The 57,322-nt window shown below is 68.9% G+C and carries 52 protein-coding genes and 2 pseudogenes (1 of these 54 cut by a window edge); 24 read left to right on the top strand and 30 right to left on the bottom strand.

Annotation, left to right across the window (positions count from 1 at the left end; translation table 11 throughout):
• The coding region (tap, locus tag KHP12_RS05625; protein WP_211831641.1) for a telomere-associated protein Tap at window positions 1-1,884 on the bottom strand (1,884 nt) is incomplete at its 3' end.
• 135 nt (window positions 1,885-2,019) lie between these two features.
• On the opposite strand from tap, the gene KHP12_RS05630 reads away from it, so the two are divergent.
• On the top strand, window positions 2,020-3,801 hold the full coding sequence (locus tag KHP12_RS05630; RefSeq protein ID WP_372455168.1) for a zeta toxin family protein: 1,782 nt from the start codon (window positions 2,020-2,022) through the stop codon (window positions 3,799-3,801).
• 331 nt (window positions 3,802-4,132) lie between these two features.
• Here KHP12_RS05630 and KHP12_RS05635 read toward each other — a convergent pair whose 3' ends face one another.
• A complete protein-coding gene (locus KHP12_RS05635) occupies window positions 4,133-6,973 on the bottom strand; it encodes an AfsR/SARP family transcriptional regulator (RefSeq protein WP_246642963.1) in 2,841 nt (946 codons plus the stop codon).
• A 701-nt stretch (window positions 6,974-7,674) separates the two neighbouring features.
• Here KHP12_RS05635 and KHP12_RS05640 point away from each other — a divergent pair.
• Window positions 7,675-8,130: a hypothetical protein gene (locus KHP12_RS05640; protein WP_211831645.1), complete on the top strand. Its 456-nt coding sequence runs from the start codon at window positions 7,675-7,677 to the stop codon at window positions 8,128-8,130.
• Window positions 8,131-8,463: 333 nt separating this feature from the next.
• Here KHP12_RS05640 and KHP12_RS05645 read toward each other — a convergent pair whose 3' ends face one another.
• Both KHP12_RS05645 and KHP12_RS05650 read right to left on the bottom strand, forming a co-directional pair.
• Entirely contained in the window at window positions 8,464-9,447 is a 984-nt protein-coding gene (locus tag KHP12_RS05645) for a tetratricopeptide repeat protein (RefSeq protein WP_211831646.1), read from the bottom strand.
• Between the two features lie 204 nt (window positions 9,448-9,651).
• Window positions 9,652-9,984, bottom strand: coding sequence for a hypothetical protein (locus KHP12_RS05650; RefSeq protein WP_211831647.1), 333 nt, complete (start codon window positions 9,982-9,984; stop codon window positions 9,652-9,654).
• Between the two features lie 133 nt (window positions 9,985-10,117).
• On the opposite strand from KHP12_RS05650, the gene KHP12_RS05655 reads away from it, so the two are divergent.
• On the top strand, window positions 10,118-12,784 hold the full coding sequence (locus tag KHP12_RS05655; RefSeq protein WP_211831648.1) for an ATP/GTP-binding protein: 2,667 nt from the start codon (window positions 10,118-10,120) through the stop codon (window positions 12,782-12,784).
• 168 nt (window positions 12,785-12,952) lie between these two features.
• Here the strand turns inward: KHP12_RS05655 and KHP12_RS05660 are convergent, their stop codons facing one another.
• From KHP12_RS05660 to KHP12_RS05720, 14 genes are all read right to left on the bottom strand, one after another.
• On the bottom strand, window positions 12,953-13,519 hold the full coding sequence (locus KHP12_RS05660) for a hypothetical protein (protein WP_211831649.1): 567 nt from the start codon (window positions 13,517-13,519) through the stop codon (window positions 12,953-12,955).
• A gap of 545 nt (window positions 13,520-14,064) precedes the next feature.
• The gene (locus KHP12_RS05665) at window positions 14,065-15,246 is read right to left on the bottom strand and encodes a hypothetical protein (RefSeq protein ID WP_211831652.1); all 1,182 of its coding nucleotides are present in this window, start codon (window positions 15,244-15,246) and stop codon (window positions 14,065-14,067) included.
• Window positions 15,247-15,555: 309 nt separating this feature from the next.
• Window positions 15,556-16,698 (bottom strand): methyltransferase domain-containing protein, encoded by a 1,143-nt coding sequence (locus KHP12_RS05670; RefSeq protein ID WP_308016705.1) that lies wholly within the window; start codon window positions 16,696-16,698, stop codon window positions 15,556-15,558.
• 304 nt (window positions 16,699-17,002) lie between these two features.
• Entirely contained in the window at window positions 17,003-17,692 is a 690-nt protein-coding gene (locus KHP12_RS05675) for an HNH endonuclease family protein (protein WP_211831654.1), read from the bottom strand.
• Between the two features lie 180 nt (window positions 17,693-17,872).
• On the bottom strand, window positions 17,873-18,280 hold the full coding sequence (locus KHP12_RS05680; protein ID WP_211831655.1) for a peptidase inhibitor family I36 protein: 408 nt from the start codon (window positions 18,278-18,280) through the stop codon (window positions 17,873-17,875).
• A 144-nt stretch (window positions 18,281-18,424) separates the two neighbouring features.
• Window positions 18,425-18,607, bottom strand: a complete 183-nt coding sequence (locus KHP12_RS05685; RefSeq protein ID WP_211831978.1) for a hypothetical protein — start codon at window positions 18,605-18,607, stop codon at window positions 18,425-18,427.
• 97 nt (window positions 18,608-18,704) lie between these two features.
• Window positions 18,705-19,379: a hypothetical protein gene (locus KHP12_RS05690; RefSeq protein WP_211831656.1), complete on the bottom strand. Its 675-nt coding sequence runs from the start codon at window positions 19,377-19,379 to the stop codon at window positions 18,705-18,707.
• Window positions 19,376-19,918 (bottom strand): sigma-70 family RNA polymerase sigma factor, encoded by a 543-nt coding sequence (locus tag KHP12_RS05695; protein WP_308016703.1) that lies wholly within the window; start codon window positions 19,916-19,918, stop codon window positions 19,376-19,378. Before KHP12_RS05695 ends, KHP12_RS05690 begins: the two co-directional genes overlap by 4 nt.
• A gap of 526 nt (window positions 19,919-20,444) precedes the next feature.
• The gene (locus KHP12_RS50630) at window positions 20,445-20,696 is read right to left on the bottom strand and encodes a DUF6233 domain-containing protein (RefSeq protein WP_308036068.1); all 252 of its coding nucleotides are present in this window, start codon (window positions 20,694-20,696) and stop codon (window positions 20,445-20,447) included.
• 126 nt (window positions 20,697-20,822) lie between these two features.
• The gene (locus tag KHP12_RS05700) at window positions 20,823-22,658 is read right to left on the bottom strand and encodes an XRE family transcriptional regulator (RefSeq protein WP_246642965.1); all 1,836 of its coding nucleotides are present in this window, start codon (window positions 22,656-22,658) and stop codon (window positions 20,823-20,825) included.
• A gap of 470 nt (window positions 22,659-23,128) precedes the next feature.
• Window positions 23,129-23,455 (bottom strand): helix-turn-helix domain-containing protein, encoded by a 327-nt coding sequence (locus KHP12_RS05705; protein WP_211831658.1) that lies wholly within the window; start codon window positions 23,453-23,455, stop codon window positions 23,129-23,131.
• Window positions 23,452-24,480, bottom strand: a complete 1,029-nt coding sequence (locus KHP12_RS05710) for a tyrosine-type recombinase/integrase (RefSeq protein WP_246643007.1) — start codon at window positions 24,478-24,480, stop codon at window positions 23,452-23,454. Before KHP12_RS05710 ends, KHP12_RS05705 begins: the two co-directional genes overlap by 4 nt.
• Before the next feature lie 431 nt (window positions 24,481-24,911).
• Complete coding sequence (locus KHP12_RS05715) at window positions 24,912-25,259, bottom strand: DUF8825 domain-containing protein (protein ID WP_211831660.1); 348 nt, start codon at window positions 25,257-25,259, stop codon at window positions 24,912-24,914.
• A 267-nt stretch (window positions 25,260-25,526) separates the two neighbouring features.
• On the bottom strand, window positions 25,527-26,273 hold the full coding sequence (locus KHP12_RS05720; RefSeq protein ID WP_211831662.1) for a hypothetical protein: 747 nt from the start codon (window positions 26,271-26,273) through the stop codon (window positions 25,527-25,529).
• A 359-nt stretch (window positions 26,274-26,632) separates the two neighbouring features.
• Between KHP12_RS05720 and KHP12_RS05725 the strand changes: the two genes are divergently transcribed.
• The gene (locus tag KHP12_RS05725) at window positions 26,633-27,529 is read left to right on the top strand and encodes an aminoglycoside phosphotransferase family protein (protein ID WP_211831668.1); all 897 of its coding nucleotides are present in this window, start codon (window positions 26,633-26,635) and stop codon (window positions 27,527-27,529) included.
• A gap of 66 nt (window positions 27,530-27,595) precedes the next feature.
• Here KHP12_RS05725 and KHP12_RS05730 read toward each other — a convergent pair whose 3' ends face one another.
• The 6 genes from KHP12_RS05730 to KHP12_RS05755 form a co-directional block, all read right to left on the bottom strand.
• Window positions 27,596-27,763, bottom strand: coding sequence for a hypothetical protein (locus tag KHP12_RS05730; RefSeq protein ID WP_246642966.1), 168 nt, complete (start codon window positions 27,761-27,763; stop codon window positions 27,596-27,598).
• A gap of 196 nt (window positions 27,764-27,959) precedes the next feature.
• Window positions 27,960-28,580 carry a nucleotidyltransferase domain-containing protein gene (locus KHP12_RS05735; RefSeq protein ID WP_246642967.1) on the bottom strand — a complete coding sequence of 207 codons (621 nt, stop codon included), beginning with the start codon at window positions 28,578-28,580 and terminating at the stop codon, window positions 27,960-27,962.
• 43 nt (window positions 28,581-28,623) lie between these two features.
• The gene (locus tag KHP12_RS05740) at window positions 28,624-28,842 is read right to left on the bottom strand and encodes a hypothetical protein (protein WP_211831669.1); all 219 of its coding nucleotides are present in this window, start codon (window positions 28,840-28,842) and stop codon (window positions 28,624-28,626) included.
• 71 nt (window positions 28,843-28,913) lie between these two features.
• Window positions 28,914-29,363 carry a hypothetical protein gene (locus KHP12_RS05745; protein WP_211831671.1) on the bottom strand — a complete coding sequence of 150 codons (450 nt, stop codon included), beginning with the start codon at window positions 29,361-29,363 and terminating at the stop codon, window positions 28,914-28,916.
• A complete protein-coding gene (locus tag KHP12_RS05750) occupies window positions 29,350-31,674 on the bottom strand; it encodes a tyrosine-type recombinase/integrase (protein ID WP_308016702.1) in 2,325 nt (774 codons plus the stop codon). The genes KHP12_RS05745 and KHP12_RS05750 overlap by 14 nt, the downstream gene beginning before the upstream one ends.
• A gap of 161 nt (window positions 31,675-31,835) precedes the next feature.
• Window positions 31,836-33,095 (bottom strand): tyrosine-type recombinase/integrase, encoded by a 1,260-nt coding sequence (locus tag KHP12_RS05755; protein ID WP_246642968.1) that lies wholly within the window; start codon window positions 33,093-33,095, stop codon window positions 31,836-31,838.
• Window positions 33,096-33,163: 68 nt separating this feature from the next.
• Between KHP12_RS05755 and ku the strand changes: the two genes are divergently transcribed.
• The 3 genes from ku (at window position 33,164) to KHP12_RS05770 (ending at window position 35,113) form a co-directional block, all read left to right on the top strand.
• Window positions 33,164-34,048, top strand: a complete 885-nt coding sequence (gene ku / locus KHP12_RS05760) for a non-homologous end joining protein Ku (protein ID WP_308016709.1) — start codon at window positions 33,164-33,166, stop codon at window positions 34,046-34,048.
• A gap of 477 nt (window positions 34,049-34,525) precedes the next feature.
• Window positions 34,526-34,882, top strand: a complete 357-nt coding sequence (locus KHP12_RS05765) for a hypothetical protein (RefSeq protein ID WP_211831676.1) — start codon at window positions 34,526-34,528, stop codon at window positions 34,880-34,882.
• Window positions 34,883-34,942: 60 nt separating this feature from the next.
• Window positions 34,943-35,113: a hypothetical protein gene (locus tag KHP12_RS05770; protein WP_211831678.1), complete on the top strand. Its 171-nt coding sequence runs from the start codon at window positions 34,943-34,945 to the stop codon at window positions 35,111-35,113.
• A gap of 744 nt (window positions 35,114-35,857) precedes the next feature.
• Here KHP12_RS05770 and KHP12_RS05775 read toward each other — a convergent pair.
• On the bottom strand, window positions 35,858-36,778 hold the full coding sequence (locus tag KHP12_RS05775; RefSeq protein ID WP_211831679.1) for an IS3 family transposase: 921 nt from the start codon (window positions 36,776-36,778) through the stop codon (window positions 35,858-35,860).
• Complete coding sequence (locus KHP12_RS05780; RefSeq protein ID WP_211831684.1) at window positions 36,766-37,053, bottom strand: transposase; 288 nt, start codon at window positions 37,051-37,053, stop codon at window positions 36,766-36,768. Before KHP12_RS05780 ends, KHP12_RS05775 begins: the two co-directional genes overlap by 13 nt.
• Before the next feature lie 462 nt (window positions 37,054-37,515).
• On the opposite strand from KHP12_RS05780, the gene KHP12_RS53250 reads away from it, so the two are divergent.
• The 16 genes and pseudogenes from KHP12_RS53250 (at window position 37,516) to KHP12_RS05850 (ending at window position 52,287) form a co-directional block, all read left to right on the top strand.
• Window positions 37,516-38,055, top strand: a complete 540-nt coding sequence (locus KHP12_RS53250) for an aromatic-ring hydroxylase C-terminal domain-containing protein (RefSeq protein WP_372455175.1) — start codon at window positions 37,516-37,518, stop codon at window positions 38,053-38,055.
• Window positions 38,056-38,193: 138 nt separating this feature from the next.
• Window positions 38,194-38,579: pseudogene (locus KHP12_RS05785) on the top strand (TcmI family type II polyketide cyclase).
• Window positions 38,564-39,832 carry a beta-ketoacyl-[acyl-carrier-protein] synthase family protein gene (locus KHP12_RS05790; RefSeq protein WP_211831686.1) on the top strand — a complete coding sequence of 423 codons (1,269 nt, stop codon included), beginning with the start codon at window positions 38,564-38,566 and terminating at the stop codon, window positions 39,830-39,832. Before KHP12_RS05785 ends, KHP12_RS05790 begins: the two are co-directional and overlap by 16 nt.
• Entirely contained in the window at window positions 39,829-41,067 is a 1,239-nt protein-coding gene (locus KHP12_RS05795; protein ID WP_211831688.1) for a ketosynthase chain-length factor, read from the top strand. Before KHP12_RS05790 ends, KHP12_RS05795 begins: the two co-directional genes overlap by 4 nt.
• A gap of 100 nt (window positions 41,068-41,167) precedes the next feature.
• Window positions 41,168-41,452 (top strand): acyl carrier protein, encoded by a 285-nt coding sequence (locus tag KHP12_RS05800; protein WP_211831690.1) that lies wholly within the window; start codon window positions 41,168-41,170, stop codon window positions 41,450-41,452.
• Between the two features lie 119 nt (window positions 41,453-41,571).
• Entirely contained in the window at window positions 41,572-42,357 is a 786-nt protein-coding gene (gene fabG, locus KHP12_RS05805) for a 3-oxoacyl-ACP reductase FabG (RefSeq protein ID WP_211831698.1), read from the top strand.
• Window positions 42,358-42,418: 61 nt separating this feature from the next.
• Window positions 42,419-43,378, top strand: a complete 960-nt coding sequence (locus KHP12_RS05810) for an aromatase/cyclase (protein WP_211831700.1) — start codon at window positions 42,419-42,421, stop codon at window positions 43,376-43,378.
• A 501-nt stretch (window positions 43,379-43,879) separates the two neighbouring features.
• Window positions 43,880-44,134, top strand: a pseudogene (locus tag KHP12_RS50640) (4'-phosphopantetheinyl transferase family protein); the annotation flags it as partial.
• A 118-nt stretch (window positions 44,135-44,252) separates the two neighbouring features.
• Window positions 44,253-44,393 carry a hypothetical protein gene (locus KHP12_RS50645; protein ID WP_246643031.1) on the top strand — a complete coding sequence of 47 codons (141 nt, stop codon included), beginning with the start codon at window positions 44,253-44,255 and terminating at the stop codon, window positions 44,391-44,393.
• Window positions 44,394-44,472: 79 nt separating this feature from the next.
• Window positions 44,473-46,053 carry an acyl-CoA carboxylase subunit beta gene (locus KHP12_RS05820; RefSeq protein WP_211831702.1) on the top strand — a complete coding sequence of 527 codons (1,581 nt, stop codon included), beginning with the start codon at window positions 44,473-44,475 and terminating at the stop codon, window positions 46,051-46,053.
• Between the two features lie 78 nt (window positions 46,054-46,131).
• Window positions 46,132-46,389 (top strand): acyl-CoA carboxylase subunit epsilon, encoded by a 258-nt coding sequence (locus tag KHP12_RS05825; RefSeq protein ID WP_308016699.1) that lies wholly within the window; start codon window positions 46,132-46,134, stop codon window positions 46,387-46,389.
• Between the two features lie 125 nt (window positions 46,390-46,514).
• Window positions 46,515-47,525, top strand: coding sequence for a dTDP-glucose 4,6-dehydratase (rfbB, locus tag KHP12_RS05830; protein ID WP_211831707.1), 1,011 nt, complete (start codon window positions 46,515-46,517; stop codon window positions 47,523-47,525).
• Window positions 47,522-48,826 (top strand): lipopolysaccharide biosynthesis protein RfbH, encoded by a 1,305-nt coding sequence (gene rfbH / locus KHP12_RS05835; RefSeq protein ID WP_211831711.1) that lies wholly within the window; start codon window positions 47,522-47,524, stop codon window positions 48,824-48,826. The genes rfbB and rfbH overlap by 4 nt, the downstream gene beginning before the upstream one ends.
• Complete coding sequence (locus KHP12_RS05840; RefSeq protein ID WP_211831712.1) at window positions 48,823-50,259, top strand: NDP-hexose 2,3-dehydratase family protein; 1,437 nt, start codon at window positions 48,823-48,825, stop codon at window positions 50,257-50,259. The genes rfbH and KHP12_RS05840 overlap by 4 nt, the downstream gene beginning before the upstream one ends.
• Window positions 50,259-51,224, top strand: coding sequence for a Gfo/Idh/MocA family protein (locus tag KHP12_RS05845; RefSeq protein ID WP_211831713.1), 966 nt, complete (start codon window positions 50,259-50,261; stop codon window positions 51,222-51,224). The genes KHP12_RS05840 and KHP12_RS05845 overlap by 1 nt, the downstream gene beginning before the upstream one ends.
• 241 nt (window positions 51,225-51,465) lie before the next feature.
• Window positions 51,466-52,287 (top strand): AfsR/SARP family transcriptional regulator, encoded by an 822-nt coding sequence (locus tag KHP12_RS05850; RefSeq protein ID WP_211831715.1) that lies wholly within the window; start codon window positions 51,466-51,468, stop codon window positions 52,285-52,287.
• 154 nt (window positions 52,288-52,441) lie between these two features.
• Here the strand turns inward: KHP12_RS05850 and KHP12_RS05855 are convergent, their stop codons facing one another.
• The 4 genes from KHP12_RS05855 to KHP12_RS05870 form a co-directional block, all read right to left on the bottom strand.
• A complete protein-coding gene (locus tag KHP12_RS05855; protein WP_211831716.1) occupies window positions 52,442-53,419 on the bottom strand; it encodes a 3-hydroxyacyl-CoA dehydrogenase NAD-binding domain-containing protein in 978 nt (325 codons plus the stop codon).
• On the bottom strand, window positions 53,416-54,486 hold the full coding sequence (locus KHP12_RS05860) for an LLM class flavin-dependent oxidoreductase (RefSeq protein WP_211831717.1): 1,071 nt from the start codon (window positions 54,484-54,486) through the stop codon (window positions 53,416-53,418). The genes KHP12_RS05855 and KHP12_RS05860 overlap by 4 nt, the downstream gene beginning before the upstream one ends.
• Window positions 54,487-54,496: 10 nt before the next feature.
• Entirely contained in the window at window positions 54,497-54,961 is a 465-nt protein-coding gene (locus KHP12_RS05865; protein WP_211831719.1) for a nuclear transport factor 2 family protein, read from the bottom strand.
• An 80-nt stretch (window positions 54,962-55,041) separates the two neighbouring features.
• A complete protein-coding gene (locus KHP12_RS05870; protein WP_211831721.1) occupies window positions 55,042-56,172 on the bottom strand; it encodes an acyl-CoA dehydrogenase family protein in 1,131 nt (376 codons plus the stop codon).
• Window positions 56,173-56,405: 233 nt separating this feature from the next.
• Here KHP12_RS05870 and rfbA point away from each other — a divergent pair, with 233 nt between their 5' ends.
• Window positions 56,406-57,322, top strand: partial view of a glucose-1-phosphate thymidylyltransferase RfbA gene (rfbA, locus tag KHP12_RS05875; protein WP_211831723.1) — the 5' portion only. Its footprint extends 34 nt past the window's final position; only the first 917 of its 951 coding nucleotides appear in the window; it begins with the start codon at window positions 56,406-56,408; the stop codon falls past the right edge of the window.

A 57,322-nucleotide genomic window follows, 5' to 3' on the forward strand; every position in this document is an offset into this window, starting at 1 on the left:
CGTCATCTTGGCCATGTTGCGCAGCTTGCGGTGCATGTTGACCCGGGCCTTGCTGATGACGGCGGCGCGGATGTCGGGGCGCCAGGTCGGCCGCTGAAGGGCCGGCCACCGCTCGCCCTCCTTGTAGTGGCGGCCCTGGGGGCGCTCGCGGAGCTTGCCGATGCCGCCCTTCACCGTGGCCTTGATGGCCGAGAGGACGGCAGCCAGGGCCGGGTCGACCTGCTTGTGCCGCTCCATCGCGGTGAGGAACTGGCGGTCGTCCAGGTCCTTGGTGACGCCGAGGTCGGCGAGGGTGTCGACGTAGGCGGTCTTGAGCCGGTCGTGCCACGGGTCCAGGTACGCACCGGTCTCCCGGCGCAGGTACGCCTCGATCGGGTGGACATCGTAGCCAAGCTCCTGGGCGTAGGCGACGGTGTGCGTCTGGTACCAGGCCGGGCCCGTCGGACCGGTGCCGTCCGGCGTGAAAGGGCTGGGCAGGCGCGGGTCCAGCTCGATGTGAGACAGGTCGACCAGCCAGCTGCCGGGGATCTTCGGGTTGAACTTCGGGGTGTGGAAGTGGTCGGGGGCGGACAGGCCGACGACCAGGCGGGCCGCGGCCGCGAGGAAGGCGGTGTTGAGGTCCAGGCCGACTGAGAAGGGCAGCATGCATTCCTCATCGGTGAGCGTGTCCACCGACCGCACCCACTGGTACGCCTCCTCGTTGAGGAATCCGCCTCTCCAGCCGGAGTTCACCACGACGGGGTGTTCGGCGATGGCCTCCGGCGGCGCCGGGTCCATCGGATCCGTCCCCAGGCTCCCGGGGTTGTGGCCCGACACCCAGTTCCCGGTCTCCGGGTCTTGCACGGCCTTCGTCGGCGGGCGCAGCGCCGTCATCAACTCCAGGCCGGAGACGGCGGTGGAGCCGCGCGGGGTGATGACCCGCTGGGCATAGACACCGAGGACACGGGCGATGTCGGCCGGCTCCATCTCGGAGACGCCCGGCCAGGAACGCTCATCGAGGGCGTCCCAGGACAGGATCGCCAGTTGCACGCACTGCCGCTCCCGGCCCTGCGCCTTGCGGTAGATCCGCGCCCACGGGCCGAATCCTCGCTGCGTGAGCTGCCACTTCGCGCGTCCCACCTGCTTGACCACCGGGTGGTCCTCCGGCAGGCGCAGGGAGCGGCGCAGCTCGTGGCCCTCCAGGCGCTCGGGCAATCCGAGCTTCACGGCGGCCGCCGCGGTGAGCACGATCAGCGGGTCGGAGTCCTTGCCATACCGGTGCAGCTTCGCCGCGCCGAGGCCGGACTCGCGCAGCGTCCACTCCACCAGCTCCACCACCGTGGTCGCCGGACAGTCCAGCACGATTCCGTCGATGCCGTAGGCGGAGCCGTCCCCGTCCAGTACGGCGAGCGGGCCGTGCGGGAACCGCGGGTCGGCCGCGGGCTTGACGGCCTTCTTCGCCGCCGGACGCCGCGACGACGTCGCCGGGCGCGCGGACGGACGGGTGGGACGCTCGGACGCCGCAGGGGCGGCGGGCGCCTCCACCGGCGCGGCGGCCTCCGGCTCAGCCTCGGGCGCGGTCTGGCCGGTGAACCTCTCCGGCGCCTCCGGCTGCGGCGCAGCGGCCGGAGCGGGTGCGGCGGCGGGAGCACCGTGCGCGGGATACTTCGCCGCCCAGCCGTTCAGCAGTCGCTGGTATGCCTCCAGGCGCGGCGACTTCGGCTCGGAGCGTCCGTTCTCGTAGTTCTTCACCGTCTGCGTCGACGTCTTCAACGCGACCGCGAGGCGGGCCTGGGTGATGCCAGCGGCCTCGCGCAGCCGGGCGCGCTCCGCCGGAGGCGGGAGCTGGGGTTCCTCCTCCAGCAGCGCGTCGACCGACGCGAACAGCTCTTCCTCAGTTGCCATATCTCTCTACCTCCACCCCGAACACTAGCATCCCTTACCTCAACGTTTAACCCATTCATTTAACCTGGGTTGAGAATTCTGGTAGGGTGATCTTGACCTTACGCAGAGCAGCACAGACGCCAGCAGGAGGGGACAGTGGAGGGATCGGGCAAGGCGCCGGACTTGTCGTCTGGAGCACCGGGGCAACCCCCGGAAGCGGGCCCGGCTGGGCCTCCTGCAACAGCTCCGGTCAGCGCTTGGTCCGAGGAGGTCCTCACCAACACCGTCCTGCCCGGCGCTCTGGAGGGCGCGGTTCCTCAGGCCCGGCCGGTGGTGGTGTACGTCCTGGGGCAGCCTGGCAGCGGCAAGACCACGGTCATCGGCCTCGTGCACGCCGCACTGGCGGCGCGGGGCGGTGCGGTGCGGGTCGACCGCGACACCTACAAGGCCCACCATCCCCACTACAGCCAGTACCTGGCCGAGGACGTACGCACCGCCGGGGAACGGGTCCGGCCGGAGACGTACCGGTGGCAGGCCGCCGTGGAGGCCGCGGCGCGCGAGGGCTACTACGACGCGGTCGTCGAGGTACCGCTGGCCCGCCCGGAGGACTTCCTCGCCGGCGCACTCGCGTCCCGGCAGGCGGGCTACTGGGTGGAAGTCGTGGCCCTGGCCGTGTCCTGGGCGGTGAGCGAACTCAGTGCCCTGGAGCGGTATCTGCACCTTGCCCAGAAGGCGCACCGCGTGTTCGTCATCCGGCGCGGCGAAGAGACGGCTCTGGACGTCCTCTACGACAGCGAACTCGGTTCCAGCGGGCGTTTGCTCCGCCCGGCAGACGCGCCGGGCGCGGTGCTCACCGAATGGCGTCGGCCGTGGGGCGCCAGGGAAACGGGTCGGATCCGACGTCAGCTCGTTGACGCCGACCGGCGCCTGGCCGATCCCGCGCTGCCGGAGGACTGGGTGCTCGCGGTGCGCCGCAACTCCGAGCGCGCCGCCGCTCTGGCCGAGCCGGTCCGGCGCATCGCCCAGCCCCGCCGGGACGCGCCCGGGGTGGACTACCACCGGCTCTCCGTCGAGGAGCACAAGTGGATCTACGACGAGCTGATCGTGCCGTCCCTCGGACCCATCACCCCGCAGGAACAGCCGGTCGTCGTCTATGTGATGGGCCAGCCGGGCGCCGGGAAGACGCGGATCGCCCAGATGATCCTGCGCAGCCTGCGCAATCCGGTGCACATCACGGGCGAGATCTTCAAGCAGGCTCATCCGGACTACCTGCAACTGCTGCGCGAGGAGCCGCGCACGGCCTCGGCGCGGATACGCGCCGACTACCGGGCCTGGCAGGCATGGACCGAGGAGCACGTGCGCCGTGGGCGCGGGGACATGGTCATCGAGATCACCCCGGAAAGTGCTGCCCAGTTCGCCGCCCGCGCGGCCGTGGACCGGCAGGCGGGCTACCGCGTGCAACTGGTGGCCCTGGCGGTCCGCGAGGCCGATTCCCGCCAGGGCACCGCCGCCCGTTACGCCCACCTGAACCAGCAGGACATTCCCGCGCGGTTCACCACCGCCGCCGGGCACAACGCCTGCTTCGCCGTCGTCCCCGAGACGGTGGCCCTGGCCGAGCAGATGGCCGTGGTCGACGAGGTGGTGGTGATGCGGCACGATGCCCACCCCCTCTACCGCAACCACCTGACCGACCAAGGCCGTTGGGCCCGGCGCCCCGCCGCTGGCCTCGCCGTGACCGCAGAGCATTACCGGCCCTATACCGTCGAGGAAGCCGCTGCGTTCTGGGCCACCCAGCGCTGGCTGCACACAGCGATGCCGCAATACCGCGAGGACCTGGTCGCGATCGCCGGGCTGGCCTGCCCACTGATGCCCGCCCAGCGGCCGCACCAGCTCGACATGCCCGCCGCCCCCGCCACCGCGCTGCCCGTGCCCACCTGACCGGCTGGCGCGGCCCGGCACCCGAACCGGGCGTCCGGGAAACCGACGAAATCCGGACTGCGGGGTGACGGAATGGCCTGGTTAACTCAAACCTTCTCCGGCACTGCCTCTCGTGGGGAGGATCGGGTCAGGAACCTGAGCGCGCAGCAAACCAGAAACGTGATCCCGCTGGCCAACGTCGTCGCGGCACGTCTGGCACTTCTGGTACTTCTGGGGGTCGGGATCAACCTGTACTTCACCCGACGCCTGGCGAAGGACCGTCAGGCGTTCGAGGTCTCGACGAAGGAGGCGGCGCTGAAGGTGGCCTTGCATAAGGAGCGGGTGGACCGGTTTACGACGCTCTATGATGTGGCGCTGGGGCTGAAGGTGCTTCACCTGGGTCGAGCCCCAATTGCTCATGAATGGTGCGCGCTTTACACCAGCACGCATGCGCTCTTTCTTTCTGCCCCAACCTGTCCAGCGCCTGGCCCAGCACTCTCAACACGTCGCTACTGCCCCACTGTCCATTGACGAGACCTAGCTCTAGTGCCTTGTCGGCATTTCCGGCCGCTTCTGCCGGGTTCCCGATCGCGAGCTGCAATTCGGCCAGTCGAAAGTGTGTCGAACCCATCCAGAGTCGCTGCCTGTTCTCGCTGAAAATTTCGAGCGCCTGAGATAGCTCCCTCAGTGCCTCGGTGTTACGTTCTGCGGCGGATAGCGCGATTCCTAGCTCGTACCGGCCGTAGCCCACTCGGAGGCTGCTCCCCTCGCTGCTGTGGAGTTCTACGCCTTGTGTAGCGAGTTCGATAGCGCTGTCGGTGCGGCCCATAGCCAGATGGGTGCGGGAGAGGTTGCACAGCGCGCTGGCAACACCCGTAATGTGGTTGGCGGCTTGGAAGGCCGTGCGTGCCTGGAGAAATGACTCTTCCGCTTCCTTGTACTGCTTTTTGCATATGTCGATAATTCCCACGCGGGTCAGCGCGTTACCGGCCGGAACGGGATCGTCGGCCAGGACGGTAAGGCGGGCGACACGCCGTGCTTCCGCCTCGGCCTCGTGGAATTTATTTTCCCTCCAGTACAGGTATGAAAGGTGGACACAGGCCCGGCCCTCTGCGCTCGGGTTCCGGGCAGCGCGGGCAGCATCGCGGACTGTGATGGCTGCGGCCTTGTACTGGTGTGAGTTCACTCCGGATTCGCATAGATCCCGCGTTATCAGGAGAAGATCAGCCGCAGAGCGCACGCTATCCCCCTCTGGTGCTTGCGCGGCGCAAGCCAGTAGGCATTCGGCTTCCCTGAATGTCCAGGCGAGTGCCGTGGCCTGGTCGGGGAAGGACAGTCCGGGGATCTTGGTAGGTTGCAGGTAGTCGGCGATGGGGTCGCCGGGTTGCCGCAAAGCATAGGCATGGGCCGCCGAAGCTAAGTAGAACTCCAGCAGGCGCGTCAAGGCTGCTTTCTGTTCCTCTGCTGTCTCTTCTTGTTCGGCGCAGCCTCGCGCGTAAAGACGTACCAGGTCGTGGTACTGGTAGCGGCCGGGTTCCTTGGATTCCAGCAGACTGGTATCGACCAGGGATTCCAGTAGATACTCGGTCTCGTCGGTGTCTGCGGCGAGCACGGCGGCTGCTGCGGTGAGGGAGATGTCGGGGCCGTCGGCCAGCGCGAGCAGCCGGAAGGCCCTGGATTGTCGCGGCTCGAGTTGGCGGTAGCTGAGCTGGAAGGACGCTTCGACGGCCAGATCGCCTGCTCGTAGCTCACGCAGTCGGCGGCGTTCGTCGGCGAGCTTGTGGGTCAGGAGGGACACGTTCCATGCTGGGCGGGCCGCGAGGCGGGCTGCGGTGATGCGGATGGCCAGTGGCAGAAAGCCGCAGGCAACGACGGTTTCGTGGCAGGCTTCTGGCTCGGCCGCCGCCCGCTTCGGGCCGATGATCCGGGTGAACAGGGCCACAGCTTCTTGGGGGTCCATGACGTCGAGATCGACCAGATGGGCACCGTCGAGGTCGGTCATCCGCCTGCGGCTGGTGATCAAGACCGCGCAACTGGCGGTCCCGGGAAGCAACGGACGTATCTGGGCTGCGTTATGCGCGTTGTCGAGCAGCACCAGCACCCTGCGGTCAGCAAGAGTCGAACGGTAGAGCGCGGCGAGCTCATGTATTCCTTCTGGCAGGGTGTCCGGCGGCCATCCCAGGGCGCGTAAGAAGGCGCCGAGCACGGCTTCGGGGCCCGCCGACCGGCTGCTGTGGCCGAGCAGGTTCGCATACAACTGCCCGTCGGGGTAGTGCTCGCGGACGGCGTGGCCGATATGGATGGCCAGAGTGGTTTTGCCCACCCCGCCTCCTCCTCGCAGCGCAGAGATCGCCGTCACTGTTCCCTGTGAGCGCAGCAGCCGTTCCCGGATGCTCTCCATGATGGTGGTGCGGCCTGTGAAGTCGGTCAGGGCTGCCGGGAGCTGTGCCGGGCGCGGCGTGGCCGGGCGTGCGGTTCCACCACTGGCCGGGTCTGCTTGGGGGGCGGCGAGCGTGGGGTCTGCCCGCAGGATGCGTTGGTGGAGCTGCGCGAGTTCGGGGCTTGGGTCCAGGCCGAGTTCGTCGGCGAGGAGACGGCGGGTGTCATTGTACACGCCGAGTGCCTCGGTTCGTCGACCGCTGCGGTACAGGGCAAGCATCAGCAGGGTACGGGGTCGTTCCCGCAGAGGGTCTTCGGCGCACAGCGTGGTGAGCTCCGAGACCACCTCTGTGTGCAGGCCCAGCTCCAGGTCGAGTTCAACGCGGGCTTCCAGAAGGGTCAAGCGCCACTGTGCAAGGCGGCTGCGCTGGGTGTACGCGTAGGGGCCGGGGACCCCGGCGAGCGGCTCACCGCTCCATAAGCCCGCCGCCCGGCGCAGGAGGTTCTGGGCGCGGGGTAGGTCGCCTTCTGCTCTGGCGCGCTTCGCGCCTGTCTCCAATGCCTCGCATTCGCTGAGGTCTATCGCTTGGGGTGGTAGGCGGACCGCGTAGCCACCGGCATCAGAAACCAGCACGCCGGGCCCGAGCGCCTTGCGCAGCCGGAAGGCGTACGTGCGCAGTGCTGCGATCGCGCGAGGCGGTGAGTGTTCCCCCCACACCGCGTCCACCAGCTCGTCCCGGGTCGCGGTCTTTCCCTGGCGCAGCAGCAGCGCACACAGCACAGCGTGCTCTTGCGGCTGGCCGGGCGGCAGCATCCGCTTTCCGCGCCAGACTCGCACCGGGCCCAGCACTGCGAAGCGCAGCGGGGCAGGGGATTCTTTGGGGGGTGGGGTGGGCTGTCGGAGCGTACTGTTCCGCCCCGGCCTTTGCAGAAGGCCCGCCATCCTTGAGGTGCCGGACGCGGCAGGAGATGTCGTCGCGGGTCGCCGTCGGTGCGGGGGAACGGTGAAGCCGAGTTGTTCGAGCGGCATTCCGAACATCTCTTGCAGTACGCGCTGGCTCGACGGCCGTGGACACGGCGGATCGGGTTGCCGCCACCGATGAAACTGCCGCGAGGTGATCTTCTGAGGCTCCCCCAACCGCTCGGCTACCGCCGCATAGGCATCGAGGAAGGCCGAAGGCTGGCCCCACTGACGCTCCTCACATGCCTGCGCGAAGACTGTCTGCCTCATGTCCGCTGCCCTCCCGCCCCAGCATGCCAAGAACACACCGTAGCCCGGAGTAAGACCGCTGACGGCCAGAACAACCAGCCGAAAGTCCGCCTCAAAGTCCGGTCCCCGGCTGCCTTGCACCTCGTTACTACCAATGGCGAGTCATCGCGCTGGTCAGAGCCTCGAGACCTGCGGCAGGAACGAGTAGCTCCGGTGGGATTCCGCGCAGTGAGAAAGAATTAATCAATCCCTTATCGCCAGCCGCTGAGATGGATGACGAAGCCGAACACAGAAGGGAATCGGATATGAGCATGCACAAGCGGCTCGCACTCACAGCAGCGGCCTTAGCGCTGGGCGCCGGGCTGTCCGGTACCGCGCCGGCACAGGCCGACCAGGTGTCCGTCCATGCCCAGGCCGCAGCACAGCGGCGGGACGTCTGCTTCTCCGGAGCCTGCGGCAGCGCGACCGTCACCTTCCAGAGCCACTACTCCGCCAAGGTCAGCATGTCGGTCGCGGACAACCGCTGCGACGACCACCTGCCCAAGATGCGGATCCTGGCACACCAGTACCACCTCAGCACCGGGTCGCAGTACACCTGGCACGGACCCTGGCACGTCAACCGCCGGGGCTGCCACGGTGGCACTGGTCCGGCATGGAATAGCACCTTCGCAGGCGGTGACCCCCTGCTGGGCATGAAAGTGGAGATCTGCAATAACGGTGTGAAGTGCCGGACGTCCACGGAGATGGGTAACCCGTACTAGGTCTACCCGTACTGCCTTGCTTCGAGTTGCTGTGACATGCGTCGGTCCCGCCATTGGGCGGGGGAAGTGGCGGGCCCGCGCAGCAGTCATGACGGCTTGCTCTGTGAAGAGAACCGACGGCCTGAGGCCGGTGAGGTGAAGGACATCGTCGTCGTCCAGGAGCAGGAAGTGCGTGAAGGTGATGAAGGTGCTCTCACACCGGCGTGCTCAGCCTGGTCGTGGGATCGTCGGCACAGCCGAGCTGCGGACATACGCCGGTGCCGCACAGCCCCCGGACTTGAGACGGCCCCTTAGTAACGCCTCATCGTGGCACCGAGCGCTCGCCGGGGCGATTTACTGGTCCGGGTGGTCGCCGCGGATCTGCCATCTTGCAGTGGCCGAGTTCCAGACCAGGCGGATCCGACCGCGGTCAGGCCGCTGGGCGGTCAGCTCGTCGAGATCAAGAGAAGCTAGGGCCCGCAGGGCCTCGTCCGTGACGTCCGACCACAAGCACAGGGTGATGTGTGCGTCGGGATCGTCCGCGATGAGCAGTGTCGCCCCGTTGTTGGTCTCGCTCGGGGAGGAGGGGGACCGGCGGAGCATGCGTTGGACCAGGGCGCGGGCCTGTCCGTACGCGTCCTCGGCTGCTTTGGATATCAAGGCATGGACAAAGGGGATGACAGCGGTCGTGACCGCGGCGGTCACCACGACCGTTCCTGTAGCCGATCGCGTGAAGAAGGAGCGATTTACGCTTGTCTCCCAGCGAAGGATGCGCCTCGCTCGGCCACGCCACTGGTCTGCTTCGTCGAAGCGTCCCTGTGCGGTCAACAGAGCGACGAGGTCAAGGCATGCTTGGTGGCGCGGACCGAGGCCGGCGTCGGTCGCGGCCAGGTCGAGTGGTTCGACCCACCGCTCTCCGTTGTCTTCGGCCGCTGCGCGGAGCCATCGTTCCGCCTCTTGGGGCAGGCTCCGATCACGGAGTGCGCGGCCAAGCTCCAGCTTCGCTTCGACCTGCCCACTGTGGGCGGCGCGTCGCAGCCATCTGCCGCGCTCCTCGAGGTTATCGCCGATCCTGCTCATCGCGTACATGGCTTCGAGGTGTCCCGCCTCCGCGGCCCGCCGGTACCAATGCCGGGCTTGGTCTGCCTGCCCTTTGGTGAGGAGCTCGGCGAGACGGTACATCGCTTCGCTCTCACCGACCTCAGCGGCATCGTGAAACCACCGCTGAGACTGCTCGGGATTCCAGTCTTCGAAGAAGCGGGCAAGACGCATCATCGCCCGTGAATCACCACATGCAGCGGCCTGCTCCAGACCAGGGTCCGGCCTCTCGAACGCCACTTAGCCCTCCCGGCCCCACCCCCGCAGCTCCCTGCCGCGTGACTGACACTCTTCCTACCGCACGACAACAGGAGACGGGGAAGACCCAGCCGTTTTGGGAATTCGACAACTTCAACACGGGAACCCGCGCCCGCCGCCGTGCAACGTGTCCGCAGGTGAGCGCATTTCGTCGGTGGGCCGGTCCGGGCCGCGGGCGCCGCGCGGTTACGACTCGCCACGCTGGTCGGTGGATTCCAGTTCCTTCAGACGCGTGGCGTATTCGGCGGCGATCCGCGCGATCTCCTTGGGTCCGGCGTCCTGGAGCCGCTGCTGCTCCTCCACGCACTTCTGCCGCTGCGCCTTCAGCTCCTCCAGACGCTGCTGGTCACCGGAGCGCCGGGCGAGCAGCAGCGCTCGGCCGTACCAGGCGATGACGGCGCCCACGGTTTCGAACGCCTCCTCATAGGAGACGGCGTTGTCGCCGCCCGGGCTCTGGGCCGGTTCGGACGAGGGCTGCGGGTCGCCAGACGAAGGCGAGGACGATGCGGCGTCGTGCATAGGAAGACCACCTCGGTGCCGGAACCCACAGCGAAACGATCACTCTCGTTGTGGGCTGAAACAGGGGCTGGGCCGACTACGGTACGCGGCATACATTGGGGCCCAGTGATCACTTCCGGGGGGACCTCATCACATGGACCTACGTGCGCTGTTCAGCTCCAACGACCCCGTGGGCAGCAGTGAGGCGTTCACCAACCGCCAGAGCCAGTGGGACGTCGTCGCCACCGCCATCGAGGAGCACCTGCGGCACATCGCTGCCCCGAGCTTCGACGTGGAGGACCTGGAGAGCCCGCGTACCAACGTGATCGTGTTTCACGGGGTCGGCGGCGTCGGCAAGTCGACCCTGCTGCGCAAGATCGAATCGGCGCTCACTGCGGCCGAGCAGCGCCCCCGGCAGTGGGGCACCCCCGCCTGGGCAGGCGAGACGATCCTCCCTGTCCGAATCGACCTGGCCCGCTCGGCCTCGACGGACTTCGAGCGCGTCGTGCTGACGATCCGGCTCGCCCTGGCTGCCACCGTCGGCCGCCCCCTGCCCAGTTTCGACCTGGCGCTGCGCCGCTACTGGGACGCCCAGCATCCCGGGGAGCCGCTGGAGGAGTACGTCCGGCGCACCGGCCTGGTGGGCAAGTTCGGACAGTTGCTACCGCAGCAGGTGCAGTCCGCGGTCGGGCAGGTCGCCAGTGCCCTGCAACTGCCTGGCCTGGTCGGATCAGCGGCCGGGCAGATTGCCACGGCGCTCGTGCAGGCACTGCGCGAGCGCCGCGAACGCGCACGGGCCCTGGCCGGATGCGCCCGGACCGCCGCTCTGCTGGAGGCCGACCCCGACCTGGAGGCGCTTTCCTACTATCCGCACCTGCTGGCATGGGAGATCAGCCGCCTGCCGGCCAAGCGAGCGGTGGTTCCGGTCATCCTGCTGGACACCTTCGAGGACACCGCAGATCGCCACCGCGACACCGAGCGCCTCCTTCAGCGCCTGGTGTGGCTGATGCCGAACGCGTTCTTCGTCATCGGCGGCCGCAATCGCCTGGCGTGGGCCGACCCTACTGTGCAAGGGCAGTTGGACTTCACCGGCCCTCACGCCTGGCCCGGCCTTGCCCCTCAGGCCGGGCAGCCTGCCCAGGCCGCCGGCGGCGATCGCCAGCACCTGATCGGCGACTTCTCCCCCGAGGACTGCGACGACTACCTCGCACGCCGCCTCACCCAGGACGGCCAGCCGCTCATCACCCCCGCCATCCGCGCCGTCATCACCGAGCGCGCCCACAGGCTGCCGCTCCACCTGGACCTGGCCGTCGCCCGCTACCTGGAGATCCGCCGCACCGGCCGCACCCCCACCCCGGACGATTTCGACCACACCTTCCCTGCCCTCGTCGCCCGCGCGATGTCGGACCTCACCGCCGACGAGCGCCACGTCCTGCGCAGCGCCAGCCTGCTGGATGCTTTCGACCTGGAGCTGGCCACCCAAGCGGCGGGCCTGACCCACCAGGCGGCAGCACGCCAGCTCGTCGAGCGTCCGATGATCAGCGAGGATCCGTACGCGATCTGGCCCTACCACCTGCACGGCGCCATCCGCACCGCGCTACGGGCTGATGACCACACCGAGGACCGCTGGACCCCCGCCGACTGGCACCGAGCCGCCGAACGCGCTCTGGCCGCCCTCGGTCGGCAGTGGCAGGACACCAGCGCCCTCCTCCCCAGCCGGACCCTCCTCATCGCGTGCCTGCGTCAGGGCCTGCGCCTGGCCCGCGACCACCACCTGGGCGACCTCGGCTGGCTCACCGACGCCGCCTTCGCCTACACCGACGACTCCGTCTGGGAACCCCTCGCCCCACCCACCCACACCCCCGGCACCGGGCCGCAGACCGGCCCGGACACGCCCGCCGACGCCCTGGCCGAACTCCTCACCGCCATCGCCCGCCGCCAGCACGAACACCGCGAACGCACCGCCGAACGCCTCACCGCCGTCCTGGACACCGGACTGCTCCCCGGCGAACTCACCGAGCTCGCCCTGTATTACCGGGCCAAAGCCCACAAAGACCTCGCCCGCACCGACGCAGCCCTGGACGGCATGCGCCAGGTCGCCGACGCAGGCGGCCAGCTCGCCCCACGCGCCCGCCGCGGCCTGGCCAACCTCGCCCGCATCCGCGGCGACTTCCCCACCGCCCTGGCCGCCATCCCTACCCTGGGCTGGGAAGGCCGCCACCACCGCGTCCTGGCCCACATCCGGTGGCCCCACGGCGACATCGACCGCGCCATCGCCGCCTTCGAAGCCGCACGGGCCGAAGCAGAACAGCACGACGCCCCGGGCGAGCGGGCCATCGCCCAGACCCTCCTCGCCCTGGTCACCGCCTTCACCGACCCACACCGCGCCGACGACGAACTCGCCCTCGCCCACCAGTACCTCGCCCCGCTCGACCAGCGCGCCACCACCTACTACGCCACCGTCGCGGCCCTCATCCGTGATGCCGGCACCGACCGCGACGTCACCGACCGCGCCACCGTCCTGCACACCGAGAGCACCGTCGCCGGCCTTCCCTGGCTCACCCCACTCATCCACACCGCCGTCGCCTTCCACCACGCCGTATGCGGCGCACAGGACGACCTGACAGCCACCATCGGCCAGCTGCGTGAGGCAACCGCGAACGGCGACTTCGCCTACTACGTCGACATCGCCACCGCTATGGGAGACCTGCCCCAGCCCGCTGGGAGCGCCATACAGTGGCTTGACGATGCGCAAACCGTCCGGGAGCGCTGGCGTGCCCTGGTCACCGCTCGGCGGAATCACCTGGGCACACCACAGTGACCACCTGCATGCCTAGACGGGCAGAACCTTCCTGGTCAGAGGGAAGCAGTCGCTTCCGCGGGGCGCGGGCTGTACACTGCATGGTGAGCCGGTGGCCGTGGGCCTCCGGAAGTGGAGCCAGGTGACCTGGGGCAGACCGGGAGCCTGGCTCGGCGCATTTCTGGGCTCCTAGTCGGTCTTGACGTCGAACTCTGCCACCACGTTGGCTAGCTCTGCCCAGTACTCGTTCTCCCCCAGCTGGTGAGCCCGGCACGCGCCGGCAACGACGTCTGCGACCCACAGCAGCGGCTCGTCCCGCCCGAATACGTGCTCGATACGGAAGCTGATCCCCTTGGGCAGTAAGAAGCGGGCACTTTGCACCGTGCGGATGTCGCGCTGGTTGAGCTGAGGCTCGCGAGCCTCCATGAACAGCTGCGCGACGCCAAAGGAGTGCAGCTGGGCGACCAGCTGTGTCAGACACTTGCTTCGGGCCCGCTCCTGCTTCCGGCGGGGAACGGGGGAGCCGACCGCGACGACATGAACGCCCCCCAGGCGTGCAACGGTTTTCGCGGCCTGTTTCCTCTCCCGCTGGTCCATCTCGGTCCAGTGCGCCTTGGCCGTGGTCCTGCGGCCGCGCTGAGCGAGCATGGCCTCCCGCGCGGCATCCAGCATCTGCGGCTCAATGACCGCCGCGGCGATGATGTAGAAGCCAGCGGAGTCTTTCTCCTGAAAGGACTCGTCCGACCAGGCGGACAAGCCGGGATGGCCAACGGGCGATATCACGGTGCGCGGATCTCCTCCTGTAACGGCGGATGGCCCGTCCCTCACGGCGTCACAACGCCGCTGGACAGAACCTTCATCAGCCGGGTGCCTGACACGATGAACGGCGAGCACATGGCCCACGTCCGCCGGAGGAGCCGGGACGGTCCGGAGAAGATCAGTGACCTTCCGTTGCCCATTGTAGGCGGTCAACGAGCCGTGGGGCAGCGGCCTTTCCCAAGGCCGGCACCGCTGTCTGCCCGGCACCGCCGCGGCCGCGATGGCAGGGTCGGACACGCCGCACGGGCGCGATGGCCTGATGTGCTGCGAGCTCTCCCGGGCCCGCAGCACAGGTTCGGGAGCTGACCGATCGTCCCGATGACACGGCATCAACCCTCGTGGCAGCCTCGGCCGTGATCGGGACCGGCAGAGGGAGGGACCGGTTCCCGGGGCAGGCTGTCGAACCGAAATGGGAAGCGGTCGAGCTGACGTAGGCCGAAGCCGGGTGCCGATGGCCCGGGCGCCGAGGTGGGGGCAGGGCCTTATCTGGCCCGGAGATCGTCGAGCTCGCCCCGGGTCAGGGTGAACGGTGGGGTGCGGCCCTTCCACCCTTCCTGGGTGGCGTGCACGAGACCGGGCGACGGCTGCTCTGCGCCGTAGTCGGGCGCGGGGTTGGTGATGTCGTCCAGCAGCGTGTCGATGAGCTTGGCAAGCGCCCTCGGCCCTCCGCCGCCGTAGCCGTAGGTGTAGTTCCCTCCCTTCATCACCTGGGGCGCCAGGAAGACGGTCCCGTCCTGGGTGCGCACCCAGACCGCACCGTGGCCGATGGTCAGGGTGGCGAGCGGGGAGATGGTGGGCAGGCGTTGCGGGGCGAGGGTTTCGATCGCTCCGTCGCGTGTGTGTACGGCCGGCATGTCGGTCAGCGGATCGATGAGGATCTGCTGCTCTCCGGTGTCGCCGAGGTAGGTGGCCAGCGCGGTGCGGGGGCTCGGCTGAAGTCGGGAAGCCCACTGTGCGGCTTCCGCGCAGGAGGAGGGGTCGACGGTGATCTCGCACGCGCCGGGGAAGTAGCGGTTGGCGCCCAGCACCTGCCCGAGGCGAGCGCACCGGGCGGCGAGGACGTCCGGCCGGGCCAGGATCATCTTCCAACCGTCTCGCAGGATTTCTTCGGCGATGTCTTCGGGCGGGTGAGGCCTCAGCGGGCGGGCGGCGACCGCGATCGAGTCGATGTCCTCGCTGGCATCCACGTACCTAGCGATCTGCTCCAGGGCACCGGTCGCCTCGTCCCACACAGCCCGACGTGCAGTGTCGAGCGCGGCCGCGGCCGCATGCGAGCCGTCAGGCTCTTCAGCGGCCAGGCGCAGCAGCGGTCCCAGATCAGGCGTGACGCGGGCGGGCACCTTCAAGGTAGGTGCTCCCGGTTTCCACTCCGCCATCAGCTCCGGGTCCCGCACCCTGCTGTGCCAGTACGGTGCGGGATGGCCCAGCACGCGCCCCAGCAGCTTCCACGTCGTCCCGTAGGGCATGTCCGGTGCTGCGGCATCGACCGCCTCCAGGCTCGGCCCGTGGGGGATGTTGTAGTCGGCTTCGACCACGGCCAGCGCGGCCGCATCAGCAGCGAGTTCGTCCAGCAGGGACGCGCTCGGCATCACCATGCCGAGGCCCTCGCGGACCGGATAGGCCAGCACGACCCTTCCGGCCTCCGTGTCCCACCGGTACAGCATCCACCCCTCATGCAGATCTCCGCCGCGGAATGTGGAAGGCCGGGTGGCCACCGTTTCCCGCAGGAGACGCATGTGCTGGCCACCGGGCTTCTCAGAGCGCCTGAACTGCAACGAATCCCCCTCAACATTTCGGCCCTTGTGGACTGTGTCCAGGATGGGCTCACCGGAGGTGCTGGAGCCAGATGGCGATGACGCTGCCCGGCAGCGGCGCCCCGATGCCGGCCCTCACGAGACAGCGGCTCAGGGACCAGCGGACAGGACGTTCACCGCATGGTGCGGCTCTATCGGAAAGTGCAGGCTGCGCAGCCTCTACACCGCAGCCCGGTCGTGGGCCTGGAGCGGCCAGCGCGGCCCCGTTGCTGCATCCCGGCACCATACGTACTGGCGCTCGGGTTTCACGGTCATGCCGAAGTCGTACAAGGTCGGCTGCCCCTCGGCCAGCCACCATTCCCAGGCAGGTTCCAGTTCGTCGGCCAGGCGCCGCGGCCCGCCCTGGTACGCGACGGCCTTCCCATCGGGGAGTGTGCTGAGTGTGGCCCAGGAGGCGACGCCGTCGTGGAGCCATACGTTCACCCCGTCGTCATCCATGCCCGTGCTGATCTGCACGTCGGGGAGGTGGATGCGCAGGGCGAACAGCAGGTACGCGTCGTCCTTCAGCGGGTGCAGGTCCCGTGTGAAGGGGCGTTCGTCGTCGGCGGGGCCGGTGCCGCGCACGTGCGGCCAGCTGCTCGCGGGCGGTGTGCCGCGGGCAGGCATGAACGTCGCCAGTCCCTGCATCCACCCCACCGCCGAGCGGTGGTCGTCGGCAACGGTCAGCGCGACGTGCCCCAGCCTCCCCCACGGGGTGACGATCCTCCCGCCCGGCCGCGTCTGCTCCACCCACGCCCAGGGCACCTGGTCGACGGCGTAGGTGGAGACCACGCGGTCGTACGGCGCGCCGGGCGGCCAGCCATCGGTGCCGTCGGCGGCCACGACCGCCGCGTCGGTACCGGTCGCGTCGAGGTGTTCCTGGGCCTGCCGGGCCAGTTCGTCGTCCACCTCGACGCTGATCACGCGTCCGGGGCCGGCGCGCCAGGTGAGGAGGGCCGCGTTCCAGCCCGTCCCGGCCCCCAACTCGAGGACGCGGTGACCGGGGTCGAGCATGAGGGAGTCGAGCATGTCCACCACGATCGACGGACACGACAGGCTCGAGGAGGGCGCGCCGTCGGTGATCTGGGTGACGGCCGCGTCGTAGGGCCGGCCGTATACCTCGGCGGTCCACCGGTCGGGGTCGGTGCCGCAGTCGAGTGGCTGGTAGGTGTGGCCGTCCCAGCGCCACAGCCGGTCGGGCGCGAAGGCGTGCCGTGGTGTGTCGGCGACGGCCTGCCGTGTCCAAGGCGAGCGGCCAGGCCACAGCCCCAGTTGGTCCATGGCCTCGTCCAGCCGCTGCCGAAGAGCGTCGTAGTCGGTCACGCGGTCTACTTCCGGTGTGTCCCGGACGGCGGCGGAGGCGGCGGCACCTGCCCGTCCGAGTTGTTCGGCGGCGGGGTTCCCTGCCCCGGATCAGGATCCGGCTTGCGATGTTTGCTCACGAGCTACTCCAGATTCTTCACCTCTGTAACCGCGCCATGATGACGCGGTATCAGGGGCAGCGGTAGAGCGCGCGGGAGCACCTGCGGGCGGCGACGGCCGCCATCGCTTGGTGCCCGGCGGCATTCCCCCCTCCCCCGGGCTCCCGGCGCGCCGGCCATGCCAGCGCGCTGGGAGCTGATGCGCATCAGGGGCAGGTGTCGAGCATGCCGGTCAGCGCGGCATGTTCTTCCTCGTCCGTGGTGAGGGCGTAGGCGTGCTTGACCGAGATCCACGCACGGGCGTATGTGCAGCGGTAGCTGGCCAGGTCTGGCTGCCAGTCGGAGGGGTCTTTATCGCTCTTTGCCCGGTTGGAGTGGGCTGAGACGGCGATGAGCTGGGAATGGGCGAGATCGTTGGCGAACGCCCGGCGATCCGCGGTCGTCCACTGCGAGGCACCGGACCGCCACGCCTCCTTCAGCGGCACGACATGGTCGATGTCCACCTTGGACGCCGTGTCAAGCACCGCACCGTCGTACGCCGAGCGCCAGCTGCCGACCGTGGCCCGGCACTGCCGGTCCTGGGCGACCTGATCGCCGTCCCGAGCGAGGACGACTTCGCGGGTGTCGCAGGTGCCGAACTGGGTGGCCCAGTGGGGGAACTTCGCCCGGCTGTAGCCGGGGACATCGTCCTCGGGCGCGACAGTCAGCTCGCCCAGCTCTGCCCAGGCCTCCTCGGCGGTCGGGGGCTCCGGGAGCTCCGCCGCTGTTACGGGAGCGGTGGTGGAAGACGCGGTGCCCGGTGTGCTCGGTACAGCCCAGCTCGAGGGTGCGGAGCCCACGAGACCGGCAGTTGCCAGCGTGGCGGCCACCGCAGCGGCCCAGCAACGAATCATCATGACCGTCACCGTGACGTGCCCCACTGGGCCGAACGCTCAGTTTCCGGTGGCGTCACCCCAAAGTGGATGTGCGGCACCTGGACTCCAGCTGTCCGCAAGGCGCTTGGGATACGGGACATAGTTGGTCCTCGGCGAGGCGCGCTTCCCGCGCGGGAGGCACCACGCGGACGGGAGGACTTGTCAGCCGCAGTCGTTGCGGTTGATACGCAGGGATCGGGTCTGGTCGTTGAGGTTGTAGCCGCGCAGGTCGTGGATCGAGCCGCCGCTCTTGGTGACGCACACCCACCGACCCGAGAAATTCCGCTTCTCGTAGACGCGTGCCGTGCGGCCGGAGTTGTTCCGCACCGAGCTGCCTCGATCGCGGATGGCGGAGGGCAGGTCCTTCACACTGCCGTCGACGGCCCGCTTCACCCACGGCTGCCCGCCGAAGCCGGTCTCGGGGTAGATGCACACGTAGCCATCGGGGCAGTCGATCACTGCCGACCTGGCAGCCGCCGCCGGCGCGGCAGCGGGAGCCGCGGCGGTCAGCAGGGGCACGGTCAGCGCAGCGGCCACCAGGCCGCGGGAGAGATGGTTCACGCCCCCCATTGGACGGCCGCAACACCGCTCGCGGGGGGCGCCAGGAGACGAAACCACACGATCAGGGAAATATAGCTCCTGAAGGTGCACCAGCGGTGCACGCTTAAGTCTCTGTATCATTCCGGCCCCTGGTGACCTGCTTCCAGGACGGGCTCACAGGATGTGCTGGAGCCAGACGGTGATGCCGCTGACCGCGGCGGTGCCGGTGCCGTAGCAGGCTCCTTGCAGCATGAGACGGGTGGCGGTGCGACGGCGGCTCAGGGTCCAGCGGGCAAGGCGGATCGCCGGATTGACCGGCTTCTTGCGCCCCTCGGCCGGGACGGGATTATGCTGCATGGCAGATGGTCCTCTCTGGGGGCATCGTGCTGGGAGCCCGTCCGATCCGTGGCCTTGGAACCGGAGATCGGAGTCGGGCTCCTTTGCTGTTTCGGTGTCAGCGGCGGCTGGCGAAGTGGTGGAGCCGGTCGGCCAGGCGTCGGTCGGGGCGGTGGACGATGCCGCAGCCTGGTGCGCGGGATGCCAGCCGCTCGACCTCGGCTTCCAGGCAGCCGGTTGGCGCGCTGGCCGTGGAGCCGTTCGCGCCCACGTACTTTGCGACGACCTCGAGCGCTTCGAAGAAGCCGTCGTCCGCGCCGTCGTCCATGGACTGGATGAGCTGGTGGAACCAGTGCTGGGCCTCGCGGTCCTCGCCGAGCTCGTAGTGGCGCAGGTGGAGGCAGTAGGCGGCGGCGCGGTGGCCGGCGCCCGCGGCCAGCTTCCACCAGAACTCGGCACTTTCGGGGTGTCCGGTCAGATACAGCAGGCAGCCGAAGACCAGGGCGCCGTCGATGTCCAGCTGCTCCGCGGCCGCGACGGGGTCCGGCTCTTCCCCGGCCTGGACGGGATCCTCGGCCAGGCGGTCGACGTGGCTGGCCGCCCCCGGCTCGTTGAGGACCCAGCGCGAGACCACACTCAGGCGCTGCTGGGCCTGGGCGGCCCGGGCCAGGTCCGGGTTCGGGGAGGTGAGAGCGGCGTCGGCGGCCAGTCGGCGAAGACCGGCCGCGACGTCGAAAGACCGGGAAGACGTGGGGATGGCGGCATCGGCCAGGAGAGCATCGAGAGCGGTCACTGTCCGTTTCCTTCCTTGGCTTCCTGGGATTTGGCGGGGAGTCCCAGCTGCACTCGCAGACGTTCCTTGGCTTTGCGGCAGTGGTAGTCCACGGTGCGGTCGCTCAGGCCCATGAACCAGGCGATCCGGGAGGTGGGGTATTCCAGGATGTAGCGCAGGACCACCACGTCGAACTGGCGGGGCGGCAGCTCGGCTATCGCCTCGTACAGGCCGGTGCCGCTCTGCATGACCCTCAGCTTGTCCCGGGCGGCACGCAGGGCCTGTTCGATCGGGCCGTTGATGACGAACGCCGGCGGCCGTCCCTCGGCCTCCAGCCTCCGCCCCACGATCCGGCGGACGACCGCCCAGGCGCGCTGCTCGAGGTTGCCCTCCTGCAGCAGCTGGTCCCAGCTCGCCAGGATCTCCAGGAATGCCTTGTGGATCGCTTCCTCCGCCGCTCGGCGGCCGCCGAGCTGGGTTTCGGCGTAGTCGTGGAAGAGCTCCTGGTGTCCGAGGTAGAAGGCCTCGAAGTCCAGCGGGAGCTGCAGCGGGACGCGCACCGGCTGAGGCGCTCCTGCGTCCGGAGACGCGGCGCCCTCGGAAGTGCTGTCACCGATCACATCGGCCTCCCGGCAGCGTCACGCATCGCGGGGACATCCATCGCACGGTTCCTCTTCGTCGAGGTTGGGGTGGACACGGCGCACAACGGGTGTACGTCGAAGGCTTCTTGGTCCTCGAGTTCCACCTAAGCGATTTCCGGGCCGAACCACGCATCCGCAACCTAAGAAAAACTACTCAGTGATCTCTAACCGGCACGGTAAGTAGTTTTATGTGAAAATACATGACATGTGATCAAAGCCCTGACCAGCGCAAGTGCAGACGCGCCCCTCACGGGGACGGCCAGGATCGACCACGTAGGTGGCCGACGTCACACGCGAGCAGGCGTCGCGCAGACCGGAACGAACGGCCCCGTCTCGCCGGGCGACAACGCCTAACACACCGCCCCGGGTTGTCGCTGAACCTGGGACAGGGGCTGACAAGGTCTCACCTCCCCGCCGCCCAGCGGAGAACCAACGAAACGCGACTTCAGGACCGCGGGAGGTGGCGGGCTTCGCAGGCGGTACAGGCCTCGCCGCCCGGCCGGGCAAGCTCGCCCAGCGCCTGGTCGAGCGTGAGGCCCGCGCCGCCGGTCGGTATCCAGCACGACTCGTGGTGGATGACCCGGCGCCCGGGTCCGCCCACGGGCGCGGGCAGATGCTGCACACTCCACCAGCCTGCCGGGGCGGCGGGGACGGAGCGGGGCGGCCGGCCTGGCGGGCGTTCCCGCCGGGTCGGCACGCCGGAGTAGTCAATGTCCTCGATGGGAGTGACCAGCCGAGCGGGAACGCGAAAGATGACCTCGTCAGGCTCGACCGTGATCCGGTCCGGCAGCAACTGGCGGAGAGGCAGTATTTCGAGGGTGCGCTATTCGCTGGTGGCCATGCGGGCTGCGAGGTAAGCGCTCCAGTCGTCTTTCGCGTACTTCGCCCATCTCTGTGCTGTGCCGGGGTGCATGCCGAAGAGGTCGGCGACCACGATGGGTGGGAGGCTGGTGACGGCTTCGATCATGGCGGTGTTGCGGGCGGCGAGGACGGGCAGCCCGACCTGGTTGAGCAGGCTGTGGGTGCCGGCCACGTTTCGTGGCCTGCCTGGTTGTATGCCTGGGAAGAGGTAGCCGTTTCCGTTGCCGAACTGCTGGTCCATTCGTGAGTCGGTCACGGGCTGGGCGATCTGTTCCTCGATCAGCAGGGCCAGTTTCGGCGGCAGCAGCACGGGGTGGCGGTCGAGCGTGAGGTAGGCGCCGTTTTCGTCGCGGTGAAAGCGGTCGGTGGTCAGTCCGACGATGCGGGAGACGGGGATGGCATAGAGCCTGACCAGGGCTCCGATGATGCGTGCGTCCCGTGGAATGGCATCGTCATTGAGGCAGCGCCGGAGCTGGTCCTGGAGGTCTTGTTCGTCCAGGAACCCGGAGGAGTTCTTCTTGGGCGGGCGGGAAATGATGAGCCTGCCGGTGATGCGTCTGGCAACCGCCCACTGGATGAACGTGACGACCGTCCGGTGCAGGGAAGAGTGGTCAACGAGCCAGCGGTCGAGGTCGCTCTGCGTGGTGTCCTGTAGGCCGATCTTGTTCGTGTCCAGCCAGGACATGAAGCCGATGGCGGCCTTGATTTCCCTGATGTCGGCCTTGACAGCCAAGGTGGTGTAGCGGTCCCGGGCCGCGCGTCGGCGGGCGTCGCGGACGATGTGCCACTCGCCGAATGCCCGGACCACCCGGGCCTGGTGGGGCGGGAGCTGTCGGATGGTGTTGGCCAGCCAGAGTTCCAGGCGGGCGAGGTTCTCGTGTCGGCGGGGCAGAACGCCGGCCGTGACGAGCAGGCCGCGAAGGCAGCCTGTGGCATTGTTCTGGGGCAGCGCATCCAGCATCTCGTGGGTGAACTCGCCTTGCTGGGCTGAAAGGTCGGCGAGGAATTCCGCACCGCGGCTGCGTCGCAGCCAGTTGAGGACGGCGTAGGGGTTTTCGGCTTCTGTCAGGGCCGTGGCCAAGGGCTTGAGACGCGGGGGGACGGTGCCGCCCTCTGGGCTGAGCAGGCCGTGGACGCGGTTGGTGAGGACGCAGCGGGGGCAGCAGCCGTCGTCGTAGATGTCGTCCGGTTCTTTGCACTGCCGGCAGTGTGAGTCGGGGGCGTCGATGCCGCAACAGGACCGGCAGATCTCCTGACCATCGGCGCCGCAGGCGACCATGACACGCAGGCGTCGGCAGACGGAGCACGGGGCGGGGACCCGGGTGCGTCGCTGGTAGCAGCCGGAGCAGAGGTTGCCGATCGGCCAGGCGCTGTGCGCGAGTTTCATCCCGCCGCAGTCATCGCACTTCCGGATCGGCCGTGGCCAGCAGGAGAGGCAGTGGAACGCGCCGTCGCGGGCTGTGGCGTGACGGCCGTGGCGGAAGCGGCCGCAGACAACGCAGGTTCCCTTGGAGCCGCGGTAACAGCGGGTGCAGACATCTGTCCGGCCGTCGGCCTGGCGAGCCGAGATCGCCCGGTCCTCTCCGCAGATCCCGCAGCGGCGTTTCGGGGCCTGGTAGCAGTTCCCGCAGAGCGGGGCGCCGTCGGTGTTGCTGTACTTGTGCGGGGCGAGTGTTCCGCAGGATGCGCACTCACGCTCGGGCCGCGGAACGCAGTTCCTGCAGAGCACGGTTCCGTCGGCCAGTCGGCGGGCCGGACTGCGCATCCGCCCGCATCCGGCGCACTCCTCGACGACCATGGGGTCCTTGACGTAGCAGCGTCGGCAGATAGGGCCGTCCTCGCGGTGAGTGACGATGAACCCGTCCTGCTTGCACCGGCCGCAGGTCTTCACCCTCGCTTTGGAGTAGCACCAGCCGCAGCACCGGCCCTGCGGTGTTGTCCGCAGAGGCAAAGGGTCTGGCCGGCCGCAATGGACGCATCGCGGCCTGGTGATCGCATCGCCGAAGCCGGCCTCGTCCAGCAGGCTCGCAAGCCGGACCAGTGTCACGGGGCAGTGCGGCGACGGAGCGGACCATGCGTCCGGGTGCTCCGCCAGATGCGTGTCCAACTGCCGTGCGGGAGCAGGGGGCCATGCCTTCGCCCGCTGAAGAACGGCCTGGACCTGCGCAGGCGTCATCCGCCGCTCCGTCACCTCCTGGATGTGGCCGACCAGACGGGCCCTGACCTGGTCCAGTGCACTCCGCCGCTGCCGCGAAGTCTGCTTGCTCGTCATGACCGGTCGGGGCGGCGGATGACGGTCCGGCGCCGGGCGACCGGCACGTCACCGGGTTGACCGTCGGCGGTCTTACGGACCTGAGTGTTCACCACCTCGGGCTTGATCAGGTCGTTCGGGGTGCACTCCAGGATGTCGCAGAGCGCGACCAAGGTGTCCATGCTCAGCCGCTGCGGCGGCTGGGTCACCAGCCGGTAGACCTGCTCGCGCGAGAGCGTGATGCCCCGCTCCGCCAACAGTGGGACCAAGTCCGAGGTCTGGAACATGCCCCGCTTAGCCATGAGTTGGCGCAGCTGCCACTGGTAGCCCATCTTCTTGATCACGCGGTCACGCTCCAGTCCTCACCCAGACGGTTCTTCATCACCGTCTCCAGCAACTGGTTGCGATACTCGTTCGACACACCCATGTAGATGGCCGTGGTCGACGCATGGGAGTGGCCGACCTGCTCCTGCACGAACCGGGCCGGGTAGCCGAACTCGGTCAGGTGCGTGATGTAGCTGTGGCGCAGGCAGTGAAGGTCGAGGTCCTCGTCGAGGCCAGCGGCCTCGCGGGCGGTGACGAACGCCTCGTTGATCGTGCGGGGCGCGACCCGTCCGACCCGCTCGGTCACCCACAGAGCAGGGTGCCGACCCGGAGAAAGGCGGGGCCGGATCTCGGTGATCCACTCGGTGAGGATGTCGACGATCCAGTCCATCTCCGGGACGGTCAGCACCGTGCGCCGCTTGGGCGAGGCACCCTTCGAGGACTTGCCGTAGCGGACCATCAGGCTGCCGTAGGCGCCGAACTGCGGGGCCTTGCGATTGCGGCGCAGATCTACCAGGTCCAGCCGGGACGACTCAGTGCGGCGTGTGCCGAAGGCGTAGACCGCCTTCAGGATGGCGGCGTCCCGCAGGGTCGTGAGGACACCCTTGCGGCCCTGACCCTTGATCCGGGCGGGGCGGGCGTCGGCCGCGTCGAAGAGGGCCTGGACCTCGTCGTAGGTGAGCGGCCGGCGCCGGGGATCGCCCTCGTACTCCACCGTGTGCAGAACCGAGTTGCCCTCATGGAAGACTTCCTGGGGCACCTCCCCGAACCGCTCCGCGCAGACCTCGATCCAGCCGTAGCGCGCATCGAGGAGGTACTCCAGGAACAGCCCGATCGTCACCTCGTACGAACGGGCCGTGGACATCTGGATCGGACTGCTCCCGCTGCGCAGGTGGGCGATGAACGCCTCCCCGTCCGCGGGCATCCACTGCCAGGGGTACAGCCCGGTGAACTCCTCCAGCCGCTCGATCAGCCGCAGTCGCGGGTCGATCGTCGTCGATCTCAGGAACCGGGCCGACTGCTGCCGAGCCCAGCCCTCCCTCATCGCCTCGAACACCGCCTTGGCCGGGTCGAGATGTACGACGTTTGCCGCCAGCACAAGACGGGACGATCCGGGTGCCTCAGTAACCATGCAAGCGTTGCATCTGACGCAACATTGTTGTGTCGGCCGTTCTCGTTGCTGGTCAGCGGACCGAGTGAACTCTCGTGCTTCGACCTTCCCGGGCCGCCGATCAGCGGGTACTGGCGTTCTCTCGACTCGCGCAGTGTTGCATCAGATGCAATTCATCCTGTTTTGCACTTCAGCCCAGATGGACAGACGCAGCTCGTACCACCAACCGCCTCCGGGGCCGGGACGGTAGATGCGGCGCATGACCTGTGCCGTAACACTCTGGCCATCAGCCAGCTCGTGCCATGCCAGCGGTCCTGGCGCATCCGGGTCCGGACCCTCAGGGCTGAAGGCCTCCTCCGTCACAGCTAGGCGGCCGGTGTGTCGGCGGGGGCGTCGTGGGCGTGCTTGAGCATCATCCGCGCGGTGACGCGGTCCGGGCCCTCCAGCGTCTGCCAGAAGGAGTGCGTGACGACGGTGCTGGTCAGCTCCCACTGACGGTCGCGCAGCCGTCGCACCTCCGCCTGATCTTCCTCGGACCAGCCGTCGGTCGCGGGGCGCTGTCGCGGGCGCCAGCGCTCCGGATCGTCGAAACCCGGGTGAGGCTCAACAGACCACGGGAGACGGGCGTACACCGCCGTAAGGGTGTGGGCGACCTGGTGAAGCTCTTCCTGCGCGGTGAGCAGGTCCTCAGGGAAGTCGTAGGCTCTGGCCATGACGGAATCATAAACCTGTTCGATTCCCGAGGCGGTGAGTCAGCGCTCGGAATGTCGCCGTGTGCGGTGGAGGGCCGGATGACGTAACCGCGCCCCAGCTTCCCCACCAGGTTGGCCTACGCTGGAGTCGACCCCAGGGGGGCTCGTGGGAGGTACGCCATGCCACGCCCTGTCTGGTCTGGGGCCGTGTCCTTCGGCCTCGTGACTTCTCTGAACCAACCTCTGCAACCGGCGTTCGGGTTCGCCAGCCCACCTCGAGGACGAGGTTCACTCCTGACTCTTCCCTCCCAGTTCAGCCAACATCGGGCTGAGTCTTGCAGCGAGCCGGGAGTCGGTCTGCTCGAGTTCGTCGGTCAGGACAGCGACGGCTGCTTTCAAGGCCCGTCGTAGCTCTGACGCCGCGACCGAGCGGACGAGCGTTGCTTCAAGTGGCGCAGTCATGATCGCGGGAAGCAGGTGGGCGCCCTTCGCGTGGACGGCCGCATAGCCAAGACGTAGGCACGCCAGTGCGACGACGTGATCACGCAAGGCGCTGATCCAGTATTCGGCCTGCCATTCCCGGCCTCGCCGGATGCAGATGTGGGCGTGTAAAGCGTGATGCCAGGCGAGGCCAATCAGGGTGTCGCGATCGGCTTGCGGGAAGGGGGCCAGGGTTCGTTCCTCACCGAAGATGGTCCGCCACTGCGGGCCTCGCGGACCGAACTCCTCTTCGGGGCAGAACGTGAGGTCGACCTCCAGCCAGCCGGGCAGGAGGAACACGCGAATGATTCTGCGGTCGGCCGGCAGATCCCAGTGATGCAGGGCGCCGAGCTCGCCGTGGAACCACTGCGTCCAGCGGCTCAAGGGCACCGCGAGCTCGCCATGGACTGCGAGAACCAGGTCAGTGTCCGACCATCGATCGCTGTGTCCGGTGGCTTGTGAACCGGTCAGGGCCGCTCCAGTGACGGTCTCGTCAGCTTCGGCAAACTGGATCAAGCGATCTCTGAGGCAGTCCCGTTCTTCGACGGAGAACATGCATGGGTCCTTTCCGCTGCTGCCACGGGAGCTCTCGCCTGCTGGTTGATCGTGTCGTTTGCCCGGAGTACCGGCTTGGAAGTTCGCAGGCAGCAGCGTCTTGTGCAGGCAAGCAGGCGGCCGGACTCAGGTAGCTCGTGCGGGGCTCTCGCCGAACGCGAGGGCATGCCCAGGTCGACCATCTCTCGTTCTCGTGCTGTCTGCACATCGCGTTGAGTGATTTTGGCCTTGGTACCGGTGAGACTCACGCGAAGACGTCTGCAGCTCTTTGAAACCGAATCGGTGATGCCAGAGGAATCACAGCGAAATGTTCCGGAGCGAGAGCCACTCCGCCTACCGCCTCAGTACTGTGACCTCGCATGACCGACACCGAGATCGAGATCACCGCAGACCTGGTCCGCGACCTGCTGCAGGAGCAACATCCAGACCTTGCAGGGCTGGCCATCCGCGAGGTGGCGGGCGGCTGGGGCAACCAAATGTGGCGCCTCGGGGATGAGTTGGGCGTGCGCATGCAGCGCATGGACCTCACCCCGGAGCTCCAGCTCAAGGAGCGGCGGTGGCTACCCGTGCTGGCTCCGCGCCTGCCGCTCCCGGTGCCGACTCCGGTGCGGTTCGGCGAACCGTCCGCGCGCTTCCCCAAGCACTGGACCGTGATGACGTGGGTTCCCGGCGAGCCGCTGGACCACGGCTCGATCAGCCGCGGCAACCACGCGGCCGACACGCTGGCGGGTTTCCTCCGGGCGCTCCATGTGGAGGCGCCCGCCGAGGCGCCGATCGCTACGGACCGCGGTGCCCATCCCAGGAACTGCACGGACGGCTTCGAGAACTTCTTCCAGGCCGTTGCCCCCGACGACATCGCTGCCGACGTCCGGTCGGTTTGGGACGACGCCCTTGCGGCCCACGCGTGGGAGGGCCCGCCGGTGTGGGTGCACGGCGACCTCCATCCCGCGAACGTCGTCGTCTCGGACGGAACGCTCTCGGGCATCGTCGACTTCGGTGACATGTTCGCCGGCGATCCGGCGTGGGACCTCGCCGCCGCATGGGTGCTGCTGCCCGCAGGCACGGCCTCACGGTTCTTCGACATGTACGCGCATGCAGACGAGGCCGCGATCCGGCGCGCCCGCGGGCTGGCCGCTATGAAGAGCCTGTTCCTGATGCTCATGGGGCAGAACGGAGATCGGGGCCTTCCCGGCGGCAAGCCGCACTGGGGACCTGCAGGCCGGGCGGCACTTGATCGTGTTCTGAAGGGCGTTTGATGCACGCTTCTTTGAACTTGTTCTCGATCTTAATTGAGGGCCATGCGGCAGCCCACCTTCGTGGGTTCATCGATCACGACGCGTGGTGGGGATGCCAAGGTCCACGGTCGTATGCTGCCCGTGGCCCCGATCGAGCTGGCGGAGCTTCTCTTCGGCGCCAGCCAGGCTGACCTGGAGACCTTCGACCTCGCCGAGCCAGCCTTCCGTCTCGGCCTTGGCAATTCGGGCGATCAAGTTGTCGCGGATCTCGGCAAGCCGTGCCCGTTGGGCTGGATCAGACCGGAGGAGCGAGCATCTGACACAAGCTTGACCGAACTTGCGGTGTGTGGCCGAGAGCCAGCCTGCACGCCCGATCAGGTCACTCTGAGTAGAGGCCAGCGAATTGGGACCATCAGGGATTCCGGGCGTGTCGCCAATCGTGTCGTTGGGATTACCGCAGCAACCGGTCGGCCCACGGATGCGGTCCGTAAGCCTGGGTGATGGCGTGGACGAACCAGTGTCGCTGGTTGTCAGTGAGGGTGGGAAGGGCTGCGTTAAGGTCTGCTTCGTCCTTGGGCCGCGGCTCCTTGGCCTTGTAGAAGAGTTGCACCTCCGGTGCGAGGTAGGGGATGCCGTCGGCGGAGATCAGGCCGAGCGTGTCGATTGGACGACGTACTCGCGGATCACGGCGTGACACCCACTCCTGGTCATGGGCTTCGTCGAGCATGATCTGGATGCGCCAGGGTTCGCCTGGCGCTGGCTGGCACCAGATGTCATGAACGCTCTCAGGAAGAGCCTCGCCGGATGCCCACGGGCGCAGGCTCCCCGGTGGATCGACGGCCCACCACTTCCAGTCCGGCAGAGCCTGTTGGACGGCGAGCTGGTCGCGCCGCAGTAGCAGGACGTCAATGTCGCCGTGATCTCGGATGCGGTGGCCCACTGCGAGTTCAATGGCGAAGCCACCCGCCACCCACCAGGGGGTCTTCAGGTCACAGAACCGGTCAGCGACTTCGGCAAGGGACGCGGGATCCCATCTGGTCAAGGGGGTGTGCTCGTGGGGCATGTCGTCCATCCTGTTCCGTAAGCTGCTTCGATGTGCTGATGACCTGCAGGAGTCAGGTGCTCGAGGTCTGACGTCCGGTGCCGGTGCGGAAGTCGGGCATGCCGAGGTTGGTGGTGGTGTGCTTAGCGGTCATCTCACGCATCGAGGCGAGCTTGTCCTCCGCAGCGGCCACGCTCGTCTCGATGGCGGCGACCTCGCCAACCCATCCCTGGTCCTTTCCTTCTTTGAGGCGGTCGAGGAGATTGTCGTGGATCTTCTCAAGTCGGGGCATCTGGCTGGGATCGGGCCGAAGTTGAGGGCATCTGACACACGCTTCTCTGAACTAGCGTTGGCGAGTGCGGATCACGTCTCGTCGGAGCCGATTGCGGCGTTCAGGGCCCGCAAGGCGTCATCGTATTGGTGACGGTCGAACTGGAACGGACCGAATGCCACGTAGTCGCGAGTCTTGCGGTGCGGTTGCTCGAAGGAGTCCCAGATCACGAGGTCGGCTGTCGCGGTGATGCGGGCCATGAGCGGCCAGCATCCCCACTCGCCGCATTCACAACCGAGAACGGGTGTCTTCGGCCCCATCGCGTTGGTGGACCGTCCGAGGAAATGGTCCTGCATCGGGCCGAACCGGAAGAACTGCGGGATCAGACCGCCGTAGGCGTCGCCTGCGGGCTGCATCCCGGCCGCGATCTCGAACCCGTCGATCAGCTCGGTGAGTGGTGCTCCGTCGATGCGGGGGACGATCACGAGCGCGCCGCCGTCGCCACGGTGCCGGCAGTCGAAGCGGATCTCATTGCTGGTCATCCAGTGATTCTCGCAGCGAAGCCGTTCCCTCCTCCCGGATGGGTTGAGCTGGGACCATGCGTGGCATGCCGAGGTCGATCGCCGTGCCGCCAGGAGTTCGTCGGTCCATTTGAGCAAGCTTGTCTTCGGCGCCAGCCAGGCTGACCCGGAGTCCTTCGACCTCGCCGAGCCAGCCTTCGCGCTCGGCCTCGGCGATGCGGGCGACGAGGTTGTCGCGGATCTCCTCCAACCGGCTGCGCTGGGCCGGGTCCGGCCGGAGGAGCGAGCAACGAACGCAAGCGTGTTCATGAACACAAGGGCTTGAAAAGGCACGAGCGCAGGTGCCGATGGAGACCTTGCGCTTCTCGAAGTGCGCGAGGAAGGCGTCCCATTCCTCCTCGGTGGGGGTCCGATACTCATCGCTGGGTCGGGTGGCCCTGCGGCGGGCGATGAAGGCGCGATGGGCCTCGATGGTCTCGGTGGGGTAGATGGCGTGGTAGCCCATCGTGGTGTTGATGTTGGTATGGCCGGCGATGATCTGGGCGATGTGGGGTGGCAGGCCGGAGCGGATGGCGTCGGTGATGAACAGGCGGCGGAAGTCGTGGGGGGTGAAGTCCAGTGGCTGGCCGGTGGAGTCGGTCAGGCCGATGAAGGCGAGAACCTCGGCTAGGGCGTCGCGGATGAACTCGCCGCTCATGCGGCAGTTCTCGCCGCCGCGGTCCCACTGGAAGAGCAAGGGTGCCAACGGGTTCCAGGTGCGTTCCTCGTAGTCGTAGGCGGCCAGGAGCGGGATGGCGCCGGTGCGGGGGTCGCGGACGCGGCGGATGATGGTGGCCAGGACGTCGGCGAGTTCGGGGCTGACGAGCAGGACGCGTTCCTGGTCGGTTTTGGACGGGGCGATCTGCAGCAGGGGGAGGATCTCGCCGGTGGTGGGCAGCCGGTACTGGATCAAGGCGTGGTGGCTGGTCTCCAGCATCTCCTCGATGCGGGCGCCGGTGTGGCGGAGGAACTCCACCGTGGCCCACGCCCAGAACGCACGGTGCTCGGCTTGGTCGAAACGGAGAAGGACGCCGTGAGGGTTGCGGGCGTTGGCGGTGGCCCCGTTCTTGGTGCGGGTGTAGACGGCATCGCCGAGCGTGAAGGTGGCGCCGGGCGGCACGGCGAGGAGGGCTTGGAGCCGGGCTGCGTGGTGACGATAGTGGTCGGTCGCGGCCTTCGCGAAGGTCTCCAGGGCCGGGAGGCGCTCGCGGGTCCGCTGGTCCATGCGGGCCTTGACCCGCTTGACGCGTTTACGGTCGAAGGTCTCTGCCTCCTTGATCGGGCACGGCGCCACCCAGGGCCCCCATCGGGCGGGTTCCTCGGCGGCCCAGCGTGCGATATCAAGGTAGAAGGCCCGCACGGCCATCAGCAGCGGGGCACGGTCGGCGCGCTCGACCACCGTTTCCTCAAGGGTGCCGTCGGGTCGCTTCCGCCGCTGGATCCGGGTTCGGAAGCGTTCCTTCCAGGCCCTGGCGACCCCGGGCGGCAGGTCGAGGGAGCTGATTCCAGAGTGGTGGTGTTCCAGGTCCGACCAGAAGTTCCGGGTCAGGGCGCGGGCCAGATTGTCCAGAGTGCTGTAATCCAGCTTCGGCCGGCGTTCCTCCAGGTAATCGATCAGGAGCCGGCGGATCGGCGCGCAGGCCACGCCGTGGCGGTCGACGAGCTGCTCGCAGGTGAGCTGCCCGGTGACCCGGTCCAGGAAGCGCAGGGTCGCCGGCGCGTCGGACGGCAGATAGCCCAGGTTGCGAAGCCACGAGTAGAAGAGGGTTCCACCCGAGTTGTCGATCTCCGATTTCCGCAGCTCGATGGAGTACTGGATCGCGTCACCCGCAGTGATGTCCGCCAAGCCTCCGCCCTTGGCGAGCATGATGCGGGCCAGGGCCAGGCGGGCGCGGCCGCCTCCCACAGACGCCCAGCGCTTCGGATCGACGCTCTCCTGCAACCGCGCGTAGCCCTCGGGATCACGCGCCTCGACAACCGAGCGCAGGTGGGTAGTCCGGTGGCCGAACAGCCACGTCAGCGGAAGCCGAATCACATCCGCGCCGGCCAGTACCAACAGCCCGGTCTGCACGATCGGCCACTTCACTTGGGCGGCTGAGCTCACCCAGGTGTGGCCCTCCTGGGCCCAACGGTGAGGACACGCGGCTGCTGGAGATGCCTCCCATCGCTCCTGCCAGCTCTCGCCCGGGAAACCGGCCAGCCAGGCCATGATCGCGCGTGCTCCGGTTCTGCGGGCCCACCGTGCGTACTTCTTCTCCGCCCGGAACGGCGGCCGGTCCAGGAGTGCGATCACCTCCTCCGCGGACGAGCACGTCGTGGGCCATCGCGTCCCGGCGGACCGAGCCGGGAACCGGGCCTGAGCCTGCCGCAGCATGCCGCCCGCGGCCTGCGGGACAGGCGGCCGCTCTGCCATCCGGACTTGCTCTGAACTGGTCATATCCCGGACGCGGACCTTCATCGGCTTCTCCCGAACAGGTCATTGAGGGCCTCCGTCCGGTACCCGGCGGCCGGGACAGCCGGCATTCGGGCCTGATGGGCCTGCCGCTCATGATGTGCACGAACCGCCTCGACAACCTCGTCCCGGCCAGCAGGGACGTAGATCTGGGTGGTAGTCAGATGCGCGTGCCCCAGGACCCACTGCACATCGGTCAAGGCCAGCATCGGATCCCGGGCCATCCGGTACGCGGCCGTGTGCCGCAGATCATGCAGCGTCCAGTTCGCCCCGAGCAGCGCATTGGCCCGGTTCAGCATCGCCCGCGCCGCGTGGTAGGTCAGCGGACGAAACGGCCGCCGCAACGTCCACCACAACGCCATTCCCGCGCCCCGGGGCACCCCCGCCCGCCACGACTCCTCCTGATACAGCCGCAGCCACACAAACGCGTCCGGCGACGACGGCAACTGCTGGAACGCCCCCGTGCCCTTGCGGACCACCCCCAGCAGCTGCTCACCAGGCAACGGGTCGCGCTGCCGGCTGGTCAACAGCTCGCTCGCCCGGGCCCCGTTGGAGACCCAGAACGCCAGCAGGGCCCGGTCCCGGTTGTAGCGCAGCGCGGCGAACAACTCGTTGAACCGGCCGTCGGGCATCCGCCGCGGCAAGCGGCGCGGCACCGAGGGCCGGTACCGACCGCCAGCCGACTGCCGCGTCGACCGGCTGGCGGCGACCGGTCGGCGGCGACGTTCCCGTGCGGTGGGGAAGGGGTTGAGGATCGGGCCCGTGCCTTCCTCCAGGTGGAAGGCGTAGAACGACCGCAGCACGGTCTCGGAGTGCGCCTGCGTCGATGCCGAGTACAACAGGCCAGGCCCGGCGCGGCCGGTCACCGGATTCGGCACCCCGGCCAAGGGCCGGGACTCCCGTGACCGCGCGGCCCCATCGGGGACGCGGTGGCGCCAGTGGACGCGAGTCGGCTTCGGCGCGATCTGCATCCACCGGGTGAAGTCCCGTGCTTCCACCCGTGTCGCCCGGTCCCAGGCCACTCCCCAGCTGGAAAGGAACCGCCACCACCGCAGAAGGTCCATCCCGTAGGACCGGACCGTCGTCGCCGGCCGCGAACACGCTTGAAGCTCCGCGAAGAATGCCTCCACGGGTATGACCACAGCACCGTCCGCGTCGAGCAGCGCGTAGGGACGTGCCGGGTCGGCAGTCTCCGCCAACTCACCAGTTTCTGGCAGCACGAAGCTCACCAGATCCCGGCCCGAATCACCGGTCTCAAGCATGGCCGGGAAGCTAGCAGACATCACCTCCGACCTGCGAATATTCGACTCTTGGTTCAGTCAATAGCACGATTCCGATCAAGGTCATGCCCGCGACCGAGGACCACTCGATCAGCTTCCGGCAGATCCACACCGCCGACGGCGGCCGCATCCGCTACCGCAAAATCTGCGAGACCGAAGACCGCGTACTCGACCCGGCCGAGATCGGGCGAGCCTACGAAGCCTCCAAAGATCAGCTCGTGCCCATCAGCGACCAGGAACTCGACGACCTGCCCCTGCCCACCGCCAAGGCCATCGACGTCGAAGCCTTCGTCGAGGCCGAACGACTGGACCCCATCCGCTTCGGCAAGCCCTACTTCCTCCAAGCCGACGGCGCCGTCGCCGCCAAGCCGTACGTGCTGCTCAGGGAAGCGCTCCAACGCAGCGACAAGGTCGCCGTCGCCAAATTCGCCTGGCACAACCGCGAGCGACTCGGCGCGCTCAGGGTCGTCGGCGACGCCATCGTCCTTCAGGTCCTCCACTGGCCGGATGAGATCCGCTCGGCCGAAGGACTCGCCCCCAAGCCCGTCGACATCTCCGACTCCGAGGTCGACGAAGCCCTGACCCTGATGGAGGCCATCGGCGGCACCGGCATCACCCAGTACAAAGACCAGTACCGCGAAGCGATGGAAGCCGTCATCTCGGCCAAGGCCGCAGGCGTCGAGCCGCCCGAGATGGAGGCACCAGCCGGGCCCAAGGGCAAGGTTGTCGATCTCATGTCCGCACTGCAGGACAGCGTGCGCGCCGCCAAGAAGAGCCGCGGCGAGAACAACGCCGACGACGAAGCCAAGGTACGCGAGATCAGCGGACAGCGGGCAGCGCCGAAAACCGCCAAGAAGACCACCGCGAAGAAGACGAACGCGGGCGGGAAGAAACCGGCTGCGAAGAAGTCTCCGAGGAAGCGCCCGGCGTCGTAACCGAGCGCGGGCGGTGGCACGGCCTGGTCACGGCCCGACGTGACCACCCGCGCGCAGCGCAGTGGCAGCCGGCACGGAAGAAGGCCCGAGTCCCGGCGGCAAGGGTTCGGGCCCTGTCCTGGCGAGGAACGCGTTCAGCTGGGGTTCGGGTCCTGGCCGACCAGTCGCGTGAGCAGCTCCACGATCTGCGCCTGGTTTCAACGGATGCCCGTTCACCGTGGTCCCCCGAACTAAAACAGACTCAGTGCGTAACCAGACACAAGTCCGAAAGTCCGATTACGTAGGCCCCGCGCCGCCGGGCAGCTCTCGGAACGCCAGGTGACCAGGACCAGCACCTTCGAAACGGAACACCCATTCCATGGCGCCTGGGTTCATTGAACTCTTATACACAAACAGTTTCCTGTAACTCGCGCCACGGGCTAACTCGGAGGATCCAACTGGGGGACCCGGCCCGTGACCGGGAAGGAAACCGACCCGATGAACATTCGCAAGCACCTCGCCCTCTCCGTTGCCGCCGTGGCAGTGGGATCCGGCCTGGCCTTCGCCCCGCTGGCCTCGGCGGCCACGCAGTCCGCCGCCGCCGGCTGCTCCTACCCGTACGTCTGTTTCTACAAGGGCTCCACGAAGACGGGCCAGTACAAGGACGTCACCAGCGGCTGGCAGAACCTCGGTAACAGCAAGGGCGCCACCACGATGGTGAACACCCGCCACGACGACGTCGTGTACACCCACTTCACCAACGGCAGGACGCACTGCACCCCGCCCGAGACCACCACCACGTTCAACTCCTGGGTGGTCGACAAGGTGCGCATCAGCTCCGCTTCCAGCTGCTGACCCGCGCCGCGACAGCGACGGCCCGCACTCACCCGAAGGGGAGTGCGGGCCGTCCGCGACATGCCAGCCGTGTCCGCGGGCCACGGCGTCTTCCACGCCGCGCAAGTGGCCTACGAAACCTCAGCCATCCGGGGCCACCTCGGTGCGCTCCAGGCCATCAGGACAGGCATCGACAAGGCGCTGGCCACCGCTGCCCAGATCAACGCCGGGGCCCCGAAGCGGCCAAGCTGACGAGCGCCGGGTCGCCCTTCTGACCGTAGAAGACGCGGCGGGCGCTGCCCGCAGCAAAGGGCGTTGGCGGACCACGATCCGTGTCCGGCAGTGGCGCGCCGTCGTCCCGCCCACTCACTCCGTGGCAGATCGACCGAATCTGCCCGGATCGGACTTCTGGCTGGTTGGCTACTGTGGCGGGTCCGCGCGCGGGACTACGGTGTCCCCGGCATCCGGCAGGCGGAAGCCGGCGACACGCGGGCGGATGAGATGGAACAGGCGGTTTTTGCACGGGCTTGCGAGGAGCGTCACTGGAATGGCCCGGCGCTCTTCCGCAGCGCCTACGCGGTAGCCGCCGCACGCCTGGGGGAGCCGCAGGGGATCACCGCGCGGCAGTTTCTGCGATGGCGTCAGCCCAATCCGCCGTGCCCGGGGCCGTCGCGGCAGCGGGTGTTGGAGGAGATGTTCGGACTACCGCTGGAGCGGCTCGGTTTCACCGTCCCGCCGCACCGCCGTCGCCCGGCCGCCGGTCCGCCCGCACCGGCTGTGCCCTGGTTCAGCGTGCTGGGCCCGGTCCGTATCCGTCGGGACGGCTCGCAGCCGGTGGCGGTGCGGCCCCAGGAGCGCGCCATGCTGTGTGCACTGCTGCTGCGCCGCGGCCGGACGGCCACGTTGGGTGAGCTGATCGACGCGGTGTGGGGAGAGAGCTCCCCAGCCCGCCAGGGGCGGGTAGCCTGTCAATCCCCCGGTTTCGTGGAGACCTTCCTATGCAGCCAGCTCCTCGGTGAAGCTGGCCCAGTAGTCGTGTTCGTGGTCAATCGGGCTTTTCCAGCCACACACGCTGTGTAGCCGTCGAGTGTTGTAGAAGTCGGTGATCCAGGTCGCGATCCGGATCCGGGCCTCGGTGCGGGTGACGAAGGTGTGCCGGTGGACGTACTCGACCTTGAGCACGCTGTTGAACGCCTCGCTGACGGCGTTGTCGAAACACGAGCCGACCCGGCCCATGGACTGGGTGACGCCCAGCTTCCGGCAGGCCCGGCGGAACTTCCGCGAGCCGTACTCGCTTCCGCGATCGCTGTGGAAGATCACACTGCGGACGTCCCCGCCGCGGGTTGCGGCGTCCATGTGGAGGGCAGCGACCACCAGGTCGGCGTCGTGACGGGCCCCCATCGCATAGCCGAGCAGGCGGCGGGAGAACAGGTCTATGACCGTGGCCAGATAGAGCTTGCCCTGGCCGGTTTCGATCTCCGTCATGTCCCCGCACCAGACCAGGTCGGGTGCCTCGGCGGTGAAGTCCCGCCGCACGAAGTCCGGGGCGGCCGGACGTTTCCCCGGCCGGGTGAGCCCCCACCGTCTGCGTACCTTCCTCGCGACCAGGCCGAACTCGGACATGATCTTCGCGATGGTGTTCACCGAGACCCGCCAGCCCTGCCTCACCAGCCTGATCCAGATCTTCGGTGAGCCGTAGGTGCCGCCGGAGTCGTCGAACTCCTCCTTCGCCGCTTCAATCAGATGCTGTCTGCGCAGCTCACGCCGGGTGGGCTGGCGGGTACGGTGCTTGTAGAACCACGCCTCGCTCACGCCCAGAGCGCGGCAGGAGACGCGGTGCGAAATGCCGTGCTCGGTCCTGAAGTCGCTGATCACCCCGACGACGGACGCCGGGTCCGCCACGGCTACTTCACCCACAGGACCATGCAGCGTTTGAGGACATCACGCTCCATGACCAGTTCCTTGTTCTCCCGCTTGAGCTGGGCGACCTCCCGCCGCAGACGCTCCAGCTCGTCACTCCCGCCGGCCGGTGCGGTTCCTGCCCGACGGGCGCGGGAGACCCAGCTCGCCAGGGTGGTCTCGTTGATCCCCAGGTCTTCGGCGACCTCGGCGATCGTCTTGCCGGTCTCCGTGACGATCCGTACGGCCCCCTCACTGAACTCCGGATCGAACTTCCGTCGCTTCTCCGCCATGACTCCTAACTTCCCCTGCAGTCACGGTCTTCACGCTACAAGGGGAGGGACACATCACCGACCACAAGGCACGGGCAAGGGCGGATGGCAGCGGCGCCGGGCAGCCGGTTTCACGTCTTCTTGACATGTGCCTTGCGTACCCGGGAGGTAGTGGACGCGCGCTTGGGAAACCTGACGGAATCCTTGAAAAGCCGCTCTTGAAAGGGCGGGCGCGGCCGAAGAACCTGGAGATCAGAATCCGGTGCGGTGTGTTCGGGGGTGCTGCAACCGTGAAATGCTGGCCGACGACGCCGCGCACATCCATCTGCCAGCACCCGCGCCCAGGGGCTACTGCCCGCTGCCGGGGCCCCGGCAGCCATCCGCTGTTGGGGAGCCGTACGCCACACCTGGAACTGGTCCGCGCCGAACACAAGACGTTCAGCACCGAGCTGGTGCCTACGGGGCGTTGGGCTACTGCTCGACCTGGCCGCTAACCCGCGGCTGCGGCAGCGGGCCGCGGACTGGGCGGGCCGGGTTGACATCGTCACCACTGAGCCGCCTGGCGTGTCCGAGGCCTCGAGGCTCGCCGGTACCACTGCTGTGCCGATCGGCCCGGACGGGCATGTGGCCTGGAACGGCTCCGGGCATCCACCACGACCTGCCAATGAATCTCGAACCCTAACGCTGATGAAGCTCGATGAATTCGGCCACCCCCTACTCGGGGGTGACCCCACACCTGCTCGATCGATCTCCCCACCCACAGGTCATCTGACCTGCGGACGGACGCCACAAGGGAGGGGCCGCCCGATAGCCAGCCAGGTCCAGGGGCGGGGCGAGCAGTCCAGGATGGGCGAAGCCCAGCGCGCAGCGCCGCCGAAGGCGTCCTTGACGGCTCGACACGGCCCGCACACTCCACGAACGGGCGGCCCCGGCCCACGACCTGCGCCGCGCTCGCGCGAGCTCCCCACTTCGTTGACGAGCGGAGCAAGTGGAGCGACGAGTAGCCCTGGCCGAATCCACTGATCCTCATCAACGCGGTGCACTCTGAACAGGACCGCACCACCCGCTTTCCTCTCACGGCCAGCCATCCCGGCTCCGGGCCCCGCCGTACTCCCCCGGTAGGCGCACGCCGCGTACACCAACGGAGAGATGAGAGGCGTCATGACGCACAGCAACCTGATCGTGGCCCGGATGGACGAGAAATCGAGCACTGAAGTAGCTCGGTTCTCCCCCGACTTCGATTGGACCGAGTTGCCACAACCCGTGGGCACCCTGCGCCGTCCACTGTTCATGTTCAACGGGCTGTGCTTCCACCTTCAGGACTTCGCCTCCGACGACGGAGCAAGCAGATCAAGGCCTCTCGGAACGATCCGCGCCTCGTGAAGATCAGCTACGGCCCGCAGCCGTTCATCCAGCCGTACGCCCCGAAGACCTGGCGCACCCCGGCCGACGCGATGGTCACGCGCTTCTACGACTGGGCAGCCGACGAGGGACATCGGCACCCCACCGGACCGAATGGAGGGCAGCACCAGTGGCACGCCGGGTAGTGATCACGGGAATCGGGGTGTCCGCGCCGGGTGGTGTGGGCGTGGACGCCTTCTGGAACCTGATGAGCGAGGGCCGGACGGCGACACGGGGCATCACCCTCTTCGACCCGTCTCCGTTCCGGTCCAGGGTCGCCGCCGAAGTCGACTTCGATCCGGAAGCGCACGGGCTGACGCCCCAGGAGATCCGGCGGATGGACCGGGCCGCCCAGTTCGGCGTGGTGACGGCGCGGGAGGCGTTCGCGGACAGCGGGCTCGATGCCGCCGCGCTCGACCCGTACCGGACGGGCGTCAGTCTGGGCACCGCTGTCGGCGCGGCCGCCGGGCTGGCCGCCGAATACCGGGTGGCCAGTGACGACGGCCGACTGGAGCTGGTCGACCACCGGTACGCGACCCCACATCTGTACGACCTGTTCGTACCCGGCTCCTTCGCGACCGAGGTGGCCTGGGTGGTAGGCGCGGAAGGACCGGCGACGGTGGTGTCGACTGGCTGCACCGCCGGGATCGACGCGGTGGGGCACGCCCTGGACGTGATCCGCGACGGCGGCGCCGACATCATGGTCACGGGTGCTGTGGATGCACCGATCGCGCCGATCACGATGGCGGCCTTCGACGCGATCCGGGCCACGACGTCCCTCAACGACGAGGCGGACACCGCCTCCAGGCCCTTCGACGCGTCTCGTAAAGGCTTCGTCCTCGGTGAGGGAGCGGCGGTGTTCGTACTCGAGGAGCTCGAGTACGCGCGCCGCAGGGACGCCCGGGTGTACGGGGAGATCGCCGGGTACGCCTCGCGCGGCAACGCCTTCCACATGACGGGGCTGCGCGCGGATGGCGCGGAGCTCGCCGAGGCGATCCGGGCGGCGCTGGACGAGGCCCACCTCGACGCGTCGGCGGTGGACTACGTCAACGCGCACGGCTCGGGCACCCGGCAGAACGACCGGCACGAGACAGTGGCGCTCAAGTCGGCGCTGGGGCATCACGCGTACCGCGCCCCGGTCAGCTCGATCAAGTCGATGGTGGGGCATTCGCTGGGAGCGATCGGGTCCATCGAGATCGCTGCCTGTGTCCTGGCCATGCAGCACCACGTGGTGCCCCCCACCGCGAACCTCCACACCCCGGATCCCGAGTGCGATCTCGACTTTGTCCCTCTGACCGCCCGCGCCCACCGCACGGATGCCGTACTCACCATCGGCAGTGGCTTCGGGGGCTTCCAGAGCGCGATGGTGCTGACCCGTCCTGACAGGAGCGCCGCATGACGGTCACGGGTGGCGGCCACAGCACCCGCACAGTGATCACCGGCATGGGACTGGCCACCCCCCACGGCCTGGGCGTCGAGGAATTCTGGGCCGCGACCCGGATCGGTAAGAACGCCATCGGCCCGGTCACCCGGTTCGACGTCTCGGCCTATCCGGCGGGACTGGCCGGGGAGATCCACGGATTCCGGGCCGAGGACCACCTGCCGGGCAGGCTGGTGGCGCAAACCGACCGGATGACTCAGCTGGCGCTGGTCGCTGCGGATCGAGCTTTCCGGGACGCTGATGTGGCACCGGGGGACCTGCCCGCATACGGGATAGGCGTGGTGACCGCGGTCGGCTCGGGCGGCTTTGAGTTCGGCGAGCGAGAGCTGCGCAAGCTGTGGAGCTTGGGCGCCAACCATGTCAGCGCCTACCAGTCGTTCGCCTGGTTCCCCACCGTCAACACCGGCCAGATCGCCATCCGCAGTGGCAGCCGGGGCCCGAACGGAGTGCTCATCGGCGACCAGGCGGGCGGCCTCGACGCCCTCGGACAGGCCCGTCGGCAGATCCGCCGGGGCAGCCGGCTGATCGCCGCGGGGGGCTTCGAGTCGTCACTGACCCCGCTGGGGTGGGCGGCCCGGCTGTCGACCGGGCTGATGTCCACCTGTGACGATCCCGGCCGCGCCTACCTACCGTTCCACCCCGCCTGCCGGGGTTACGTGCCCGGTGAGGGCGGCGCCCTGCTGATCCTGGAGGACGAGCGGAGTGTCCGGGCCCGTGAGGCGGCCACCATCCATGCCGAGCTGGCCGGTTATAGCGCGACGCTTGACCCGAGGCCGGGCAGCGGGCGGGAGCCGGGTCTGCGGCGGGCGATCGAGCTGGCACTGGCGGACGCCGGTACCGCGCCGGCCGGGGTGGACGTGGTCTTCGCCGACGCGGCCGGCACACCTGAGTTGGACGCCGCGGAGGTACGGGCCATCGTCGGCGTGTTCGGGCCGCGCGCGGTGCCGGTCACCGCGCCCAAGACCATGATCGGCCGCCTGTTGGCGGGTGGCGCCCCGGTGGACGTGGTGACCGCGGTCATGGCCATCCGGGAGGGGCTGATCCCGCCCACCATCAATGTGGAGCCGACCGCGGCCCGGGAGCTGGACCTGGTCGTCGGCCGGCCGCGAACCGCCTCGGTGCGCACCGCGCTGGTGCTTGCCCGAGGGCACGGCGGATTCAACTCAGCCGTGGTACTGCGGGCCGTCGACTGATCCGGCCTGCCCCCGAAGACCGCGCCCGCGGCCGTCTATCCCCCGTACGGCCCGCAGGCGCTCTTATTCGTCCGTGCCCCGCTCGGGCGCACGGCAGCCGATGAAGGGATTGATTGTGTCCAAGCACGAGTTCACCATCAAGGACCTCAAGCGCATCCTCCTGGAGGGGGCCGGTGCGGACGAGGGCGTCGACCTCGACGACGACATCCTCGACACCGACTTCGAGGAGCTCGGCTACGAGTCGCTGGCGCTGCTGGAGACCGGCGGCCGGATCGAGCGCGAGTACGGGATCACCCTCGACGACGATGTGATCACTGACAGCCGCACGCCGCGCGCCCTGGTAGCGGCCATCAACGCGATCCTCCAGGCCCTCGTCGAAGCCTGAGTTCCCTCCCGGGCTTCCCGGGATTCCCCCCTCGGCCATGTCCGGCGGGGCCGCCGCACCGTACGCGGCGGCCCCGCCGAGCCGTATCAGCCATCTCTTCTTGTTGGGAGACCAGACACATGTCGGATCAGGACAAGCGCGTCGCCGTCGTCACCGGAGCCACCAGCGGCATCGGGCTGGCCGTCGCGCGCCTGCTCGCCACCCGGAACCACCGGGTGTTCATCGGCGCGCGCAGCGAGGAGGAGGTCGCCGCGATCGTCAAGCAGCTCGTGGACGAGGGCCTGGACGTCGACGGCGGTGTGGTGGACGTCCGCAGCGACGCCGGCGTGACGGCATGGATCCAAGCCGCCGTGGACCGCTTCGGGAGCGTCGACGTCGTCGTCAACAACGCGGGCCGGTCCGGGGGCGGTGTCACCGCTGACATCGACCTGGAGCTGTGGCACGACGTCATCGACACGAACCTCAACTCGGTCTTCCGCGTCACCAAGGAGGCGCTGAACACCGGGGGCCTGCGGGCCAAGAGCCACGGCCGGATCATCAACATCGCCTCGACCGCCGGCAAACAGGGCGTGGTGCTGGGTGCCCCCTACTCCGCGTCCAAGCACGGGGTGGTCGGCTTCACCAAGGCGCTCGGCAACGAACTGGCGCCGACCGGCATCACCGTCAACGCCGTGTGCCCCGGGTATGTCGAGACCCCCATGGCGCAGCGGGTGCGCCATGGGTACGCCGCCGCATACGACACCACCGAGGAGGCGATCCTGGAGAAGTTCCAGGCGAAGATCCCGCTCGGCCGCTACTCCACGCCGGAGGAGGTCGCCGGACTCGTCGGCTACCTGGCATCGGACACCGCGGCCTCCATCACCTCTCAGGCCCTCAATGTCTGCGGTGGCCTGGGCAACTTCTGAGCCAGACCGACCGCACGGCCGCCCCGAACCGATCCGAACCGACACCCCGAGGAGTCCGAGCATGTCGCAGCCCGGCCTGCGCGAAGTGGAGCACGAGATCACGATCTCCGCTCCGGCCGACGCCGTGTACCGTCTGATCGCCGAGGTGCGCAACTGGCCCCGGATCTTCCCGCCGACCATCTACGTCGACCACGTCGAGGAGAACGGCGACGAGGAGCGCATCCGCATCTGGGCCACCGCCAACGGTGAGGCCAAGAACTGGACCTCGCGCCGCACCCTGAACCCGCGGGGACTGCGGATCACCTTCCGCCAGGAGGTCCCCGCCGCGCCGGTCGCCGCCATGGGCGGCACCTGGGTCATCGAGCCGCTCGGAGAGTCCGAGTCCCGGGTGCGCCTGCTGCACGACTACCGGGCCGTCGATGACGACCCGGGGCACCTGGAGTGGATCGACCAGGCCGTCGACCGCAACTCGCGCTCCGAGCTGGCAGCCCTGAAGGCCAATGTCGAGAAGGCACACGCCGAGGACGGCCTGACGTTCTCCTTCGAGGACACCGTGCGCATCGACGGTGCCGCGAAGGACGTCTACGACTTCGTCAACGAGGCCGACCGCTGGCACGAGCGGCTCCCGCATGTCGCCACGGTGCGGCTGCGCGAGGACACTCCGGGCCTTCAGGAACTGGAGATGGACACGCTGGCCAAGGACGGCTCGACCCACACCACCAAGTCGTACCGGGTGACCTTCCCGCACCGCAGGATCGCCTACAAGCAGACCACGCTGCCGGCGCTGATGACCCTGCACACCGGGTACTGGACCTTCACCGAGGACGACCGGGGGGTGCTGGCCTCCTCCCAGCACACAGTCACCGTCAATACCGAGAACATCGCCCGTGTGCTCGGCCCTCAGGCCACCGTCGAGGACGCCAAGGCGTACGTGCACACGGCCCTGTCCACCAACAGCACCGCCACGCTGAACCACGCGAAGCGGTTCGCCGAGGAGCGCGCCGCCGGCAGACAGGACTGACCGTGTGGGAGGACCACGCCGACGCGCGGGCGACCGTGGGCGGCGCAGAGCCGGTCGGGCTGCGGCTCACCGGGCGGCTGCGCCCGGCGGGCGCGTTCGTCCTGGTCCTCCCCCAACTTCGGAGGCTTCGTGACGGCCTTTCAGAGTTCCCGGACGTACGAGACGGACGGGGAGGGCGTGCTGACAGCCAACGTGACCACAGGTGATCACATGACCGGCACGCCCCTGCACTCCCGCACCATCCCCCTGATCCGCTTGCCCGGTCCGGACGAGCCCTGCGACTTCACCGTCGCCCCGGACCGGGTCGACTTGTGGTTGGTCCACCGGCCCGCTGGTGCCGGCGCCGATGCCCTGGCCCGTACCGAGCTCGACGACCGCGAACGGGCCCGGGCCGACGCCTTCATCCGCTCCTCCAACGCGCTGCTCTACACCGCGGCGCACGTTGCGCTGCGCCGACTGATCGCGGGCTATACCGCCGGGCGGCCCGAGGAAGTGCGGTTCATGCGGGAGTCGTGCCCGGGCTGCGGGGAGACACACGGCCGGCCGGCGGTCGCTCCGCCGCCCCCGCCGCTGCACTTCTCGCTTTCGCACAGCGGAGGAGTGGCACTGATCGGAGTGGCCGACCGGCCCCTCGGCGTCGACGTGGAAAGGCTGCCCGGCGACGAAACCGTGGACCTCTGCTCCGGAGCCCTGCACCCCGACGAGCAGGCGGAACTCGGCGAGGTACCGGCCGGAGAGGCGCGTCGGGAGCTGTTCGGCCGGATCTGGACCCGCAAGGAGGCCTACCTCAAGGGCCTGGGGACAGGACTGGGCCGCTCGCCCGCCGAGGACTACCTGGGGGCCGACACAGGCCGGCACCCGAACGGGCTGGACGATGGTCGGCATCCCCTGCGATGCCACCCATGCCGCGTCGGCCGCCGTATGGGGCACGCCCCCGGCCGTCGCCGAGGTGCGCCGGTTGCCCGGCCTGTGGCTGACGGAGGGCTGGCCGCCCGAGGGCGCGGCCGCGGCCTGATCCAGCCGCCCCGGCCCCGCTCCGATGCTCCGTCCTGGGCGTACTGCCGACCGACACACCGAATCCTGGAGGCGTACCTATGCCCACAGCACAGGACACGACCGCGACGGCGGACACCATCCACCGCCGCGTCGACACGCTCCACGAGATCAAGGAAACGGCCCGTGCCGGGGACCCCGGAGCCACCCGGCGCCAGCACGCCAAGGGCAAGCTGACCTCGTACGAACGCATTGCCCTGCTTCTCGACAAGGGCTCCTTCACCGAGGTGGAGGGGTTGCGTCGACACCGCGCGACCGGATTCGGGCTGGAGGCGAAGAAGCCGGCCGGCGACGGTGTCGTCACCGGGTGGGGCACCGTGCACGGCCGGAGCGTGTTCGTCTACGCCCACGACTTCCGTATCTTCGGCGGTGCGCTCGGCGAGGCCCACGCCGCGAAGATCCACAAGGTGATGGACCTGGCGGAGGCAGCCGGCGTCCCGCTGGTCTCACTCAACGACGGGGCCGGCGCCCGTATCCAGGAAGGCGTCACTGCGCTCGCCGGGTACGGCGGCATCTTCCGGCGCAACACGCGGGCCTCAGGGGTGATCCCGCAGATCTCGGTGATGCTCGGCCCGTGCGCGGGCGGCGCGGCGTACTCACCGGCCCTCACCGATTTCGTGTTCATGGTCCGCGAGACCTCACAGATGTTCATCACCGGCCCGGACGTCGTCAAGGCGGTGACCGGTGAGGAGATCACCCAGAACGGCCTCGGCGGCGCCGACGTGCACGCGGCCGTGTCGGGCGTCTCGCACTTCGCATACGACTCCGAGGAGGAGTGCATAGAGGACGTGCGCCACCTGCTGTCGCTGCTGCCGTCGAACAACCGCGAGCTGGCCCCGGTCGAGAAGTCCGGGGACCCGGCCGAGCGGCTGAACGACCGGCTGCTGGACATCGTCCCAGTACAGACCGGGCAGGCGTACGACATCCGCGCCGTGATCGAGGAGATCGTCGACGACGGCGACCACTTCGAGGTTCATTCCGCCTGGGCTCCGAACCTGGTGTGCGCACTGGCCCGGCTGGACGGGCACGTGGTCGGCATCGTCGCCAACAATCCGTCGGCGTTCGCGGGAGTGCTGGACATCGAGGCGTCCGAGAAGGGCGCCCGGTTCGTGCAGTTCTGCGACGCGTTCAGCATCCCGCTGGTGACGCTGGTGGACGTGCCGGGCTTCCTGCCGGGCGTGGACCAGGAACACAACGGCATCATCCGGCGCGGTGCGAAGCTGCTGTACGCGTACTGCAACGCGACCGTGCCCCGTATCTCGCTGGTGCTGCGCAAGGCGTACGGCGGCGCGTACATCGTGATGGACTCCCGGTCGATCGGCGCGGACCTGGCGCTGGCCTGGCCGACCAACGAGATCGCGGTCATGGGCGCGGAGGGCGCGGCGAACGTCGTGTTCCGCCGGGAGATCAACGCTGCCCCCGACCCCGAGGCGGTCCGGGCGCAGCGCATCGCGGAGTACCGGGAGCAGCTCATGCACCCGTACTACGCGGCCGAGCGGGGCTTGGTCGACGACGTCATCGATCCGCGGGCGACACGCTCGGTGCTGATCCGGTCGCTGGCGATGCTGCGGGCCAAGCACGCCGACCTGCCCACGCGCAAACATGGCAACCCGCCGCAGTGAGAACCAGGTCCGGCCGGTCCGGCAGCAGGCCCTCCCCCGACGCCCGTGCCGCCCGACAGCGAAGGAGCAGTGGTGAACATGACCGACACAACGGCCACGGCGAGTACGTCCGGCATGTCCCAGGTGATCCGCGTGGTGAAGGGGCGCCCCGACGCCGAGGAACTGGCCGCGCTGACTGCCGTCGTCCTGGCCCGCGCGGCGGCGGCCAGAGCCGAGCGGGCCGGTACGGCGGCCAGGGGGCCGGCGTCGGCCGGCTGGCGGCGGCCGGAGCGGATCCGCGGGTTCCTCGGCCCACGTACTTGGCGGGACAGCGCCACCACCGCGCCGCGCTCCTGAGCCGGTCGAGGTTCCCCGCCCGCCCTTCTTCCTTCGTCTCTCTTTCGGTTTCTCTCCCCCACTCGTGCGAGGAGCATCCCTATGACGCAGCGCACCGCAGTCCGTACCGGCCCGGAGGGGGCGGCATGAGACTGCTGGTCACAGGCGGAGCCGGGTTCATCGGCTCGCACTTCGTCCGCACCCTGCTGGGCGGCGGCTACCCGGGGTACGAGGCGGCCCGGGTCACCGTGGTCGACAAGCTCACCTACGCCGGCAATCGGGACAACCTGCCCCCGGCGCATCCGCGGCTGGAGTTCGTCCAGGGCGACATCTGCGACGCGGAATTGCTCAGCCGGGTCCTGCCCGGTCACGACGCGGTGGTGCACTTCGCCGCCGAATCGCACGTGGACCGGTCGGTGCGCTCCGCGGCCGAGTTCGTCCGGACCAACGTGGGGGGCACGCAGGCCCTGCTGGACGCCTGCCTGGCGGCCGGCGTGCGGCGGGTCGTGCACGTCTCCACCGACGAGGTCTACGGATCAATCGCCGAAGGCGCCTGGACGGAGGAGTGGCCGCTGCTGCCCAACTCCCCGTACGCCGCGTCCAAGGCCGCGTCCGACCTGATCGCCCACGCCTACCACCGCACCCACGGACTCAACGTGTCGATCACCCGCTGCTCGAACAACTACGGCCCGTACCAGCACCCGGAGAAGCTGATCCCGCTGTTCGTGACGAACCTGCTGGAGGGCGAGCCGGTGCCGTTGTACGGCGACGGGCTCAACGTCCGCGAGTGGCTGCACGTGGACGATCACTGCCGGGCCATCGCCCTGGTGCTCGACGGAGGGCGACCCGGTGAGGTCTACAACATCGGCGGCGGCAACGGGCAGACCAACCGGGCCGTGACCGAGCGGCTGCTCGCCTTGTGCGGCGCCGACCGGTCCCAGGTGCGCCAGGTGGCCGACCGCAAGGGCCACGACCAGCGCTACGCCCTGGACGACACCAAGATCCGCGACGAACTCGGCTACGCCCCGCGCGTCCCCTTCGCGCAGGGGCTCGCCGACGTCGTCGCCTGGTACCGCGACAACCCCAACTGGTGGAAGGCCGCCAAGCACCGCGGCGCCCGGTCCGTCCGCACGCACGAGGAAGGCAGCGCGTCATGAACACCCATAAGGGACTGATTCTCGACGAGACCGTCAAGTACCACCAGGATCTCCAGGAGGAGCGTCCCTTCGTGCCCGGGACGACGGAGATATGGCCGGCCGGGGCGGTGCTCGACGAGGCGGACCGCGCAGCTCTTGTCGAAGCGGCGGTGGACATGCGCATCGCCGCCGGACCCAGCTCGCGCACCTTCGAGTCGCGATTCGCCCGCAAGCTCGGACACCGCAAGGCGCATCTGACCAATTCGGGCTCCTCCGCCAATCTGCTGGCGCTGAGCGCCTTCACCTCGCATCTGCTGGAGGACCGCCGGCTGCTGCCGGGCGACGAGGTGATCACCGTCGCGGCGGGCTTCCCCACCACGGTCAACCCGATCATTCAGAACGGGCTGATCCCGGTCTTCATCGACGTGGAGCTGGGCACGTACAACACGACAGCGGCCCGGGCCACCGCGGCCATCGGCCCCAGGACGCGGGCCATCATGATCGCGCATGCGCTGGGCAACCCCTTCGAGGTGGCCGAGATCGCGCAGCTGGCCGAGGAGCACGACCTCTATCTGATCGAGGACAACTGCGACGCGGTCGGATCCACCTACGACGGCAAGCTCACCGGCTCCTTCGGCGACATCGCCACGGTCAGCTTCTATCCCGCCCACCATCTCTCCATGGGCGAGGGCGGCTGCGTGCTCACCTCGAACCTGGCGCTGGCCCGGATTGTGGAATCACTGCGTGACTGGGGCCGGGACTGCTGGTGCGAGCCGGGCGAGACCAACAAGTGCCTCAAGCGGTTCAAATACCAGATGGGTACGCTCCCCGAGGGCTACGACCACAAGTACATCTTCAGTCACATCGGCTACAACCTGAAGGCCACCGACATCCAGGCCGCGCTGGGCCTGTCCCAGCTCGACAAGCTGGACCGCTTCTGCGAGGCCAGGCGCCGCAACTGGAAACGGCTGCGCGAGGGCCTGGACGGGGTGCCCCATCTGGTGCTGCCCGAGGCGACCGTGCGCAGCGATCCGAGCTGGTTCGGCTTCGCGCTCACCGTCGACCCCGACGCCCCGTTCACCCGGGCCGCCCTGGTGGACTTCCTGGAAGGGCGCAAGATCGGCACCCGGCGGCTGTTCGCCGGCAACCTGACCCGCCACCCGGCCTACCTCAACCGCCCCTACCGAGTGGTCGGAGAGCTGACCAACAGCGACATCATCACCGACCAGACCTTCTGGATCGGGGTCTACCCGGCGCTGACCGAGGAGATGCTCGACTACGTGATCGCCTCGGTGAAGGAGTTCGTGGGGGCCGGCTCATGAGCCGCGCCGCCTCCTTCACCGCCGCCGGCCCCGCCGATCCCGTCGGCTCCGCCGGTCCTGCCGCACCGTTCTGGCTGCGCGCAGCGCTCGACAGGGACCTCCCGCACCGCTTCGCGCGCTCGGCGACCGCGGCCGAGGGCGCCCATCTGCGCACCGAGGAGGTCCCCGGCTGGCTCGATGGGCGCCGCGCGGCCCACCGCTTCCAGGTCGACCGCATCCCGTTCGCGCAGCTGGACGGCTGGTCCTTCCAGGAAGGCACCGGCAACCTGGTCCACCGCAGCGGGCGGTTCTTCACCGTCGAGGGGCTGCGGGTGACGACCACCCACGGTCCTCACCGCCAGTGGCACCAGCCCATCATCAATCAGACCGAGATCGGCATCCTCGGGATCCTCGTCAAGGAGTTCGACGGCGTGCCGCACCTGCTGATGCAGGCCAAAATGGAGCCGGGCAACCCGAACCTGCTCCAGCTCTCCCCCACCGTCCAGGCCACTCGCAGCAACTACACCAAGGCCCACCGGGGCGCGGACGTGCGGTACCTCGACTACTTCACCGACCGCTCCCGCGGCCGGGTGCTGGCGGACGTGCTGCAGTCCGAGCACGGGTCCTGGTTCTACCGCAAGAGCAACCGCAACATGATCGTCGAAGCGCTCGATGAGGTCCCGCCGCACGAGGACTTCTGCTGGTTGACGCTCGGTCAGGTGGCTGAGCTGCTGCACCGTGACAACGTGATCAACATGGATGCGCGGACCGTGCTGGCCTGCGCCCCGTTCGCCGACGCCGAGGGCGTCGCGATGCACTCCGACACCGAGCTGCTCTCCTGGTTCACCTCCGAGCGGACGCGGCACGACGTGCAGGCGGAACGGATCCCGTTGAACCAAGTCCCCGGCTGGGAGCGAGGCGAGCGGTCCATCGATCACGAGGACGGCCGGTACTTCAGCGTGGTCAGCGTGTCGGTGCACGCCGGCAACCGGGAGGTGACCGGCTGGACCCAGCCCCTGTTCGAGCCCAGAGGGCTCGGCGTGACCGCGTTTCTGACCCGGCGCATCGGCGGCGTCCCGCACCTGCTCGCGCACGCCCGGGTGGAGGGTGGGTTCGCCGACACGGTGGAGCTGGGGCCAACGGTGCAGTGCACTCCGTCGAACCACGAACACCTGACGGCACGTCCTCCGTTCCTGGACGCGGTGCTGAGCGCCGACCCGTCGCGCATCCGGTACGAGGCACTGCACTCGGAGGAGGGTGGCCGGTTCCTGAACGCGGAGAGCCGCTACCTCTTCGTCGAGGCCGACGAGACGGACGCGCCGCTTCAGGCTCCACCGGGCTATCTGTGGGTCACCCCGCTCCAGCTCAGCCGGCTGGTGCGGCACAACCACTACCTCAACGTGCAGGCGCGCACTCTGCTGTCCTGCCTGACCTCGGGAGCGGTCCGGCTCTGATGGAACCGTTGCGCATCGGCGTGCTCGGCTGCGCCGGCATCGCCCGCCGCCGGATGCTGCCGGCCTTCCGTGCCTGCCCCGGCACGGAACTCGTCGCGGTCGCCTCCCGGAATCACCGGCGGGCCCGTGAGACGGCCTCGGAAGCAGGCTGCGAGGCCGTGCACGGGTACGCGGAGCTGCTGTCCCGACCGGACGTCGACGCCGTGTACGTTCCGCTGCCCGCGGCACTGCACGAGCGGTGGATACGGGCGGCGCTGGAGGCCGGTAAACACGTGCTGGGAGAGAAGCCGCTCACCACCGACCCGGCGGCGACCACCGGGCTGGCCGAGCTGGCCGCCGCCTCGGGGCTGGCCCTGCGGGAGAACGTGATGTTCGTCCACCACGCCCAGCACGCCGCGGTGCGGCATCTGGTCGCGGACGGGGCGATCGGCGAGGTCCGGGCCTTCCGCGCCGCGTTCACGGTGCCCCGGCTGCCGAACGGCGACATCCGGTACGACCCGGAGCTGGGCGGCGGCGCCCTGTGGGACACCGGCGTCTATCCGGTCCGGGCCGCCCTGCACTTCCTGGGCGAGGATCTGGAAGTCGTCGGCGCCACCCTCACGCGCGGCGGCCCCGGCCTGGCCGTGGACACGGCAGGCGCCACCCTGCTCCGGGACGCCGCTGGAGCGGGCGCCCATCTGACCTTCGGGCTCGAGCACGCCTATCGGTCGGAGTACGAGATCTGGGGCAGCACGGGCGCCCTCATGGTCGACCGGGCGTTCACGCCGCCTGCCGGGATGCCGCCACGGGTCCGGCTGCAGCGCGGGGACGAGGTCACGGACCTCGACCTGCCGGCGGACGACCAAGTGCTGCGCGCGGTCGCCTACTTCGCCGATGCCGCTCGTACGGGCGCCGCCCTGGAACCCGCGGCGCTACACCAAGCGGACCTGCTGGACCGGATACGCAGAAGCGCCTGCGTCCGCTGAGGGCCGCGCCGTCGCCGCCCCGCACGGCAGCTGTATGAGCGCCGACCACTTGTACCGCGGCCGGAGCACCGCACATTCCTGACGAAGGTAGACGTCGACCTGACATGCAGATGGTTGCGCCCGGAATCCACTCACTGGAGACTCGAGTACATCGCGAGCGCAATTCTGCGCTCCGTTCCACATTCCGCGACAGGTGCCGTGACAGAAGAACTCTGCCTGTTTCTGACGAGGAGCAATCTCCGTGCGATTCAATCTCATCGGCCCCTTCGAGATCGTGACCGACGACGGCAGGATCCACCATCCCGGCACCCCGAAGGTCTGCCAGACCCTGGCATTGCTGCTCACCCGGCCGAACGAGATCATCACGGCCGAGTCACTCATCCAGGAACTGTGGGGGGAGCGCCCCCCGCGCAGCGCCCTCACCACCCTGCAGACCTACATCTACCACGCGCGCCGGATGTTCGTGAACGAGCGACTGATCGACCCCGACCGTTCCCTGATCGTCACCAGCCCGCCCGGGTACGCGATCCAGGTGGACAACGACAAGGTCGACATCCAGGTCTTTGAGCACCTGGTCAACCACGCCCGCACGCTGCTCGCGGACGGCGACGCGACGTCGGCGCTGCGGACCGCCGAGCGGGCGCTGGAGCTGTGGCGCGGACCGGCCCTGGCAAACTTTCCCGTGGGCGACGTGCTCACCGGTCACCTGGCGCACCTGGACGAGCTGCACATCCGAGCCTACGAGATCCGTATCGAGGCCAAGGACCGGCTCGGCCAGCACCGGGAGTCCATAGCGGAGCTGCGCCGGCTGATCAACGACTACCCGCTCAACGAGTGGTTTCACAGCCGGTTGATCGCCGCCCTCGGTACGACCGGCCGCCGGGCCGAGGCCCTCCAAGCCTACCAGAACGTGCGTCGGCTGCTCGCCGACGAGCTGGGCCTGGAGCCCTCGCTCGAACTCAAGCGGCTCCATCTGCGGCTGTTGAACCCGGAGCCGGGCGAAAGCGCCTCATGGGCGCCGCAGCCGGCGCACCGCGATCTCGTCGAGGCGAAGTCCGCCTGAAGGCACCGGAAGGGCACAGAGCAACAGCCTTTCTCTGTCTTTCCTTGAATCATTTCTTCTGCGCTGTCGCCGCGGAACAAGGTGCGCTTCCCAAGACGGCCCGTTGGGAATTTCCATCCCGACGGGCCGTCTTTCCGTCACCCGCTTCCGCTGCCTACGCCTCGTTCCGGTCCACGTCGGCGAGTGCGCGCAGAATCGCGGTCTGCTTGGCGTCACGTACTCGGACCCACTCGGCGTAGGTCCGGGACCCGTACGCGGCCTCGGCCTGCTCGATGAGGGAGTTGACGGTACCCTCGTCCATGGACGGTCGGCCCAGCTCCTCCCACCCGCGCTCGATGCCCGCGCCCAGGGTGCCGAGCCACTTGCGCAGGCCGCCGTGGCCGCCACCGAGGTGGAAGGCGAGGAAGGGGCCGACGGTGGCCCAGCGCAGACCGATGGAGTGAGTGACCACCCGATCCAGTTCCTCCAGGGTGACCACCCCCTCGCGCACCAGATGCACCGACTCGCGCAGCAGCGCCGACTGCAGACGGTTGGCGGCGAAGGCCAGGATCGGCTTGTGCAGCACGATGGGGACCCGGCTGACGGACTCGAAGAACTGCACCGCCTCGCGGACCGCGTCCGGCGAGGTACTCTCGCCGGCCACGACCTCCACCAACGGCACCACGTGCGGCGGATTGAAGGGGTGACCGACCACGAGGCGGGAGGAGTCCGCCATCCTCGCACCCATGTCGTCGGGGCTGAGGGTGGACGTGGAGGAGAGGATCAGTGCCCCGGCCGGCGCCGCCTTGCCGATCCGCTCGAACAACTCCTGCTTGAGCTCCAGGTTCTCCGGCGCGTTCTCGACGATGACGTCGGTGTCGGTGACCGCGCGCTCGAGGTCCGGCTCGAACTCCAGCCGCTCGGCGAAGCCCGCCGGGTCTGCCGCGCCCTCGGGCAGGTAGGGCGCGAACAGTCCGAGGGCTTCCGCCACGATGGCCGGCGCGTCCGGCCGGCGGCTGTTGACCCGCACCCGCAGGCCGTGGCCGAGGCACAGGGCGATCCAGCCCAGGCCGATGGTGCCGGCCCCGATGACGGTGACCCTCGGGAGCCCGGTGCCGACGGCTACGGTGTCCTTCGTGCCGGTGCCGCTCATGCCCGGCCCGCCTTCAGCTTCGGGATGACGCGTTCGGCCATCAGCCGCATGGAGGTGGCCGCGTCCTCGAAGGACAGGTGACCGGAGTGCACGCCCAGGCTGATGGTGATGTCGTCGCCGAACCACTCGGCGATCTGCTCCAGTTGGGCCCTGACCTGCTCCGGCGAGCCGATGAGCAGCTTCTGCTGCTCCAGCTTCTGCTCGAAGTGGGAGGTCTTGGTGGCCTCGACCAGTTTCTCGTAGCCCGGGTAGGCCTCGGAGCGGGTGTCGGCCCAGGAGGCGACGGCGTCGCGGATCGCGGCGCTGTTGCGGTCGTCGTCGTACCGGCCCTTGCTGCGGGCCTCATCGCCGTCCTCGGCTATCACGCACGGGTAGCTGAGGTGGATCTGCTCGGTGCCCGGGGCACGGCCGGAGGCCGCCCACTCGGCGCGGTAGGTCCCGAGCCGGTTCTGCAGTTCCTCGGTGGACATCACGTTCGGCACCGACTGGAGGTTGTGGCCGGCCCGGCCGGCCTCGGCGCAGGACTCGGCGCTGCGCGCGGTGGTGACGAACACCGGCGGGTGCGGCTGCTGCACCGGGCGCGGCAGGAGGGTGACCGGGCCGAACCGGTGGAAGCGGCCCTCCACGACCACGTCCTCCTCGGACCACAGCCGCTTGATCGCCTCGACACCCTCGGCGAACCGGTCCTTGGACTCGTCGATGGGGACTCCGAACGCCTTGAACTCGTCCGGCAGGAAGGCCCTGCCGAAAGCCGCGTCGATCCGGCCGCCGGAGATGTTGTCGAGCATGGCCAGCTTGCCCGCGAGTTTGACGGGGTGCTGGAAGGCGGGGATGGTCGCGCTGGTGCCCAGCCGCACTCGCTTGGTCCGCCCGGCCGCCGCGGCCAGGAAGGTCACCGGGTCAGGGCTGTAACCGCCGTAGGGGAAGAAGTAGTGCTCGACCATCTTCACGTGGTCAAAGCCGAGTTCCTCGGCCAGGTCGACCAAGCGGAGTGCCTCGTCGAAGTACTGGAGGCCGGACCTGTCGGCGGGGCCGACGGTGGGGAAGAAGACGATGCCGAATTTCATGGGAACCTCCTCAGTCGCGGCCGGAGCCGTCGTGGTACAGGTCGCGCTCACGGACCTGCCAGCCGCCACCAGCCGGCACCAGGTGGTCATGGCAGACGACGCTGGCGAAGATGTCGAGGGCGCCGCCACGCGGGGTGCGCATGGCCAGCGCGTAGGCACGGGTGCGCAGCGAACCGTCCGGCTGGGGGCGGACGTCGAGCATGGCCAGCCAGTGCCGGAAGTCGATCTTGTCGGCATCGAGCCGGGCCTGCCGGGCCGTGGACGACTCGCGGATCGCGGTGCGGCCCTTGAGTGGGGCGTTCAGCCGACTCGCCTCCTGGAACGTAGCGTCCTCGGTGAAGGTCTCGGCCCAATCGGCGGGTCGGCCGTCGTCGATCAGGCCCATCTGACGGGCGTAGAACTGCTGGATCTGCGCGTACAGCTCGGCGGAGACGAAGGGCTCCGCGGTCCCCGTGTTCAGAGGGGTGTCGCTCATGGAGACTGCCTTTCCTGAAAGGGTGCCGGTGAATTTCCGAGGAGGTGCCGGTGGCCCGGCCGGGGACGGCCGTCCGGGGGTCAGCGAGGGGCCGGCAGCGTGGCGTCGGCCAGCAGCCGGGCCCCGTAACCGGCCCCCGCCGGGTCGAAGCGCAGGGCGACATGGCCGGCGAGGCCGTGGACGTCGCGCCAGATCCGCTGGAGCGGGTGCCCGGCCAGTTGGGCGGAGCTCCCTGCGCTGCGCAGCAGCCGTTCGACCACGTCGACCAGTTGCTCGACGGCGTACGCGCAGTCGGCCGGGCCGCGCAGCTGCTCGACGGCGGACGCCACGGGCGCGTCGGCCACCCGCGCGGCGCGTTCCAGCAGCAGGGCGGCGGCGTCGGTGGCGATGGTGGCGCGGGCCAGGATGTCGGCCGGGACGGGGTTCTCGGTGCCGCCGTCGGAGCCCGTGTGCTCGCTCCAGGCGTGCAGCGCCGCACGGGTGGCGCCGAGCGCGGGCGCGCCGAAGAGCACGCCGCTGAGGAGGCGCAACGGAGCGGTGTGGCAGCGAGCTCCGGAGCCGACGCTGCGGCCAGTGATCATGTCCTCGCGGGTGAAGCCACGGTGCGCGGGGACGAAGACGTCATCGACGACGAGGGTGTTGCTGCCCGTCCCGCGCATGCCGACCGGGGTCCAGGTGTCCACCACCCGGTAGTCGTGGCGCGGCAGGGCGAGGAACCACGGAACACGCGTTCCGTCCTGCGGCGCCAGCACGCACACCAGCGCCCAGTCTGAGAAGTCGACGGCGCTGGTGAAGGACCATTCGCCGGTCACCCGCCAGCCCCCGGCCACCGGGGTGGCGCCGCCGCGCGGGATGAGCGCGCCCACCACCACGGTGTCCGGGCCCTTGGCCCACAGGTCGTGCTGCCCTTCCTCGGGCAGGTAGGCGCCCATCCGGGCGGCGCCCGCGATCACCGAGGCGCACCAGGCGGCCGAGGTGCAGCCCTCGGCGACCGCCGAGACGGCGCGCAACAGGTCACTCGTGCTGCCGGCGACACCGCCCCGGTGCTCGGGCACGAAGTGCCGGGCGAAGCCGGCGTCGACGACGGCCTCGGCAACCGCCCGGGGCAGTACGCGCTCGGTGTCGGCGCGCTCGGCGTGGTGGGCGGCCACGGCGGCCGCCTCCTGAGCCGCGGAGGCGAGCGCTGTACCGGATCTGGGCCGACTCTGCATCGTGGACCACTTCCTCGTTCCTCGGGGCACGCGGCCATGCGGGCGGGCAACACCACCACCCTGAGCGGGAGCGATCCAGAGCCGATGGAACACGGCTCGACGTCCGCACCGGCCGGACACGGCCAGCTGCCGGACGTGTCCTCGATCCGGGTTCGACCGGGGGTGTGCAGCCTCGCAAGGGCAAGGGGCAGCCGGCGGTCCCGCTACCGACGACAACGTGAGGTGATGAGCCAGTGAAGGGAATCATCCTGGCCGGGGGCAACGGCACCCGGCTGTACCCCATCACCCTTGGGGTGTCCAAGCAGTTGCTGCCCGTCTACGACAAGCCGATGATCTACTACCCGCTGTCCGTGCTGATGCTGGCCGGGATCCGCGACATCCTCATCATCTCCTCCCCCCGGGACCTGCCGCAGTTCCGCGGGGTGCTCGGGGACGGCCACCCGCTGGGCATCAACCTGTCCTACGCCGAGCAGGCCCAGCCCAATGGTCTCGCCCAGGCATTCACCATCGGCGCCGACCACATCGGCGACGACCCCGTCGCCCTGATCCTGGGCGACAACATCTTCCACGGGCCAGGTTTCTCCCTGCTGCTCCAGGAGCACACCCCGCACACCGACGGCGCCCTGCTGTTCGGCTATCCGGTCCGTGACCCGGAGCGGTACGGGGTCGGCGAGGCCGACGAGAACGGCCGACTGGTCTCGATCGAGGAGAAGCCCGCCGAGCCGCGCTCCAACCGGGCCATCACCGGCCTGTACTTCTACGACAACGAGGTTGTCTCCATCGCACGGGGTCTTCGCCCCTCGGCCCGCGGCGAGTTGGAGATCACCGATGTCAACAAGGAGTACCTGGCCCGGGACAAGGCCCGGCTGGTGGACCTGGGGCGGGGCTTCACCTGGCTGGACACCGGCACACACGACTCGCTGCTGGACGCCGGGCAGTACATCCAGACCCTGGAGCACCGGCAGGGCCTGCGCATCGCCTGCCTGGAGGAGGTCGCGCTGCGGATGGGCCTGATCGACGCCGAGCAGTGCAACCGGCTGGGCGAGCGGCTGGGCAAGTCCGGGTACGGCCAGTACGTCATGGAGATCGCCCGGTCACTGCGGGGCGCCGGGCCGCGGGAGCGGGCGGGTTCGCTGGCCGGGCCGCGGTT

Origin of the sequence: Streptomyces asiaticus (genome assembly GCF_018138715.1) — a bacterium.
GTDB classification, from domain to species: domain Bacteria; phylum Actinomycetota; class Actinomycetes; order Streptomycetales; family Streptomycetaceae; genus Streptomyces; species Streptomyces asiaticus.

Bases quoted from the DNA above. Each gene is read 5' to 3' on its own strand.
- KHP12_RS05635 (WP_246642963.1), bottom strand. From the start codon at position 6,973: ATGCTGCCGCCCGGCCAGCCGCAAGAGCACGCTGTGCTGTGTGCGCTG.
- KHP12_RS05640 (WP_211831645.1), top strand. From the start codon at position 7,675: ATGAGCATGCACAAGCGGCTCGCACTCACAGCAGCGGCCTTAGCGCTG.
- KHP12_RS05650 (WP_211831647.1), bottom strand. From the start codon at position 9,984: ATGCACGACGCCGCATCGTCCTCGCCTTCGTCTGGCGACCCGCAGCCC.
- KHP12_RS05655 (WP_211831648.1), top strand. From the start codon at position 10,118: ATGGACCTACGTGCGCTGTTCAGCTCCAACGACCCCGTGGGCAGCAGT.
- KHP12_RS05665 (WP_211831652.1), bottom strand. From the start codon at position 15,246: ATGCTGTACCGGTGGGACACGGAGGCCGGAAGGGTCGTGCTGGCCTAT.
- KHP12_RS05675 (WP_211831654.1), bottom strand. From the start codon at position 17,692: ATGATGATTCGTTGCTGGGCCGCTGCGGTGGCCGCCACGCTGGCAACT.
- KHP12_RS05680 (WP_211831655.1), bottom strand. From the start codon at position 18,280: ATGGGGGGCGTGAACCATCTCTCCCGCGGCCTGGTGGCCGCTGCGCTG.
- KHP12_RS05685 (WP_211831978.1), bottom strand. From the start codon at position 18,607: ATGCAGCATAATCCCGTCCCGGCCGAGGGGCGCAAGAAGCCGGTCAAT.
- KHP12_RS05700 (WP_246642965.1), bottom strand. From the start codon at position 22,658: ATGGTCGTCGAGGAGTGCGCCGGATGCGGGCGGATGCGCAGTCCGGCC.
- KHP12_RS05710 (WP_246643007.1), bottom strand. From the start codon at position 24,480: ATGAGGGAGGGCTGGGCTCGGCAGCAGTCGGCCCGGTTCCTGAGATCG.
- KHP12_RS05715 (WP_211831660.1), bottom strand. From the start codon at position 25,259: ATGGCCAGAGCCTACGACTTCCCTGAGGACCTGCTCACCGCGCAGGAA.
- KHP12_RS05720 (WP_211831662.1), bottom strand. From the start codon at position 26,273: ATGTTCTCCGTCGAAGAACGGGACTGCCTCAGAGATCGCTTGATCCAG.
- KHP12_RS05725 (WP_211831668.1), top strand. From the start codon at position 26,633: ATGACCGACACCGAGATCGAGATCACCGCAGACCTGGTCCGCGACCTG.
- KHP12_RS05735 (WP_246642967.1), bottom strand. From the start codon at position 28,580: ATGGACGACATGCCCCACGAGCACACCCCCTTGACCAGATGGGATCCC.
- KHP12_RS05740 (WP_211831669.1), bottom strand. From the start codon at position 28,842: ATGCCCCGACTTGAGAAGATCCACGACAATCTCCTCGACCGCCTCAAA.
- KHP12_RS05745 (WP_211831671.1), bottom strand. From the start codon at position 29,363: ATGACCAGCAATGAGATCCGCTTCGACTGCCGGCACCGTGGCGACGGC.
- KHP12_RS05755 (WP_246642968.1), bottom strand. From the start codon at position 33,095: ATGCTTGAGACCGGTGATTCGGGCCGGGATCTGGTGAGCTTCGTGCTG.
- KHP12_RS05765 (WP_211831676.1), top strand. From the start codon at position 34,526: ATGAACATTCGCAAGCACCTCGCCCTCTCCGTTGCCGCCGTGGCAGTG.
- KHP12_RS05770 (WP_211831678.1), top strand. From the start codon at position 34,943: ATGCCAGCCGTGTCCGCGGGCCACGGCGTCTTCCACGCCGCGCAAGTG.
- KHP12_RS05780 (WP_211831684.1), bottom strand. From the start codon at position 37,053: ATGGCGGAGAAGCGACGGAAGTTCGATCCGGAGTTCAGTGAGGGGGCC.
- KHP12_RS05795 (WP_211831688.1), top strand. From the start codon at position 39,829: ATGACGGTCACGGGTGGCGGCCACAGCACCCGCACAGTGATCACCGGC.
- KHP12_RS05800 (WP_211831690.1), top strand. From the start codon at position 41,168: ATGAAGGGATTGATTGTGTCCAAGCACGAGTTCACCATCAAGGACCTC.
- fabG (WP_211831698.1), top strand. From the start codon at position 41,572: ATGTCGGATCAGGACAAGCGCGTCGCCGTCGTCACCGGAGCCACCAGC.
- KHP12_RS05810 (WP_211831700.1), top strand. From the start codon at position 42,419: ATGTCGCAGCCCGGCCTGCGCGAAGTGGAGCACGAGATCACGATCTCC.
- KHP12_RS50645 (WP_246643031.1), top strand. From the start codon at position 44,253: ATGGTCGGCATCCCCTGCGATGCCACCCATGCCGCGTCGGCCGCCGTA.
- KHP12_RS05820 (WP_211831702.1), top strand. From the start codon at position 44,473: ATGCCCACAGCACAGGACACGACCGCGACGGCGGACACCATCCACCGC.
- KHP12_RS05825 (WP_308016699.1), top strand. From the start codon at position 46,132: ATGACCGACACAACGGCCACGGCGAGTACGTCCGGCATGTCCCAGGTG.
- rfbB (WP_211831707.1), top strand. From the start codon at position 46,515: ATGAGACTGCTGGTCACAGGCGGAGCCGGGTTCATCGGCTCGCACTTC.
- rfbH (WP_211831711.1), top strand. From the start codon at position 47,522: ATGAACACCCATAAGGGACTGATTCTCGACGAGACCGTCAAGTACCAC.
- KHP12_RS05840 (WP_211831712.1), top strand. From the start codon at position 48,823: ATGAGCCGCGCCGCCTCCTTCACCGCCGCCGGCCCCGCCGATCCCGTC.
- KHP12_RS05845 (WP_211831713.1), top strand. From the start codon at position 50,259: ATGGAACCGTTGCGCATCGGCGTGCTCGGCTGCGCCGGCATCGCCCGC.
- KHP12_RS05855 (WP_211831716.1), bottom strand. From the start codon at position 53,419: ATGAGCGGCACCGGCACGAAGGACACCGTAGCCGTCGGCACCGGGCTC.
- KHP12_RS05860 (WP_211831717.1), bottom strand. From the start codon at position 54,486: ATGAAATTCGGCATCGTCTTCTTCCCCACCGTCGGCCCCGCCGACAGG.
- KHP12_RS05865 (WP_211831719.1), bottom strand. From the start codon at position 54,961: ATGAGCGACACCCCTCTGAACACGGGGACCGCGGAGCCCTTCGTCTCC.
- KHP12_RS05870 (WP_211831721.1), bottom strand. From the start codon at position 56,172: ATGCAGAGTCGGCCCAGATCCGGTACAGCGCTCGCCTCCGCGGCTCAG.